Annotated in this window: 50 protein-coding genes and 1 tRNA gene (1 of these 51 cut by a window edge); 29 read left to right on the plus strand and 22 right to left on the minus strand. The window is 62.9% G+C overall.

Translation table 11 applies throughout. The annotated features are described in order from the left end of the window. Positions 1–99: 99 nt before the first annotated feature. Both M2D63_RS21045 and M2D63_RS21050 read right to left on the minus strand, forming a co-directional pair. Positions 100–987 carry a DMT family transporter gene (locus M2D63_RS21045; protein ID WP_285864940.1) on the minus strand — a complete coding sequence of 296 codons (888 nt, stop codon included), beginning with the start codon at positions 985–987 and terminating at the stop codon, positions 100–102. A 103-nt stretch (positions 988–1,090) separates the two neighbouring features. Next, positions 1,091–2,113 (minus strand): DUF4917 family protein, encoded by a 1,023-nt coding sequence (locus M2D63_RS21050; protein WP_285864941.1) that lies wholly within the window; start codon positions 2,111–2,113, stop codon positions 1,091–1,093. A 108-nt stretch (positions 2,114–2,221) separates the two neighbouring features. Here M2D63_RS21050 and M2D63_RS21055 point away from each other — a divergent pair, with 108 nt between their 5' ends. Further along, on the plus strand, positions 2,222–3,295 hold the full coding sequence (locus M2D63_RS21055) for a glycerophosphodiester phosphodiesterase (RefSeq protein WP_285864942.1): 1,074 nt from the start codon (positions 2,222–2,224) through the stop codon (positions 3,293–3,295). Positions 3,296–3,364: 69 nt separating this feature from the next. Beyond that, positions 3,365–4,006, plus strand: coding sequence for a LysE family translocator (locus M2D63_RS21060; protein ID WP_285864943.1), 642 nt, complete (start codon positions 3,365–3,367; stop codon positions 4,004–4,006). Positions 4,007–4,047: 41 nt separating this feature from the next. Here M2D63_RS21060 and M2D63_RS21065 read toward each other — a convergent pair whose 3' ends face one another. The 5 genes from M2D63_RS21065 to M2D63_RS21085 form a co-directional block, all read right to left on the minus strand. After that, complete coding sequence (locus M2D63_RS21065) at positions 4,048–5,781, minus strand: SulP family inorganic anion transporter (protein WP_285864944.1); 1,734 nt, start codon at positions 5,779–5,781, stop codon at positions 4,048–4,050. Positions 5,782–5,988: 207 nt separating this feature from the next. After that, positions 5,989–6,062 (minus strand) — tRNA-Gly (locus M2D63_RS21070). A gap of 156 nt (positions 6,063–6,218) precedes the next feature. Next, a complete protein-coding gene (locus M2D63_RS21075) occupies positions 6,219–7,103 on the minus strand; it encodes an alpha/beta fold hydrolase (RefSeq protein WP_285864945.1) in 885 nt (294 codons plus the stop codon). Positions 7,104–7,424: 321 nt separating this feature from the next. Then, complete coding sequence (locus M2D63_RS21080; protein ID WP_285864946.1) at positions 7,425–8,117, minus strand: pseudouridine synthase; 693 nt, start codon at positions 8,115–8,117, stop codon at positions 7,425–7,427. 27 nt (positions 8,118–8,144) lie between these two features. Continuing rightward, entirely contained in the window at positions 8,145–8,366 is a 222-nt protein-coding gene (locus M2D63_RS21085) for a cysteine-rich CWC family protein (protein ID WP_285864947.1), read from the minus strand. A gap of 226 nt (positions 8,367–8,592) precedes the next feature. Here M2D63_RS21085 and M2D63_RS21090 point away from each other — a divergent pair, with 226 nt between their 5' ends. Beyond that, positions 8,593–8,946, plus strand: coding sequence for a hypothetical protein (locus M2D63_RS21090; protein ID WP_285864948.1), 354 nt, complete (start codon positions 8,593–8,595; stop codon positions 8,944–8,946). 8 nt (positions 8,947–8,954) lie between these two features. Here the strand turns inward: M2D63_RS21090 and M2D63_RS21095 are convergent, their stop codons facing one another. Then, positions 8,955–10,064, minus strand: coding sequence for an enoyl-CoA hydratase/isomerase family protein (locus tag M2D63_RS21095; RefSeq protein WP_285864949.1), 1,110 nt, complete (start codon positions 10,062–10,064; stop codon positions 8,955–8,957). Positions 10,065–10,190: 126 nt separating this feature from the next. On the opposite strand from M2D63_RS21095, the gene ung reads away from it, so the two are divergent. From ung to M2D63_RS21115, 4 genes are all read left to right on the plus strand, one after another. Then, complete coding sequence (ung, locus tag M2D63_RS21100) at positions 10,191–10,883, plus strand: uracil-DNA glycosylase (protein ID WP_285864950.1); 693 nt, start codon at positions 10,191–10,193, stop codon at positions 10,881–10,883. 86 nt (positions 10,884–10,969) lie between these two features. Further along, on the plus strand, positions 10,970–12,901 hold the full coding sequence (locus M2D63_RS21105) for a hypothetical protein (protein ID WP_285864951.1): 1,932 nt from the start codon (positions 10,970–10,972) through the stop codon (positions 12,899–12,901). Between the two features lie 122 nt (positions 12,902–13,023). Then, a complete protein-coding gene (locus tag M2D63_RS21110; protein ID WP_285864952.1) occupies positions 13,024–14,994 on the plus strand; it encodes a hypothetical protein in 1,971 nt (656 codons plus the stop codon). Positions 14,995–15,198: 204 nt separating this feature from the next. Continuing rightward, entirely contained in the window at positions 15,199–17,457 is a 2,259-nt protein-coding gene (locus M2D63_RS21115) for an autotransporter outer membrane beta-barrel domain-containing protein (RefSeq protein WP_285864953.1), read from the plus strand. Positions 17,458–17,503: 46 nt separating this feature from the next. Here the strand turns inward: M2D63_RS21115 and M2D63_RS21120 are convergent, their stop codons facing one another. The 5 genes from M2D63_RS21120 to M2D63_RS21140 all read right to left on the minus strand — a co-directional run bounded on the left by M2D63_RS21120 (position 17,504) and on the right by M2D63_RS21140 (position 22,906). Next, on the minus strand, positions 17,504–18,535 hold the full coding sequence (locus M2D63_RS21120) for an AbrB family transcriptional regulator (RefSeq protein WP_285864954.1): 1,032 nt from the start codon (positions 18,533–18,535) through the stop codon (positions 17,504–17,506). Next, positions 18,528–20,042: a tripartite tricarboxylate transporter permease gene (locus M2D63_RS21125; RefSeq protein ID WP_285864955.1), complete on the minus strand. Its 1,515-nt coding sequence runs from the start codon at positions 20,040–20,042 to the stop codon at positions 18,528–18,530. The genes M2D63_RS21120 and M2D63_RS21125 overlap by 8 nt, the downstream gene beginning before the upstream one ends. A 1-nt stretch (position 20,043) precedes the next feature. Continuing rightward, positions 20,044–20,502 carry a tripartite tricarboxylate transporter TctB family protein gene (locus M2D63_RS21130; protein WP_285864956.1) on the minus strand — a complete coding sequence of 153 codons (459 nt, stop codon included), beginning with the start codon at positions 20,500–20,502 and terminating at the stop codon, positions 20,044–20,046. Between the two features lie 99 nt (positions 20,503–20,601). Then, positions 20,602–21,582, minus strand: coding sequence for a tripartite tricarboxylate transporter substrate binding protein (locus M2D63_RS21135; protein WP_285864957.1), 981 nt, complete (start codon positions 21,580–21,582; stop codon positions 20,602–20,604). A 34-nt stretch (positions 21,583–21,616) separates the two neighbouring features. Beyond that, positions 21,617–22,906: an OprD family porin gene (locus tag M2D63_RS21140; protein WP_285864958.1), complete on the minus strand. Its 1,290-nt coding sequence runs from the start codon at positions 22,904–22,906 to the stop codon at positions 21,617–21,619. Between the two features lie 204 nt (positions 22,907–23,110). Between M2D63_RS21140 and M2D63_RS21145 the strand changes: the two genes are divergently transcribed. Together M2D63_RS21145 and M2D63_RS21150 are read left to right on the plus strand one after the other, a co-directional pair. Beyond that, on the plus strand, positions 23,111–23,782 hold the full coding sequence (locus M2D63_RS21145) for a response regulator (RefSeq protein ID WP_285864959.1): 672 nt from the start codon (positions 23,111–23,113) through the stop codon (positions 23,780–23,782). Then, entirely contained in the window at positions 23,775–25,154 is a 1,380-nt protein-coding gene (locus tag M2D63_RS21150; protein WP_285864960.1) for a sensor histidine kinase, read from the plus strand. The genes M2D63_RS21145 and M2D63_RS21150 overlap by 8 nt, the downstream gene beginning before the upstream one ends. Here M2D63_RS21150 and M2D63_RS21155 read toward each other — a convergent pair. After that, positions 25,151–25,960 (minus strand): HDOD domain-containing protein, encoded by an 810-nt coding sequence (locus tag M2D63_RS21155; RefSeq protein ID WP_285864961.1) that lies wholly within the window; start codon positions 25,958–25,960, stop codon positions 25,151–25,153. The genes M2D63_RS21150 and M2D63_RS21155 overlap by 4 nt on opposite strands. Before the next feature lie 64 nt (positions 25,961–26,024). Beyond that, a complete protein-coding gene (locus tag M2D63_RS21160) occupies positions 26,025–26,966 on the minus strand; it encodes a folate-binding protein YgfZ (RefSeq protein ID WP_285864962.1) in 942 nt (313 codons plus the stop codon). 165 nt (positions 26,967–27,131) lie between these two features. Here M2D63_RS21160 and M2D63_RS21165 point away from each other — a divergent pair, with 165 nt between their 5' ends. Beyond that, positions 27,132–27,386, plus strand: a complete 255-nt coding sequence (locus tag M2D63_RS21165; protein ID WP_285864963.1) for a succinate dehydrogenase assembly factor 2 — start codon at positions 27,132–27,134, stop codon at positions 27,384–27,386. Continuing rightward, positions 27,370–27,822, plus strand: coding sequence for a protein YgfX (locus M2D63_RS21170; protein WP_285864964.1), 453 nt, complete (start codon positions 27,370–27,372; stop codon positions 27,820–27,822). The genes M2D63_RS21165 and M2D63_RS21170 overlap by 17 nt, the downstream gene beginning before the upstream one ends. On the opposite strand, the gene nadB is transcribed toward M2D63_RS21170, so the two are convergent. After that, on the minus strand, positions 27,791–29,407 hold the full coding sequence (gene nadB, locus M2D63_RS21175; protein WP_285864965.1) for an L-aspartate oxidase: 1,617 nt from the start codon (positions 29,405–29,407) through the stop codon (positions 27,791–27,793). The genes M2D63_RS21170 and nadB overlap by 32 nt on opposite strands. A 432-nt stretch (positions 29,408–29,839) precedes the next feature. Here nadB and rpoE point away from each other — a divergent pair, with 432 nt between their 5' ends. The 10 genes from rpoE to pdxJ all read left to right on the plus strand — a co-directional run bounded on the left by rpoE (position 29,840) and on the right by pdxJ (position 39,762). After that, positions 29,840–30,421, plus strand: a complete 582-nt coding sequence (rpoE, locus tag M2D63_RS21180) for an RNA polymerase sigma factor RpoE (protein WP_010220971.1) — start codon at positions 29,840–29,842, stop codon at positions 30,419–30,421. A gap of 31 nt (positions 30,422–30,452) precedes the next feature. Further along, the gene (locus tag M2D63_RS21185; RefSeq protein ID WP_285864967.1) at positions 30,453–31,043 is read left to right on the plus strand and encodes an RseA family anti-sigma factor; all 591 of its coding nucleotides are present in this window, start codon (positions 30,453–30,455) and stop codon (positions 31,041–31,043) included. 12 nt (positions 31,044–31,055) lie between these two features. Beyond that, a complete protein-coding gene (locus tag M2D63_RS21190) occupies positions 31,056–32,021 on the plus strand; it encodes a MucB/RseB C-terminal domain-containing protein (protein ID WP_285864968.1) in 966 nt (321 codons plus the stop codon). 218 nt (positions 32,022–32,239) lie between these two features. Further along, a complete protein-coding gene (locus tag M2D63_RS21195) occupies positions 32,240–33,619 on the plus strand; it encodes a DegQ family serine endoprotease (protein ID WP_405310726.1) in 1,380 nt (459 codons plus the stop codon). 190 nt (positions 33,620–33,809) lie between these two features. Next, entirely contained in the window at positions 33,810–35,609 is a 1,800-nt protein-coding gene (lepA, locus tag M2D63_RS21200; RefSeq protein WP_285864970.1) for a translation elongation factor 4, read from the plus strand. A gap of 5 nt (positions 35,610–35,614) precedes the next feature. After that, positions 35,615–36,469, plus strand: coding sequence for a signal peptidase I (gene lepB, locus M2D63_RS21205; protein WP_285864972.1), 855 nt, complete (start codon positions 35,615–35,617; stop codon positions 36,467–36,469). A 179-nt stretch (positions 36,470–36,648) separates the two neighbouring features. Next, on the plus strand, positions 36,649–37,338 hold the full coding sequence (rnc, locus tag M2D63_RS21210) for a ribonuclease III (protein ID WP_285864974.1): 690 nt from the start codon (positions 36,649–36,651) through the stop codon (positions 37,336–37,338). Beyond that, positions 37,331–38,233 carry a GTPase Era gene (gene era, locus M2D63_RS21215; protein ID WP_285864975.1) on the plus strand — a complete coding sequence of 301 codons (903 nt, stop codon included), beginning with the start codon at positions 37,331–37,333 and terminating at the stop codon, positions 38,231–38,233. The genes rnc and era overlap by 8 nt, the downstream gene beginning before the upstream one ends. A 57-nt stretch (positions 38,234–38,290) precedes the next feature. Continuing rightward, positions 38,291–38,974 carry a DNA repair protein RecO gene (gene recO, locus M2D63_RS21220; RefSeq protein ID WP_285864976.1) on the plus strand — a complete coding sequence of 228 codons (684 nt, stop codon included), beginning with the start codon at positions 38,291–38,293 and terminating at the stop codon, positions 38,972–38,974. 62 nt (positions 38,975–39,036) lie between these two features. Further along, positions 39,037–39,762, plus strand: a complete 726-nt coding sequence (gene pdxJ / locus M2D63_RS21225) for a pyridoxine 5'-phosphate synthase (protein ID WP_371925176.1) — start codon at positions 39,037–39,039, stop codon at positions 39,760–39,762. A 94-nt stretch (positions 39,763–39,856) separates the two neighbouring features. On the opposite strand, the gene M2D63_RS21230 is transcribed toward pdxJ, so the two are convergent. Both M2D63_RS21230 and M2D63_RS21235 read right to left on the minus strand, forming a co-directional pair. Further along, positions 39,857–41,248 (minus strand): heavy metal sensor histidine kinase, encoded by a 1,392-nt coding sequence (locus tag M2D63_RS21230; protein ID WP_285864978.1) that lies wholly within the window; start codon positions 41,246–41,248, stop codon positions 39,857–39,859. Further along, positions 41,245–41,919 (minus strand): heavy metal response regulator transcription factor, encoded by a 675-nt coding sequence (locus M2D63_RS21235; protein ID WP_285864979.1) that lies wholly within the window; start codon positions 41,917–41,919, stop codon positions 41,245–41,247. The genes M2D63_RS21230 and M2D63_RS21235 overlap by 4 nt, the downstream gene beginning before the upstream one ends. Positions 41,920–42,123: 204 nt before the next feature. On the opposite strand from M2D63_RS21235, the gene M2D63_RS21240 reads away from it, so the two are divergent. The 5 genes from M2D63_RS21240 (at position 42,124) to M2D63_RS21260 (ending at position 49,572) form a co-directional block, all read left to right on the plus strand. Beyond that, entirely contained in the window at positions 42,124–43,377 is a 1,254-nt protein-coding gene (locus M2D63_RS21240) for a TolC family protein (protein WP_405310723.1), read from the plus strand. Positions 43,378–43,439: 62 nt separating this feature from the next. Then, the gene (locus M2D63_RS21245; protein WP_285864980.1) at positions 43,440–44,666 is read left to right on the plus strand and encodes an efflux RND transporter periplasmic adaptor subunit; all 1,227 of its coding nucleotides are present in this window, start codon (positions 43,440–43,442) and stop codon (positions 44,664–44,666) included. Positions 44,667–44,684: 18 nt separating this feature from the next. Then, positions 44,685–47,846 (plus strand): CusA/CzcA family heavy metal efflux RND transporter, encoded by a 3,162-nt coding sequence (locus M2D63_RS21250; protein ID WP_285864982.1) that lies wholly within the window; start codon positions 44,685–44,687, stop codon positions 47,844–47,846. 98 nt (positions 47,847–47,944) lie between these two features. After that, positions 47,945–49,267: an OprD family porin gene (locus tag M2D63_RS21255; protein ID WP_285864984.1), complete on the plus strand. Its 1,323-nt coding sequence runs from the start codon at positions 47,945–47,947 to the stop codon at positions 49,265–49,267. 98 nt (positions 49,268–49,365) lie between these two features. Further along, complete coding sequence (locus M2D63_RS21260) at positions 49,366–49,572, plus strand: hypothetical protein (protein ID WP_285864985.1); 207 nt, start codon at positions 49,366–49,368, stop codon at positions 49,570–49,572. A gap of 68 nt (positions 49,573–49,640) precedes the next feature. On the opposite strand, the gene cmoB is transcribed toward M2D63_RS21260, so the two are convergent. The 3 genes from cmoB to M2D63_RS21275 form a co-directional block, all read right to left on the minus strand. Further along, on the minus strand, positions 49,641–50,597 hold the full coding sequence (gene cmoB / locus M2D63_RS21265; RefSeq protein ID WP_285864986.1) for a tRNA 5-methoxyuridine(34)/uridine 5-oxyacetic acid(34) synthase CmoB: 957 nt from the start codon (positions 50,595–50,597) through the stop codon (positions 49,641–49,643). Then, a complete protein-coding gene (cmoA, locus tag M2D63_RS21270; RefSeq protein ID WP_285864987.1) occupies positions 50,594–51,337 on the minus strand; it encodes a carboxy-S-adenosyl-L-methionine synthase CmoA in 744 nt (247 codons plus the stop codon). Before cmoA ends, cmoB begins: the two co-directional genes overlap by 4 nt. 85 nt (positions 51,338–51,422) lie before the next feature. After that, complete coding sequence (locus M2D63_RS21275) at positions 51,423–51,821, minus strand: protease inhibitor I42 family protein (RefSeq protein WP_285864988.1); 399 nt, start codon at positions 51,819–51,821, stop codon at positions 51,423–51,425. A 122-nt stretch (positions 51,822–51,943) separates the two neighbouring features. Here M2D63_RS21275 and M2D63_RS21280 point away from each other — a divergent pair, with 122 nt between their 5' ends. The 3 genes from M2D63_RS21280 (at position 51,944) to M2D63_RS21290 (ending at position 55,206) form a co-directional block, all read left to right on the plus strand. Further along, entirely contained in the window at positions 51,944–53,107 is a 1,164-nt protein-coding gene (locus tag M2D63_RS21280; protein ID WP_285864990.1) for an alpha-xenorhabdolysin family binary toxin subunit A, read from the plus strand. 12 nt (positions 53,108–53,119) lie between these two features. Beyond that, positions 53,120–54,130, plus strand: a complete 1,011-nt coding sequence (locus tag M2D63_RS21285) for an alpha-xenorhabdolysin family binary toxin subunit B (RefSeq protein ID WP_285864992.1) — start codon at positions 53,120–53,122, stop codon at positions 54,128–54,130. 92 nt (positions 54,131–54,222) lie between these two features. Next, positions 54,223–55,206, plus strand: a complete 984-nt coding sequence (locus M2D63_RS21290) for a hypothetical protein (protein WP_285864993.1) — start codon at positions 54,223–54,225, stop codon at positions 55,204–55,206. Positions 55,207–55,270: 64 nt separating this feature from the next. Here M2D63_RS21290 and lon read toward each other — a convergent pair whose 3' ends face one another. Then, a protein-coding gene (gene lon, locus M2D63_RS21295) for an endopeptidase La (protein WP_285864995.1) crosses the window boundary here: on the minus strand, positions 55,271–56,530 show its 3' portion. 1,164 nt of this gene lie beyond the right edge of the window; 1,260 of the gene's 2,424 nt are visible here — the last part of the coding sequence; the start codon falls outside the window, past its right edge; the stop codon is at positions 55,271–55,273.

Genomic DNA, 56,530 nt, shown 5'->3' on the forward strand with positions numbered 1-56,530 from the left:
TTGTTTGCCATTGGCGGGTGGTGGTCTCGGGCCTTTTCTGCCGGGCGGGCAACGCCCGCCCCTCGGGTTGTTGGGGGCTTGCCCCGCGATAGGGCCCGCTCAGACCCGCACAGGCGCCGGATGCACCCGGGTCTTGCGCCCCAGCACCACCGTACCGATCACACCCGCAGCGAACACCCAGGTAATCGGCTCGACCTGCTCGCCGAAGAACAGCGCGGAAAAGGCGATGGTGAAGAAGATCTGCAGCAGCTGGATCTGGCTGACCCGGGCAATCCCGCCCAGGGCCAGGCCCGCATACCAGGCAAAGAAGCCGATGAACTGCGAGAACAGCGACACATAGCCAAAGGCCCACCAGGCCTTGGCACTGACCGGCCCCTGATGCTGCAGGGCCAGGTAGGCAACCGGCACGATCAGCAACGGGCTGGCCAGCACCAATGCCCAGCAGATCACCTGCCAGCCGCCCATCTCCCGGGCCAGGCGTCCGCCTTCGGCATAGCCCAGGCCACCGACCGCAATGGCCGCCAGCATCAGCAGGTCGCCGGCCTGGATCTGCCCGGCGCCCATGATCATCGCGTAGGCCAGCACCAGCACACTGCCCAGCGCCGCGCAGGCCCAGAAAGCCTTCGACGGTCGTTCATGGGACAACCAGGCGGCATAGAAGGCCACGCACAAGGGCTGCAGGCCGTTGACCAGGGCACCGTGGGACGCGGGCACGCTCTGCATGGCCCAGGCCGAGAACACCGGAAAACCGAGGATCACCCCCAACGCCACCAGGCTCAGGCCCTTGATCTGTTGCCAGGTCGGCCATTTCTCGCGGCGCCACAGCAGCAAGGCCGCCGCCGGAATTGCCGCCAGCAGGGCGCGGCCCAGGCCGTTGAGCAAGGGATGCATTTCCTGCACCACGATCCGGGTCATGGGCAGGGTCAGGCTGAAAATGATGACACCGAGAAGACCGAGGGCCATTCCGGTGTTTTCGCGACTGGACATGGCAAAAACCTGAGGGAATTAGTCCAGTTATTGAGCCACAGCCGCTGGGGATGATCTTGTAACAGTTGCTAACAAGTTCATCCGTACAGTTCAGCAGGCACCTTCAACGTCGCTTGCGCGCCTGTGCCGGCACCGGGACTTCCAGGTCGGGGGCGCCCAGGGGATGGCTGCTGGCGTCGAAGAAATACAACGGCAGGTCCGGCTGGTCGGCAAAGCGCTGGCTGTAGTGCTGCTTCTGGCTGACGATCGAGGCATCGCCGAGCGGCCGGATGGCAATGGCCAGGTGCGCCGGGCGTGCCTGCTTGATGGCCTGCAGCAGGTGGCGGTCAGTGCTGTCCAGGTGCTGGCCGAACAGGCACAGGCCGCCCTGGTGCGCCGCCAGTTCGCCCAGGCACCAGCTCAGGTAGTCGGAGCTGCGGATGGCCTTGAGCTTGTCGTCGCTGCTGCTTTCGTTGACGAACAGCGGCACATCGCCGGGGGTGTTGACCGCAAAGCCATCGAGCAACTGGCTGCCACTGGCGCTGCGCTGGCGGGTGCTGCCGTCCTGTTGCTTGAGCAGGTGCAGGCCACCGTGCAGGTAGAGCAGGCGGGTGCCGGCGTTGCGAGTGTGGCGGATATCGAAGTCGCCTTCTTCATCGAACAACACCTGGAAACCGTCCGGCGCCTGGCTGACGGCCCAGTGGCAAAGCAGGTCGTAGTTGCTCGAATAGACGCTCTGGTAGTTGCGCAGTTCGCGGTTGATCCGTTGCAGGCTGTCGTTCGGTATCAGGCGCCAGGGAATGTGCACGCTGCGTACGGCGTGGATCAGCGCTTCCTTGATCGCGTAGTAGCGATTGAGCGGCGCCGAGGAACTGATCGCCAGCGCGGCATTGATCCGCACCGTGGTGTTCAGGGCGCTGAGTACCGGCTCGAACAGCTCGCTGCCCAGGGATTTGAACAGGGCCTGGTCGGTCAGGCTCAGGGGTTTGTGGCGCACCCGCTGGGCCTCCTCGAACAGCGAGAAGTAGGTGAAGGGGAGCCACAGTGCGCGACTGGCGCCATTGCCCAGGAGCAATCCGCTGCAGGGGTGGGCGGCATTCAGGTCCGGCCAGCGGTGCAGGCTGGCGTCGAGGTCGGCGTGGGGCATGGGCGTCTCTTGGCTGAGTCTTTTGAACGGCGCGACTTTAGCACGCAACCGGGCTGTCATCAGTGTGGGTGACTATGCTGGATTCGCGATCAATGACGAGGACGGCCGATGCTGGCGAAAGGAATTTACCGACTCTGTGGCCTGGCACTGCTGACCCTGGCCGGGCTGGCCGAGGCCGGGGAGGGGCGCGAACTGGCGGCTCGGCAAGGTATCCCCAATCCTGCGGTGATCGCCCACCGTGGTGCATCGTTCGATGCCCCGGAGTCCACTGCCGCAGCCTATCTGCTGGCCCGCGACCTGGGTGCCGACTACCTGGAGCTGGACCTGCAGCGCACCCGCGATGGCGTGCTGGTGGCGGTGCATGACGACAACCTGCAACGCACCAGCGATGTGGCCCGGCGCTTTCCCGAGCGCAAGGGCAGCCCGGTCAGTGCCTTCAGCCTGGCCGAGCTCAAGTCGCTGGATGCCGGTAGCTGGTTCAACCAGGCCTACCCCGAACGGGCGCGAGCGGCCTTCGCGGGTCTGCGGATCCTCACTCTGGACGAGGTCATGGATATCGCCGAAGGCAACCCTGAAAAGCGCCCCGGCTTGTACATAGAAACCAAGGTACCCAGCCTGTTCCCCGGTATCGAAGCGGACCTCAAGGCCCGCCTGCAAGCACGGGGCTGGCTCGACACGCCCGGGCGGGTAGTGCTGCAGAGTTTCGATCGCAACAGCCTGGCGCTGCTGCACAAGGAGATGCCGCAGGTGCCCAAGGTGCTGTTGTTGTGGCTGGGCAAGGGCAGCATCGAGCCCGCCTCGGCGCAGACCTTCGCCGAGTCGGGCGAAACCGACAAGGCGGCGTTCTACGCCCGTCAGCAGCCGAAGAGCGCTGCCGAGTTCGAACGCTGGCTCGACTACGCCAAGGCCGCTGGCGCCATCGGCACCGGGCCGTCGGCGGCACTGACGGCGGGCGGGGCGCAGAGTTACGCCGACCTGGTACAGCCGTGGATGAACCGGATGAGCCACGACAAGGGCCTGTTGGTGCATGTGTACACCGTCGATGAAAAAGTGGATTTCGACAAAGTCATGGCGGCCGGGGTCGATGGCATCTTCACCAATCGCAGCGGACCATTGCTGCGCTATTTTGCCCGGCCACCGGCGCGTGAAGAGGCGCAGATCCTTGCGGCACACGACTATTGAGGCATTGGCCTGGAGCGGGTGGCTGCCGTAGACTCCGGCCTTTGCGCAATCGCCCAGGACCTGCTTCCCATGACTTTTTCGCTGCTGCTGGCCGTGATGGCTTCCGGTTTTATCTATGGCATTACCCCGGGACCGGGCGTACTGGCGGTGCTCGGCATCGGTGCGGCCCGTGGACGGCGTGCCGGTGCCGGGTTCCTCTGCGGTCATCTGCTGGGCGATGTGATTTGGTGCAGCACGGCGCTGGTGGCGATTGTCGGTGCGCGGCAGATCGGCAGTTCGGTGTTCGACATCCTCGGCCTGCTCAGCGGCCTGTACCTGTTCTGGCTGGGCCTGCGTGCGCTGCGCAGCCGCCCGGGCAACGGTGATGGCGAGCAGGGGCCGGTGCGCAAGCCGTTCTGGCACGGTGTCGTCTTCGGCCTGACCAACCCCAAGGCCTACCCGGTGGCCGTGGCCACCTTCACCGCCTTGCTCTCCAGCCGCGCCGAATCGCTGGACTGGTCGATGCTGCCGATGCTGATCGCCCTGAGCTTCGTCGGCGGCCTGCTGGCCTACGCGATCCTGGTCGCCGTAGTCGGCGCCCGCCAGGTGCGCACCCTCTACACCCGCTATGAACTGTGGATCACCCGGGCCTGCGGGGTGATGTTCATCGGCTTTGCCATCAACGCGCTGATGCATGCCTTGCCGGGGTTGATGCCGCGTTCCGAGGGTTGATTATCCTGAGCGGGCTCAGCTATCGCGGGACAAGCCCGCTCCTACACGGAATCTGTAGGAGCGGGCTTGTCCCGCGATGCAGTCACCGCATCCCGACGACTGCGATTACGCCACAACCGATACGCCCTGATGCCCGAGCGCACCGAGCCGAACAGCATCCCGTTTTCCATTTCCCGGGCGATCCCTGAGCGCACCAGCATGCGCAAAAAGCTTCCACGCGCCCGGGCGATGCCGAAGTGGATGCCGCGCGCCTTGAGGGTGTCGCGCACCTCGCGCAGGGCAGCGATGCCGCTGACATCGATGGAACTGACCGCCTCGGCATCGAACAGCACGGCCCGCGGCTCGGCCTCGCCCTGCACCGCTTCGAGCAGGCGCATCTTGAAGTAGTCGGCATTGAAGAACAGGATCGCGTCATCGAAGCGATACACCACCAGCCCCTTTACCGTGCGGGCATCCTTGTAGCGATGGATATCCACCTGGCCTTCGATGCCCGGCACCCAGCCGAGCACCGCGTCGGTGGGTTGGTAGATGCTGTAGAGCAGGCGCAGGATGGCCAGGGTCACGGCGATGATGATGCCCGGCAGCACGCCGACACCCAGTACGCCCACCGTGGTCAGCACGCACAACCAGAACTCGAAGCGGCTGAGTTTGCGGATCTTGCCCAGTGATTTGATATCGATCAGGCCCCAGCCGGCCATCAGCAGCACGGCGCCCAGGGCGGCCTGGGGAATCCAGGCCATCGGCGCGGTGAAGAACAGCAGGATAAGGGCGATCACCAGGGCAGCGATGATGCCCACCAGCTGGCTCTTGCCGCCGACCATGTCGTTGACCGCGGTACGCGAGTCGGCGCCGCTGATAGCAAAGCCCTGGGACACCCCGGCGGCAATGTTGGTGACACCCAGTGCCAGAAACTCATGGTTGGCATTGATCGTATCGCCGTGGCGGGCGGCGAAGCTGCGGGCGGTCAACATGGCACTGCAAAAGCTCACGGTGGCGATACCCAGGGCGTCGCGCATCAGGCTTTTCATTTCTGCCAGGTTGGTTTGTGGCCAGGCCAACTCGGGAATGCCGGAAGGGACTGTGCCCAGTACCGCTACGCCGAAGCGGTCCAGGCCGAAGAGCGCGACCACCAGGGTGGCCAGCGCCACGGTGACCAGCGCCGCCGGCAGGCGCGGAAAACGGCGTGGCAGCCAGATCAGCAGGGCCAGGCCGGCCAGGCCGATGCTCAGGGTCACCCAGTGGATTTCATTCAGGCGCTGGGCGAAATTGATCAGGCTCAGGAAAAAACCGTCGCCTTCGATGCGAAATCCGACCACCTTGCCCACCTGCCCGGCCAGCAGGCTCAGGCCGATACCGTTGAGGTAGCCGATCAGGATCGGTCGCGAGAAAAAGCTGGCAATGAACCCGGCCCGCGCCACCCCGGCGCCGATCAGCATCAAGCCCACCAGCACCGTGATGATCACCGACAACTGCGCCAGCCGCTGCGGATCGCCCAGCGCCAGCGGGGCAATGGCGCCGGCGACCATGGCGCAGGTTGCCGCATCGGGCCCGACCATCAACTGTCGCGAACTGCCGACCAGAGCATAGACCATCATCGGCAGGATGCAGGCGTACAGCCCGTACTGCGGCGGCAGGCCGACGATCTGCGCATAGGCGATGGCAATCGGAATCTGGATGGCGGCCACGGACAATCCGGCCTGCAGGTCAGCGTGAAACCACTCGCGGCGGTAATGCAGCAGGTTGGCCAGGCCCGGGAGCCAGCGGGAGAGCGACATGAACGGGTCCTTTCGAGCGTTTGCGATACCGCGCGAGGTGCGCAATAGGCTCATTAAAGCGCACCCGGTCATTCCTGACAGGGCGTCAGATCAAAAGACAGCGTCATTGTGCCCGGGAAAACGGGGCAGGGCAGGGATGCGATCGGAAAGTGGATACTGCGAGGGCGGTCGGCCGGTGTTTCAGCTGAGCTGAAACTTTGGGGAAACTGGAGCGGGTGAAGGGAATCGAACCCTCGTTATCAGCTTGGGAAGCTGGAGTAATGCCATTATACGACACCCGCTTGCAGGCCTGACTTTTTACCAGAAGCATGCTGCGATTTGAAGCCCGACCTTGAAAAAATCACAGGTGTAGTGGCCGATAGCGCGAGGTCCTGACTCTTCCTTCTGCCCATGCGGGCCGCTGATGCAGGAGGCTGCGCTACCGAAAGCCACAGGTTTCAGATCGCCAGTGCATGATGCTCCTGGACGTACTGGTAACGTACGCGGGATTCCCGTACCGCCGGCTTGAGGAAGCTCAACATGGCCTCGCGGGTCTCGTCGCAGGCGGCCTTGTGTTCCATGTCGAGGAAGTGGCCGGCGGCGCGGATCTCGCTGAAGTGGCTGTTGCGCACATGCTGGCTGAACTGCCGGGCGTCATCGATGGTGGTGTACTCGTCCCACTCGCCATTGATGAACAGCACCGGGATGTCGATCACTCGGGCCGAGCGCAGGGCATTGTCCAGGTCGTGTTCGAGCACCTGGTTGATGTGGAAGTGCATCTGCGCGTACTCGTGGTTGTCCAGGGTACTGACATGCCGGTAGTTGAAGCGCTTGAACAGCGACGGCAGGTGCTTGCCGATGGTGTCGTTGACCAGGTTGCCGACCTGGTAGCGATCGCAGGCGCTCAAGAACTGGCAGCCGCGCTCGAGGTAGTCGCGCATCGGCTCGTTGATCACCGGCGAGAACGAGCTGACCACCGCCTTCTCGATGCGCCGCGGCTTGTGCGCCAGGGCCAGCAGGGTGCAGGCGCCGCCCCAGGAGAACGACATCACGTGGTCGGCGCCGAAGTGGTCGATCAGCTCCAGCAGGATCTGCCCTTCGGTCTCCTTGGTCAGCAAGCGCTCGTGGTGGTTGTGCGCCTTGGACTTGCCGGCATAGGGCTGATCGTAGAGCACTACGTTGAATTGCGGATGCAGGTTGCGCACCGTCTGGGCAAAGGACGCTGTCGTGGCCAACGAGCCATTGATCAGGATGATCGTCTTCTCAGCGGCGTCTGCGCGATAGAACTCCGTGTAAACCCGATACTGACCTTGTATATCAAGCACAGCAATTTCTGGCCTCATGTCGTCGACTCCTGGCGCAAAAAGGGTGTTCGCACATGCAAGGATGCGCGTTCTTTATGACAGGTAGGCATACGCCTTGAAGAGAAGCTGAGGGCCCTTGCCGATCCGCTGTCGCTGGTCGACGGGTATTGTTCTAGGTGGGCAAATTCGCCGGACTCCAAGGCTTCGAGGCACAGGTAGCCGGCAAAAAAGGTGTCTTGGACTACGGGCGTGACCGTTGAGTCACATGCAGACCGACGATTCGATTCAAGCAGGCGCCAGAGCATCCCGCAAGTGCCTTTGGGGCATTTGACGAAATCTTTCTGCCAGGCGGTCGTCGCCTCAGATCGCCTGGATTTCCTCGGGGTAGAGCGCGCGGTACTCGCCCGGGCGCAGGTCCGGGTCCAGTTGCAGCGGGCCCATGCGTTCGCGGTGCAGGCGCAGCACCTTGTTGTCGAAGTGGCCGAACATGCGCTTGACCTGGTGGTAGCGGCCTTCGATGATGCCGAGGCGGGCGCTGCGCGGGCCCAGCAGGGTCAGCTCGGCAGGCAGGGTGGTGAGGTCTTCGAAGGCGAAGTAGAAGCCCTGGCGGAATTTTTCGATGTAGTGTTCGCCGATCTCCTGCTCGGTCTCGACGTAGTAGATCTTGGGCAGTTTGGTCTGGGGCTGGGTCAGGCGTCGCGACCACTGGCCGTCATTGGTCAGCAGCATCAGCCCGGTGGTGTTGAAGTCCAGGCGCCCGGCGATGTGCAAATCCTGGGTGTCAGGTTCGTCGATCAGTTCGAGGACGGTTGGGTGCTGTGGGTCCTGGGTGGCACTGACGCAGCCCTGGGGTTTGTGCAGCATCAGGTAGCGCAGTGGGCGCCCGGCTTGCAGCAGTTGGTCGTCGACCTCGATGCGGCTGAACTCGCGCACCTCAAGGCGCGGGTCGCTGACGCAATAACCGTCCACACGTACCCTGCGCTCGACCAGCAGCAGGCGCACTTGCTGGCGGTTGAAGCAGGGCAGGTTGCTGAGGAATCGATCGAGACGCATACAGTGCCAAACGCAGGGCGTGCCAGTTTAACTGCTGGGAGTGGCCCTGGCAGCCTGCAATTGCGCCTCGACCTCGGCGCAGCGCGGGCACAGGCAGGCCTTGTCACGCAGCTCGGCGGGCAAGGCGTCGAGGACCTTGGGGTCGATGCTCACGCCGTAGCACCAGCAGGCCTGGGCCGCCGTACGCGGGTCGGCAAGGCTGCAATGGTTGCTGGCGCCACAGGCGGGGCAGCGGCGGGTGTCGTTCATGGGCGCGGTCATTGAGGGTCGGATCGGTTGTGCAGGGTATCCTCGGCTGGCAACTTGCTCAAGCCGCTGCCGGTGGTCAGTTTTTATCGAACGGCCTTGTATCAATTTATTGCGGCAATGGCACCAGAGCCGTTTTCGTCAGTCTTATACAGTGTCGATGAACGCTTGCCGATCGACGCCGACCAGCGCCGCTGGAACGGGCAGTTTCGCGGTCCGGGAGGCCGCCATGTATCGCCGACTGTTGCTGATGGTTGTGCTGAGTGTGCTGACAACTGCTTGTGTCCCCTACGGAGGTAATGGTTACTACCGAACCGAGGTCTATACCGTCGACCGCTACGGTTATTCAGGTTATTACCGGTCGCCCCAACCCTACCATCGCGGCTACTACGTAGTGCCGCCGCCGCGCTATTACGCGCCACCGCCGCATTACTACCGTCCTGCGCCCCACGGTTACTACCGTGAAACGCCGCACAACTATTACAAGCCCTACCCAGGTCGCGGGTATGACCGATACCGCCATGGCCCGTCACGCTACGACCGTAACCGGGGCGGTTGGCCGGATCGCAACTGGCGTCGCTGAGGCGCAGCTCAAGCCAGGTCGGCCAATGGATGACGGCCCTCCCATGCCTTGCTGAAATGCGCCTCGATCACCGCCGTTGGCACCTGGGCGATATCCGCCCAGTGCCAGCGCGGTTTCTGGTCCTTGTCGATCAGGCGCGCGCGCACCCCTTCGCTGAACTCCGGATGCCGGCAGCAATTGAGGCTCATGGCGTATTCCATCTGGAACACCTGGGCCAGTGACAGATGGCGGGCGCGCTGGATCTGTTGCCAGACCAGGTGGGCGGTCAAGGGGCAGCCCTCGAGCATGGTTTGCGCGGCCTTGGCCAGTAGCGGATCGGCATGGTTGCGCAGTCGGGCAATGGCGCGCCAGGCACAGACCGGGTCGGCGACATCGAGCAGGGCATCGATCTGCTTGCGCCTTGGCAGCCACTGGGCCTCGGGCCACTGGGCCTGGGTGCCATGTTGCTGGGCCTTGAGCAGGCTGTTGAGCTGTAGGGCGGTCTGTTCCTGCCAGTTCAGTTGCAGCAGGTCGTCGAGCAGCTCCTGCTGCTGGTTTTCACCCAGCAAACGATCGGCCAGGCCCAGGTCCAGGGCATCGGTCGCATTGATCGGCGCGCCGGTCAGGCCGAGGAACAGGCCGAGCTTGCCCGGCAGGCGGGACAGGAACCAACTGCCGCCGACATCCGGGTACAGGCCGATGCTGATTTCCGGCATGGCCAGGCGGCTGCTCGGAGTCAGCACGCGGATACTGGCCCCTTGCAACAGCCCCATGCCGCCACCCAGCACATGACCATGCCCCCAGCAGATCAGGGGCTTGGGGTAGGTGTGCAGGCGATAGTCGAGACGGTATTCCGCGGCAAAAAAATGCGCTGCCAGTGGTGGAACCTGGCCTGGATGGTCGCGGCAAGCCTGGGCCAGGCTGCGTACCTCGCCACCGGCACAGAAGGCCTTGGTACCACTGCCACGCAGCAACACACAGACGATTTCCGGCTCATTGGCCCAGGCCTTGAGCTGCTCGTCGAGCACTTCGATCATCGGCAGCGACAAGGCATTGAGTGTTTGCGGCGCATTGAGGGTGGCGACGCCGATGCGGGCGCCGTCGACACCGGTGAGTTCTTCGCACAGTACAGCAGCCATGGCCGACCTCTTGGTTGATCCGCTCAAGTATGGTCGCTGTGGACGATTTCGGCGGTCGCCGGTCGGATCGATTGACAAGCGCTAGCGGCTTTCCTAGTGTCGCGCCATTGTTTTACGGACTTGACCATGACTGACGACGACCGCATCAAACTTGAACCCAGTTGGAAGGAGGCCCTGCGCGCCGAGTTCGACCAGCCCTACATGCGTGAGCTGCGCGAATTCCTGCGCCAGGAGTATGCCGCCGGCAAGGAAATCTACCCGCCAGGGCCGCTGATCTTCAATGCGCTCAATTCCACGCCGCTTGACCAGGTCAAGGTGGTGATCCTCGGCCAGGACCCGTACCACGGCCCGGGCCAGGCCCATGGCCTGTGTTTCTCGGTGCAACCGGGCGTGCCGGCACCACCCTCGCTGGTGAATATCTACAAGGAGTTGCACCGCGACCTCAACATCGAGATCCCCACGCACGGCTGCCTGCAGTCCTGGGCCGACCAAGGCGTGCTGCTGCTCAACACCACCATGACCGTCGAGCGTGCCAACGCGGCGTCGCATGCCAACAAGGGCTGGCAGTACTTCACCGACCGCATCATCGAGGTGGTCAGCGAACACCAGCCCAACAGCGTGTTCCTGCTCTGGGGCGCCCATGCCCAGAGCAAGCAGAAGCTGATCGATGCCAGCAAGCACCTGGTGCTCAAGTCGGTGCATCCCTCGCCCTTGTCGGCTTATCGTGGTTTCCTCGGGTGCGGCCATTTCAGCCAGGCCAACCGCTTTCTCGAACAGCGCGGGCTGGCCCCGATCGACTGGCGCCTGCCGCCGGTTTGAGTGCCGCTACCTAGCATTTTTGCCAGTTTCGAGCATTCACCTTCAGGTGTTGAATAGCCCTGACTCTCACCAACGGAGCAGGGCACATGACCTCCAGCAGGACACTCGCCAGCGGGCTCATTGACGCGTCCATCCTGAGGCTGGATGCGCCTGTAATCCCCAAGGCCTTGCCGCTGCTGGAGGATGAGTCCGCCTGGCATATCCATCGTCGGCATCGTCAGGAACCGTTGGCGGTCAGGGTCGAGCAGGTCTGGCCGAATCATGCGGTGCCTGTGCCCACTGTGGTGGAGCTGATCTGGGATGGTGATCCGGTCGGAGAGCCGGTTGAGCTACCTGCGTTATTCCAGCCGAACGATCACTTCCCCTTGACGCTGTGGCTGCCGGAGGAGTGCCTGGGGTTTGCTGGTAACTTTCGCTTGATCTACCGTGTGACAGCGCTGAATCCGGCAGACTCCATGCCATTGTTGGTCAGGCTTGACAGTGAGGCACCCAACTTTGGTGGAACGCCCGGAAGACTTGGCTTCCCCGACCCGATCGACACTACCGGGATCACTGAAGAATACCTGCAGAACAACGATGATCAGGTGCTGGCGACGATCAGTAAATGGCCGGATATTCGTCTCGAAGACCGGGTGTATTACTTCTGGGACCTCGATCTGCTCAACGGCTTTCCGCGGATCGAGGAGGCTGACGGTCATGTCGAAATCACCGATACCAATCAAGATCCGGTGATTGTGCCGTTTTCCGGTGCCTTCCTGCGTACTCGCCGGAACGGGCCGCACACGGTTCACTGTATTCTCGAAGATCGATCCGGTAACTCGGGCCCTGCTTCATTGGCAGCTTCGGTTACCGTCGCGCTGGAGGTCTTGCCTGACTTACCGTTACCCAGGGTTCCTCTGGTCGAGGACGGGCTGATCGACCTTGTGGATGCGGTAACAGGCGTGTGGGTGGAGGTGCCGCTGATCGAAGGGGCGCAACCAGGCGACGTCTTGCAAGTCTATTGGAACGGTGAGGCCCTCGCTCTCTATGAACTGAATGACCCTCAGCAGTGGCCTGCCGCAATGGACGTGCCTTGGGAGGTGCTGAGCAAGGATGCCCTGTACGAGCGACAACCACCGGTAAGGGTCTACTACCGTTGGCAGCGTTCGGGAAGCTTCGATCGTCGATCGGAATCGATTTTCGTCGATGTTGACCTTACCGTCGCAGGTCCGGTGCACCCTGAGTTCCCGGCACCGGAAAACCCGCTGCTGCTGCCGTTGCCGGTGGTCAGGGGGGAGCAGGGCGACAATCAGCTCGGCGACCCGGATTTCGAACTCGATGCCCGGGTGGAGCTGGAGCTGCCTGAGCGCATGTCGGCTGGCGACAGGCTGGAGCTTTTCTGGGGGCGACACCCGGATCCTGTGGATAGCCACCAGGTGCAGCCGGGTGAAGAGGCCGGGAGCCTTGTCAGCTTTCGCGTGCCGTGGTCCATCATCCTTGAGCAAGGTAACCATCCTGCCTTGCCCATGTTCTACCGCACCTTCAATGGGGTGAACTACCAGCGTTCGCAGGCGGTTGAGGTACTCGTCGACATCAGCCGCATCGCGGTGTTGGCCTGGCCGGAGTTTCCCGATGCCGATCGCTGGGGCTGGATCAAGTGCAACAGCCCGCACGCTCCGTCGCTGGGTGTCAGAGTTCGGATACCGGGGGATCAGCAGCAATTGCAGGAAGGGGATCGTTGCGAAGTCATCTGGCAGGGTTGTCGTAACAACAACGGCTCGGATTTTATCGCAGCCACCTTTCAGGTCATTGCTCGCCCTGCGCCACTGGACCCCACTGAAGCCGAAGAGGGATTCATTGAGTTGCAGGGTTCGTTTGATCCATTTATCCGCGAGCCCGCCACAATAAACGGTTCGGCCAGAGTGTATTACCGGATACAGCGAGATGATGGTTCATTGTTGTATTCGAAAGTCAATATTGTGCGTTTGTCAATTCTCTACCCGGGAACAGGGTATTTGTGTCTTGGTGCCTATGTATGACACCTATGGCAGCAAGTAAGTACGTAAGTTGAAGTTGGAGCATTGTTTACCTGACGCTTGTCTGGCATGCGATGGTGGCCGACAAAGTGTTTTACAGTGATTATCAAAACAGGAGCTGGATCATGACCAAGTTCGAGTCGGCACCGACGTTGCCAACACGGGTTCAAAAAAAACCACGTTCGCCCTCGCTTCGTACTTTACCGCCGTTGACGGTGGGAAACGCGCTGCCTGATCTTGATCCCAATCAACCCAACCTGCTGCCATCGAGCGAGGTGAGCGCTGAGCTGCAAATTGCTTACTTCACGGAGAATGCCCCCCCGGGAGCAGGCTTTATTGCTTTGTATTTACTTCCTGATCTTGCCAGGCCGATTTTTACAGAAGCTATTGCATGGCCACCTGCGGCAAACGATTTTCCCTTGACTTTCAGCGTCGGTCTTGAACTGCTTGGTGGTCATGGCATCAAAGACCTCAGGTATATAGTCACGAATTCGGTTGAAAACGAGTCAGGGTCAGGAACATTACGCATCAGCATCGACCGGCTGCCCCCCCACAATGGCCTGCCAACCTTGCCCCTGAGTTTTCCCGCTGACTTGCCGGACGGTGTCATTACACCCAGCTACCTGGATGCACACGGTGGTGTGACGTTTGGAATTCCTGACTACATCGGATGGGCGCCGGGTGATCGCTTTGAGGTGTTCTGGAGGAATCAGGTCGCCCCCATCGCGTCCGGGGCGGTCAATAACTTTCCCTTGTCCTTTACTTTGGATGCCGAGCTCATCAGAGGCTTTGGCGAAGGTACTGGCGAATTGTCGTATCGACTTTATGACTATGCGGGTAATCCGACAACCCGTGAAGACACACGTACCGAGATTCGTGTGCTACTGAAAGATCCACCCGCCAACCTGCCACTACCGCGTATCCCCCAGGCCAGTGGTGAGGACGGCGAAGACCTGTTCATATCCTTGAATGAAGCACGTGGTGGGGCCATCGTGTTGATCGACGCATATGACAATGCTCAGGACGGTGACAGGATTGTCGTGAAACTAGGCGCCAGGGAGGTCGATGATACGGTATTGAGCAGTGGCTACACCTTCCCGATCGAGCTTGAACTGCCGTACGCCGAGCTCATGGGGCACTCGGGAGCTCCCCAGTATCGGGAGAATGTCAGCTATTACGTGTTCCGTCATTTCGAAACTCCGTCAGACGCTGTAGCAGTGGATTTCGATCTGCGAGTGCCAGGCCCTGGTCCGGACCCCGAGAATCCTTCGCCCATTAATGATGAACTGGAGCAGGCAGATCTGATTCCTGCTGTCTCGACCGAGATGAACAAGCTGACGCCCGAGGATGTTGGGGAGGATGCGATTATCCGGGTTCCACTCTATCCTGGCGCCACCGAGACTGATGTCTTGCGGGTCCTTTACCAAGGTCAACTTGTGGAAGGTTCAGAGCGCAGTCCGACGGCGGCGGAAATTGCCCAAGGCCATATGGACTTCGTCTTGCCCTGGGCGAGAATTGAAGAGGTTGGTAATGGCCTTCGCGATGTAGCCTACGAACTGTCTGATGGTGACTGGGATAAAGCCCATCAACGTTCACCCGCACAAGCTGTTGAGGTGTCGGTCATTTCACTGCTAGTGCTGGCTCCACCCCAAGTAGTCAGCAGGACTTCGCCCGGAGGCTTCATTAATTGCTCTTCGGCGCCGTGGCTGGGCATTCGCGTTCGTTTGCAAGATGCCAGCAATGTTCGCGTGGGTGATACTTACGAATTGTCCTGGCACATGATTGAAGTTACAGACTGGACTCCCCCCATCACCGAGGAACCGATCGAGTCGACCCGTACTACCTTTAGCGGGACTTTCAGTACAGCCGCCGAGGTGACATCCGGTATCGTGATCGATGTTCCCTGGGAGCCTAACATCTATCCGGCGGTGCAGGGGTACGTCGCGATGACTTGGAAAACCCATAGGGAAAGTAGCTCGAAAGGTCGATCTCTTGAACCTATTGGGCAGTCGGCCGAAGCAAGGGTGGTGTTCTCCCGGCGTGCGGCGGGTGGTTGCATTTGTGATGCGCAGACCTCTTGCACTCGAGTTGCTTGAGATTCGCATAAGTTGATCCAGGGTGTTTGCAACAGTGCTGTCAGCACCCTGGTTCTTATGTGCTGTTGAAAATACACTATATATCGTCAGATTATTCCTACATATTCCTACGCCGTCGGACTGTAGATTTCGCTCTCCCTTAATTGTGCGCACTTCGCGGAAGTAGAACGAGGAAGGCACGCCAAATCTGAGAGATTGAATTAAATGAACTTTCGTCGCTTGTTTGCTTTTACACCTTTGGTCCGTGCCTTGAAGTTCGCCTGCATTGTGCCGGGTACCCTTATTACTCACTCCGCTGTGGCCGCTGTCGTCGATACGGAATTTACCGTCACTGGCGATACAGCGCTTGATCATTACTTCGTCAGTCCTGGTGCTGTTCTGAATATCCTCGGCGAGGACGCACGAACCGAGGAAATCAACGCAAACTTTTCCCATGTCAATATGAACGGCGGCAGTGTAGTCGCGCCAACCAATATCGGCTCCACCCCCGCCTTGCGCTTGTTGAATAGTACCGCCACGATCAACAATGCCGTTATTACTGCGAGCAATGGCACAGGATTACAGTTGGTGCGCCAAACTGCCCTCAGCACCGGCTCGAAAGCCCAGGTCTCCGCCAGCCAGATCAGCGGCAACGCCGTGGGGGCCTGGCTGACCCGCTTCAGTGAACTTACGCTGCTGGATTCGCAGGTGACGGCCAGTGCCGCCAATGGTCAGGGCATCCTGTTGTTCAACGGTACGGTGTCGGCCAGCGATAGCCAGATTAGCGGTGGAGAAAACGGTGTCTTCATCATTGACGAGTCGACACAGGCCCATGGCACGCCAGGGGTAGTAACGCTGAACAACAGTATTGTCAGGGGTGAGAATGGCGCTGCCATCCAGGTCGACGGGGCCAGCGCCCAGCTCAATGTCGGTAATACCAGCCAACTGATCGGTGGCAACGGCAATGTGCTCGAAGTCGTGAATGGTGGTAGCGCACGGCTGAATGTCGAAAACAGTGAACTGCGCGGCAATGTCCTGCTCAAGGACAGCAGCAGTGCCGAGGTCAACTTGCAGCAGGCCAGCCTGATTGGCGATGTTGTCGCAGAAGCGGGCGCTAATGCCAAGGTAGCCCTTGCCAATGCTTCGCAGCTGACCGGCAATCTGGAAAACGTGGCTCGTCTGGATATCAATAGCGAGGCTAACTGGACCATGACCGGTAGCAACCAGGTAGCTGCGCTCGCCCTCCAGGGTGGCCATGTCACCTTCGGCGCCCCCGGCGAGTTCTATCGCCTGGACGTCGGCGAGCTGTCCGGCAATGGCACCTTCCACATGACCGCCGACTTCGTGACGGGCCAAGGCGACCGCCTCAATGTCAACGGCGAGGCCAGGGGCGAGCACCTGCTGGCCATCAGCGCCAGCGGTAATGAAGCTGCTGTCGAGCGCCTGACCGTGGTCACCACCCAGGGTGGCGACGCCCAGTTCAGCCTGCTCAACGGTCCGGTCGACCTGGGCGCCTTTTCCTATGGCCTGACCCGGGAAGGCAATGACTGGCACCTGGACGCCGAAACGAAAACCATCAGTCCGGCTACCCGTTCGGTCATGGCCCTGTTCAATACGGCGCCGACCATCTGGTACGGCGAGCTGTCGTCGCTGCGCACGCGCATGGGCGAGTTGCGCTATAACGAAAGCAAAAGCGGTGCCTGGGGCCGGGCCTACGGTAGCAAGTACAACGTTGCCGAGTCCTCTGGCACGGCCTACAAGCAGACCCAGCAAGGCTTCACCCTGGGTGCCGATGCCCAGGTGGGCGACAGCCAATGGCTGGTAGGTGTGCTGGCCGGTCACAGCACGTCCGACCTGGATCTGGATCGCGGTACCAGTGGCAACGTCGACAGCTACTACGTCGGCGCCTACACCACCTGGCTGGATGAGGAAAGCGGCTACTACTTCGACGCCGTGGCCAAGCTCAACCGCTTCGATAACGAGTCCAAGGTGGCCATGAGTGATGGCACCCAGGCCAAGGGTAACTACAAGACCAATGGCGTGGGCGCTTCGGCCGAGTTCGGTCGGCATATCAAACTGGACGACGGCTACTTCGTCGAACCCTTCGCCCAGGTATCGGCGGTCAGCATCCAGGGTAACTCCTACGACCTGGACAATGGCCTGCAGGCTGAAGGCGATCGGACCAAGTCGGTACTGGGCAAGGCCGGTGCCACGGTAGGTCGCAACTTCGACCTGGGCGAGGGGCGTTTTGCCCAACCGTACCTGCGTGCCGCTGTAGTGCATGAGTTTGCCAAGGACAACGAGGTCAAGGTCAACAACAACGTGTTCAACAACGACTTGTCCGGTTCGCGTGGCGAGGTCGGTGCCGGTATCGCCGTGTCGATGTCCGAGCGCCTGAAACTGCATGCCGATATCGACTACAGCAACGGCGACAAGATCGAGAAGCCGTTCGGTGCCACCGTTGGCGTACGCTTCACCTGGTAAGCGCACAATGAAAAAGAGGAAGCCTGGGCTTCCTCTTTTTTTTGCATCAGTCGCAGCGTTTGTCCCAATGCCTGAATAACGGTTCGGCCAGAAACAGCACGAACAGCAAACGCATCACCTGTAGCGCCGTGACCAGCGGCACCGAGAGTTGCAGGGTTTCAGCGGTCAGGCTCATTTCGGCGATGCCACCGGGCATCATGCCCAGGGTCAGCGAACGCAGGTCGAGGTGGGTCATCACGCTGAGCACGCAGGCGGCGATGCCGGCAATCAGCATGGTCAAGGCCGTGGCGATCAGGGTACGGCCAAGAAACGACGGCGCACGCCGGAAGAACGCGCGGTTGAAGTGACAGCCCAGGCCGCTGCCGATCAGCCACTGGCCGATCTGGCTGGCGCCATCGGGCAGGGCAACCTGCAGGTTGGCGCTGACACTGGCGACAGCCGCCACCAGCAACGGGCCGAACAGCCAGGGGTTGGGCTGTTTCAAACGTTGCCAGCCCAGGGCCAGTACGATGCCGAGTGGGCAGATCAGCAACAGCCAGCCCCAGTTGACGCTACCGGTATGGCTGAGCGGCACGCCATTGCCGAGCAGGAACTTGAACAGCGCTGGTACGCACAGCACGACGGCCAGTACCCGCAAGCTCTGTGCCGCCGCCACCTGGCTGAGTACCGCGCCGTTACGCGCGCCGAGGTTGACCATTTCTCCGGAGCCACCGGGCATGCTGGAAAAGAACGCCGTTGCCCGGTCTTCACCGGTACGGCGCAGCAACCACACCCCGACCACGCTGGACAGGCTGGTGATCAGCGCGCCGCAAAAGATCAGGCCGAAGTTGCTGGCCACCTGTTCGACCACCGCCGGGGTGAAGTGCAGGCCGATGCCGATGCCGATGATCCACTGGCCGCATTTGCGTCCGCCAGGAATCTCGCTCAGTTGCCAGGGCGTCAGGCAGCGCACCAGGATGATCGCCAGCAACGAGCCGACCATCCACGGCAGCGGCCAGCCGACCTGGCTGGCGAGAAACCCGCCCGCCAGCCCGACCAGCCCGGTGGCCCAGTACAGCTTCGAAGGCCTTTCAGACATCGGCCAGGGCGCGCCGCTGGGCACTGCGCTTGCGCCAGATGCGCAGCAGCGGCAGCAGCAACATGGCGATGGTCAGGCCCCAGACACTGGCGGTGATCGGGCTGGACCAGAGGATATCCAGGGCGCCGTTGGAGATCGACAGCGCACGGCGCAGGTTCTGCTCCATCAACCCGCCGAGGATAAAGCCGAGCAGTACTGGCGACAGCGGGAAGTCCAGCTTGCGCAGGATGTAGCCGAAGATGCCGATGCCGATCATCAGGAACAGGTCGAAGGTGGTGGCGTGCACCGCGTAGACGCCGATCGCGGTGATGATGGCGATCACCGGCACCAGCGCCCAGTTCGGCACGGCGAGGATGCGGGTGAAGATACGGATCATCGGGATGTTGAGGATCACCAGCATGATGTTGGCGATGAACAGCGAGGCGATCAGGCCCCAGACGATGTCAGGCTGCTGGGCGAACAGCATCGGCCCCGGGGTGATGTTGTACAGGGTCAGGGCGCCGATCATCACTGCGGTGGTGCCCGAGCCGGGTACGCCGAGGGTCAGCATCGGCACCAGGGCGCCGCAGCAGGAGGCGCCGATGGCGGTTTCCGGCGCGGCCAGGCCGCGTTTGTCGCCCTTGCCGAAGGTGCCCTTGGGGCCTGCGATGCGCTTCTCGGTCATGTAGGCCACGGCACTGGCCAGGGTCGCGCCGGCGCCGGGCAATACACCCATGATGAAGCCGAGCACGCCACAACGGATGTTCACCAGGAACACCGAGGCGGCTTCCTTGACGTTGAACAGCATACGGCCGGTGGCCTTTACCGCTTCGTGACCGTGGTGGGTCTTTTCCAGCAGCAGGAGGATCTCGCTGATGGAGAACAGGCCCAGTACCAGCACCACGAACTGGATGCCGTCGGCCAGGTGCACGCTGTCGCCGGTGAAGCGATACACGCCGCTGTTGGCGTCGATGCCGACGCTGGAGAGGAACAGGCCGATCAGGGCTGCGATGAAGGTTTTCAGCGGGCGGTCGCCGGCCATGCCGCCCAGGCAGACAATGGCGAACACCATCAGCACGAAGTATTCCGCGGGTCCGAAGGCGATCGCCCATTTTGCCAGCAGCGGGGCGAACAACACCATGCCGCAGGTGGCGATGAAGGCGCCGATGAAAGAGCTCCAGGCCGACAACGACAGGGCCACGCCGGCCAGGCCCTGGCGTGCCATGGGGTAGCCGTCGAGGGTGGTCATCACGGTTGAGGCTTCACCGGGAATATTGAGCAGGATCGAGCTGATCCGCCCGCCGTACTCGCAGCCCAGGTACACCGCCGCCAGCAGGATCAGCGCCGACTCCGGTGGCAGGCCGAGGGCGAAGGCGATGGGGATCAGCAGGGCCACGCCATTGATCGGACCAAGGCCCGGCAGCAGGCCGACCACGGTGCCGATCAAGGTGCCGGTGAGCGCAGTGACCAGGTTGTAGGGGCTCAGGGCGACGCCGAAGCCCTGGCCCAGGTAGCTGAGGGTATCCATGTCAATTCTCCAGAACGTCGAGCAGGCCGAGGGGCAGGGGCACATCCATGACGCGGTCGAACAAGGCATACAGGGCGATGCTCATCAAGCCGATGATCACCACGCTGGGCAGCCAGCGTCCGCCATAGAGCCGGGCCATGGGCACGCCGATGAGGATGCTGCTGACGATGAAGCCCAGGGGCTCGAAGGTCGCGGCGAAGACGATCAGCAGGGCCACGCAGATACCGATCTTGTTCAGGGTTTCACGGTCCAGCTCGGGTTCGTCGTCCTTGCGCACGATGGGCGTCGGACGAAAGGCCAGGTACAGCAGGCTGGCGCCCATCAGGCCGAGCATCAGCAAGGGGTAGGCGCGCGGGCCGACCGGTTCGTAGGAAAAGGCGGCCTGGTAGGGCCAGGCCATCACCGCCAGGGCGGCGCAGAGCGCCAGCAGGAACAGGGCAAAGATGCGTTGCAGGATCATCGGGGGAATCCTCTTTTCGCGGGGCAAGCCCGCTCCCACAGGCGAACACCGTGTGTAGGAGCGGGCTTGCCCCGCGATGCTTTTCGAAAGGTTGGGAGATTACTGAATCAGCCCGAATTCCCTGGCCAGGGCCTTGTAGTCCGCGACCTGTTTCTTCACGTAGGTGTCCAGCTCCTTGCCGGTCAGGGCAAAGGGGAACAGTTCGCGCTGGTCACGCAACTTGGCAAACTCCTGGGAGGCCAGCAGCTTGTCGAACGAGGCCTTCCACCAGTCGTACTCCTCGTCGGTGACCTTCGGCCCCAGGTAGAAGCCGCGCACCACCGGCCAGACGATGTCGTAGCCTTGCTCCTTGGCGGTAGGGATGTCCTTCATCTCCGGCTCGTCCAGGCGCTGTTCGGCGAACACCGCCAGCAGACGCATGTCGCCACTCTGGATATGTGGCATGGAGTCGGATATGTCGGTACTGCCCACCTGGATGTGCCCGCCGAGCAGCGCCGTGGCGATCTCGCCACCACCTTCCAGGGCCACATAGCGCAGGTCGCGCGGGTTGATCCCGGCGGCCTTGGCGATCAGCGCGGTCTGCATCCAGTCCTGGCTGCCGACGGTGCCGCCGGAGCCGATGACCACCTTGCTCGGGTCCTTCTTCAGGGCCGCGACCAGGTCATCGAGGGTCTTGTAGGGGGAGTCGCTTTTCACTGCGATGGCGCCGTAGCTGGTGCCGACTGCGGCTACCCAGCGCACGGCGTTCTCGTCGAAGCGGCCGAACTTGCCCTGGGCCAGGTTCAGCAACGAACCGCTGGACCAGGCCACCAGGGTCCCGGCATCGGCCGGACGCTGGGCAACCACGGCGTTGTAGGCGACCGCGCCGACACCGCCGGGCATGTAGGTCACGCGCATGGGTTTGCTGAGGATCTTCTCGTTGACCAGGGCGCTTTGCACCAGTTTGCAGGTCAGGTCGAAGCCGCCGCCGGGGGAGGCCGGGGCGATGCATTCAGGGCGTTTGGGCTCGGCGGCCAGGACGTTGCCGGCGAGCAGCAGGCAACCGGTGGCAAGGGCAATGCGGCGCAGTGAAAAGGTCATCGTCTATCTCCGTGAGCATTATTGTTATCGGGGATTACCACAATGCAAGGCTGTAACTGACCAGCAGCCGGACTTCGTCGGCATCGCGGGCGAAGCTGGAGCGGTAGGTGGCGTTGCGCAGGCGCACGGCGACGTTTTTCAGGGCGCCACTTTGCACCACATACTTGAACTCGGTGTTGCGTTCCCACTCCTTGCCTTCGCCGCCATCGGCCAGGCTGACATTGTCACCGCTGACGTAGCGGGTCATGAAGGTCAGGCCGGGAATCCCCAGCTTGGCGAAGTCGTAGTCGTAGCGGGCCTGCCAGGAGCGTTCGTCGGCGCCGGCGAAGTCGTTGATCTGCACGAAGTTGACCAGGTAGGGGTCGGAACCGTCGACATAGGGAAAGGCGGTATCGCCGGACATGTGCTGGTAGCCGGCGCTGAACTTGTGGCCCAGCAGGCCATAGCTGAGCATGCCGTTGAGCGAGGTGTTGTCGATGTCGCCGCCACGGGCCTGGCCCTGGTCGTCGCTGAAGGCCATGCGCAGGTCGGCGCCGAAGGTGCCGGGGCCCCAGGGCTGGGAGGCGATCATGCCGACGAAGTGCTGGCGATAGACGTCGTCGAGCTGGGCCCAGTGGTAGCTGCCGGTGATCTTGTCGGTGAACCTGTAGTCCACACCGGCCATGTCGAAGTGGTTGCCAGCAACGGTGCCGAGGAAGCGACCGTTCTTGTTGTTCAGGGCGATGTCTTCGTTGTTGGTGTCGTCGCGGTCCTTGGCCTTTTCCAGGCGCCCGCCGGTGAAGGTCAGGTTCTTGATTTCACCGGAGGTCAGCAGGCCACCTTCGAAGGTCTGCGGCAGGATGCGCCCATCGTTGGGCTTCAGGGTCGGCAGTTCCGGGATCAGGGTGCCGATCTTCAGTTCGGTTTCGGAGAACTTCACCTTGCCGGTCAAGCCGAGCTTGGAATATTCGTCGGCGGCGTAACCGTCATCGTGGGTCGGCAGCAGGCCGGTGCCGGTACGGTCGGGGCTGGAGTCGAGCTTGATGCCGAGCATGCCCAGGGCATCGAGGCCGAAGCCTACCGGGCCCTCGGTATAGCCTGACTCGAAGTTGATCATGAAACCCTGGGCCCACTCGTCGCGCTTGGACTGCTGGGCACTGGTACCGTCGCGAAAATCGCGGTTGAAGTACATGTTGCGGGTTTCGAAGGTCGCCTTGCTGTCATCGAAGAAGGCAGCCTGGCTCAGCGGCGCGACCCCGGCAAGGGCGAGGGCACCGGCAACGGCGGTCTGGCGGGAAGGCAAGCGTCGGGTAGGCGCGAACGCCAGGGGCTGTGTGGACAGCATCGTGGAGTGACTCCGTTATTGTTCTTATTAGTTCGAACCTTCATGGCTCGGTTGTACGGCAAGCAGAGTGAGCCGTGAGTGGATGCTAGGGGCTCAACCTTTCGCTAACCTTTCAACAGCTTTTCATTGTTTCGAAGGCTTCACAGGCGGGCTGTCGGCGGTACACTCCGCGCCATTGACCGCGACGCGACCTTGGAGAAATCGATGCGTGTGCTGCTCGTCGAAGACCATCTGCAACTGGCCGAAAGCGTGGCCCAGGCCCTTAAGAGCACCGGCTTGACCGTTGATGTGCTGCACGATGGCGTGGCCGCCGACCTGGCCCTGGCCAGCGAGGAATACGCCGTGGCCGTGCTCGATGTGGGCTTGCCGCGCATGGACGGCTTCGAGGTGCTGGCGCGCCTGCGGGCCCGGGGCAAGACCCTGCCGGTGCTGATGCTGACCGCGCGCAGTGACGTCAAGGACCGCGTCCATGGCCTGAACCTGGGCGCCGACGACTACCTGGCCAAGCCGTTCGAGCTGACCGAGCTGGAGGCCCGGGTCAAGGCCCTGCTGCGCCGCAGTGTGCTCGGTGGCGAGCGCCAGCAGCGTTGTGGCCCGCTGGTCTATGACCTGGACACCCGGCGCTTTACCCTGGGCGACGAATTGATGACCCTGACCTCCCGCGAGCAGGCCGTGCTCGAAGCCCTGATCGCCCGTCCCGGACGGGTGATGAGCAAGGAGCAACTGGCGGCCCAGGTGTTCGGCCTGGACGAGGAAGCCAGTGCCGATGCCATCGAGATCTACATCCACCGCCTGCGCAAGAAGCTCGACGGCCATGCGGTGGCCATCGTCACCTTCAGGGGGCTCGGCTACCTGCTCGAGCACCGCGATGCGTGACATCGGCAGCCTGCGCGGGCGGCTGCTGTGGAACCTGGCGATCCTGCTGGTGGTGCTGATGCTGGCCAGTGGCCTGAGCGCCTACTGGAACGGCCGCGAAGCCGCCGACACCGCCTATGACCGCACCCTGCTGGCCTCGGCGCGCACCATCGCCGCCGGCCTGTCCCAGCGCGACGGCACCCTCAGTGCCGATGTCCCCTATGTGGCCCTGGACACCTTCGCCTACGACAGCGCCGGGCGCATCTACTACCAGGTCAACGATATCCATCAACGCCTGATCTCCGGCTACGAAAACCTGCCTCCACCGCCGCCCGGCACGCCGCGCACCGACGACTACCCGGCCCTGGCGCGTTTCTACGATGCCCGTTACCTGGGCCAGGACGTGCGCGTGGTGAGCCTGCTCAAGGCGGTCAGCGAGCCGAACATGAACGGCATGGCCGAGATTCGCGTGGCCGAGACCGAAGAGGCGCGGGTGCGCATGGCCCGCAGCCTGATGGCCGACACCCTGTTGCGCCTGGGCATGCTGGCGCTGGGGGCGTTGCTGCTGGTGTGGTTCGCGGTCAGCGCCGCGTTGCGCCCGCTGGAGCGCCTGCGCAGTGCCGTGGAAGAGCGTCAGCCCGATGACTTGCGCTCGTTGCCGGTGGTGGAGGTGCAGCGCGAACTGAGCCCGCTGGTGCGGGCCTTGAACCATTTCACCGAGCGCCTGCGCGAGCAGTTCGAGCGCCAGGCGCAGTTCATTGCCGAGGCCGCCCACGAATTGCGCACGCCCCTGGCGGCGCTCAAGGCCAGGGTCGAGCTGGGCCTGCGCTCCAATGAGCCGCAGGTGTGGCGCGACACCCTGGAGTCGGCGGCCCAGGGCACCGATCGCCTGACCCACCTGGCCAACCAGTTGCTGTCGCTGGCGCGGGTGGAGAACGGCGCGCGGGCGATTGCCGAGGGCGGTGCGCAGTTGCTCGACCTCAGTCAACTGGCCCGTGAGCTGGGCATGGCCATGGCGCCACTGGCCTATGCCCGTGGCGTGGCGCTGGCGCTGGAGGCCGAAGCGCCGGTGTATGTCCGGGGCGAGCCGACCTTGCTCAACGAATTGCTCAGCAACCTGGTGGACAACGCCCTGGCCCATACGCCCAAGGGCGGCAACGTGATCCTGCGGGTCAGCGCGCCGGGCACGCTCGAAGTCGAGGACGATGGCCCGGGCATTCCCGAACATGAACGCGAGCGGGTGTTCGAACGTTTCTATCGGCGTGGTCCCCAGGGCACCGGCCTGGGCCTGGCCATCGTCGGCGAGATCTGCCGCGCCCACCTGGCGCAGATCAGCCTGCACGACGGTGAGCGTGGCGGCTTGAAAGTACGGGTGAGCTTTAGCGTCGACTAGCGGAACAAGGCACGGGCATTGAGCAGTTCGCAGGCTTCCAGTTCGGTGCCGGTCGGCAGCCCCAGGTGGCGGTAGGCCGGTAGCGCTGCCAGTGGCCGTGACGGGCCGGTGGCGGGGCTCAGGGTGCGGGCGATCTGGACGATATCGACGTAGTCGACGCGCTCCGTGCCGCGGTCCAGGTCCTGGACCAGGCCGGGCAGTCTGACCAGCTGTTCGGGGAACTCCCAGCTACCGAGAATCTTGTCGCCCAGGGTCGGGTGGATCTGGTCGATGACGTAGTTCAGGCAGACCGGGTCGGAGAGCAGTTCGTTGTGCTCTTCGGCGTAGATCAGGATCGGCAGCACGCCGATCTGGTGCACCAGGCCGGCCAGGGCGCCCTGGTCGGGTTTCAGCTGGGTGTAACGTCGGCAGAGTTCGTAGCTGATGCCTGCCACTTCCAGGCTGGTTGTCCAGATTTCGCGCATTTTCTTTTCCACCACCTCGGAACGGGCGTGGAAGATCTGCTCGATCACCAGGCCGATGGCCAGGTTGCAGCTGTAGTTGATGCCCAGGCGGGTGATGGCGGTTTGCAGGTCGGTGACTTCGACCGTGGCGCGCAGCAGCGGGCTGTTGACCACCTTGATCAGGCGCGCCGAGAGGGCGGCATCGCGGCCGATGACCTTGCTCAGGGTGCTGACGCTGATCTCGCTGTCTTCGGCGGCCTCGCGGATGCTCAGGGCTACCTCCGGCAAGGTCGGCAGTACCAGGTCATCGTTATCGATGGCAGACAGCAACTGGGTCTGGACCATCTCGGCCAGCTTGTTCATCGGGTATCTCTAACGCAATTCAAGAAGCGCCCCGGCGTTCGCCACACCGGGGCAGGGGGCTGGCTCAGCGCTGGATCTCGCGGTCGCGGTCCAGTTCGTAGGGCAAATCCAGCAGGGTCAGGCCCAGTCCGTCGGGGCTGCCCAGGTGCAGGTTGTTATCCTCCACGGCGTCGGCGGTCAATACCGCCAGCAGTTCACAACCGTTTGCGCTGCGGGCAGCCAGGACCACTTCGCCGACGGACGAACCATGGGTCGGCGAGAAGATCTCGGTGCCAGGCTCGGGCACTGCGTCGCTGGCCAGCGCCACGCGGTACTGGCGGCGTTTGAGCTTGCCCAGGTACTGCATGCGCGCGACGATTTCCTGGCCGGTGTAGCAGCCCTTCTTGAAGCTGACACCACCAACGGCCTGCAGGTTGATCATCTGCGGGATGAACAGCTCGCGGGTCTGGGCCATGACCTGGCCGATGCCGGCGCGGACCTGCCCCAGCAGCCAGTCGTTCAGTTCGCCCCGGGGCAGCTGTGCGCCGAGTTTCTCCTGCACGGCGGCGGCCTGTCCGGCCGGCACCCACAGCTCGATACGGCCGCTGGACACCAGGATGGCGATCAGCTCTTCATGGCGGGTGACGGCGTCGATCTGCGCAGGCACTTCAAGCCCCAGTGCCGACAGGGCCGCTTCGCCCGCGTTCAGGCCAAAGCGCACCCAGGCGTCGCTGTCATCGGTCAGTTTGGCCTTGGAGAACACCGCGTACTTTTTCAGGTCCGCCAGCTGCGGTTCGAGCAACTCGCGGGCCATGGCCAGCAGGAAACCATCGCTCTCGGGCAGGATGCGAAAGCTCGATTGCATGCGACCCTTGACCATGCAGCGGGCGCCCAGGCTACTGGTGTTGTCGCCCAGGTAGTTGAGGTTGCAGGTCAGTTGGCCTTGCAGGAACTTGCCGGCGTCCGAGCCGCGGACGGCGAGGACGCCTTCGTGGGAAAGGGTGCAGAAAAAAGCGGAGTCGGCCATGGGTCATCGCAGGGTAGTAAGACTGGCTGCCATGATAGAGCGCCACCGGCAAAATAGGTAGTTGAGTAAAGGCCTCTGTCATTTTTTGCGCAGATGTCCGGACCAACGTCGCGTGTCCCCGGGGCGCTGGCTCTGTATACTGGCGGCCTATTTTAGGAGGGCTTCATGGTCGAACAAACTGAACTCAACCGGCTCTTTTGGCACAGCCGCCGTGGCATGCTCGAGCTGGACGTACTGCTGGTCCCGTTCAGCGCGGAGGTCTACCCGACCCTGAGCCAGGAAGATCGTGACCTGTACAAGCGCTTGCTCAGCTGCGAAGACCAGGACATGTTCGGCTGGTTCATGGAACGCAGTGAGTCCGACGACCCGGAGCTGCAGCGCATGGTTCGCATCATCCTGGATCGTGTCCAGCCCAAGTGACCGCTTCGAATGCCGTTGGCAAGGCTCGAACAGCCTGCTGGCGGCCTACCTGGCCAGCCTGGCGCTGGCCTTGCTGGCTCTGAGTCTGCTCCAGCTCCCTGGCTGGATGCGCCTGTCTGGCGCTGCCTTGTGCCTGGTGCAGGCGGGCTGGATGATTCCCCGGCGAATCCTGCTCACTCATCCGAAGGCGATCTGCGGTTTGCGGCGGGATGCCGGCGGCTGGCAACTGTTCAGCCGGGCGCAAGGCTGGCACGTGGTGCAGCTGCTGCCTGACAGCCTGGCCCTGCCGGGCCTGGTCGTGCTGCGCTATCGCCGCCCCGGGCGCCTTTTGAGTGAAGGGTTGTGCATCAGCCATGACGCGCTGGAGCCGGTGCAGCACCGGCGCCTGCGCGTGCGCCTGAAGTTCAGTCGACGTAGGTGGGCGGCTGCAGAATAGTGTCGCGGGCCTCGTCGAGCATGCCCGGGTAGTCCAGGGTGTAATGCAGGCCGCGGCTTTCCTTGCGCTGCATGGCCGAACGGATCATCAACTCGGCCACCTGGGCCAGGTTGCGCAACTCGATCAGGTCGCGGCTGACCTTGTAGTTGCTGTAGAACTCATCGATCTCGTCCAGCAGCAGGCGTACCCGGTGCTCGGCGCGCTGCAGGCGCTTGCTGGTGCGCACGATCCCCACGTAGTCCCACATGAAACGCCGCAACTCGTCCCAGTTGTGGGCGATGATCACGTCTTCGTCCGAGTCGGTTACCTGGCTTGCGTCCCAGCAGGGCAGGGCCTTGGGCATGCTCACCTGGTCCAGGTGGGCTTCGATGTCGGCCGCTGCGGCGCGGCCATAGACGAAGCATTCGAGCAGCGAGTTGCTGGCCATGCGGTTGGCGCCGTGCAGGCCGGTGAAGCTGGTTTCGCCGATGGCATACAGGCCGGGTACGTCGGTATGGCCACGGTCGTCGACCATGACCCCGCCACAGGTGTAGTGGGCCGCCGGTACCACCGGTATGGCCTGGCGGGTGATGTCGATGCCGAAGGTCAGGCAGCGCTCATACACGGTGGGGAAATGGCTCTTGATGAAGTCGGCGGGCTTGTGGCTGATGTCCAGGTACACACAGTCCACGCCCAGGCGCTTCATCTCGTGGTCGATGGCGCGGGCGACGATATCGCGCGGCGCCAGTTCTTCCCGGGGGTCGAAGCGCGGCATGAAGCGCTCGCCATTGGGCAGGCGCAGCAGGGCACCTTCACCGCGCAGGGCCTCGGTGACCAGGAAACTCTTGGCCTGGGGGTGGTACAGGCAGGTCGGGTGGAACTGGTTGAACTCAAGGTTGGCCACCCGGCAGCCGGCGCGCCAGGCCATGGCGATGCCGTCGCCGCAGGCGCCGTCGGGGTTGCTGGTGTACAGGTAGACCTTGGCTGCGCCGCCGGTGGCGAGCACGGTAAAGCGTGCGCCATAGGTGTCGACTTCGCCGCTGTTGCGGTTCAGGACATAAGCCCCCAGGCAGCGATCGCCGTCCTTGCCCAGGCGTCGTTCGGTGATCAGGTCGACCGCCACGCGCTGCTCCAGCAGTTCGATGTTCGGCCGCTTGCGCGCCTGGGCCAGCAGGGTAGTGAAGATCGCCGCGCCCGTCGCGTCGGCGGCATGGATGATGCGCCGATGGCTGTGGCCACCCTCACGGGTCAGGTGGAACTCGAAGCCACCGTCGTCGACGCTGGCGTGTTCGTCGCGGGTAAAGGGCACACCCTGGTCGATCAGCCACTGGATCGACTCGCGGCTATGCTCGACGGTGAAGCGCACGGCGTCTTCATGGCACAGGCCGCCGCCGGCATTGAGGGTGTCCTCGACGTGGGACTGCACGGTGTCGGTGTCGTCCAGCACCGCGGCAACCCCGCCCTGGGCCCAGAAGGTCGAGCCACTGGCCAGGTCGCCCTTGCTGAGCACGGCGATGCGCAGGTGGTCGGGGAGGGTCAGCGCCAGGCTCAGACCAGCGGCGCCGCTGCCGATCACGAGGACATCATGTTGGAATTGTTGGCTCATGTCAGGACACTAGTATCTGAAGGGGGGGATCGGCACAATAGTCAGGCGCTTATGGCAATGTGAAACTATCGTGAATCTGGATCGGCTGCCTTTATATCAGCCCCAAGGCCCTGATTTCCAATGGCGCTTGCGCAGGGCTGGGGGCTTTTTGTGGAACTTTCCACCCTGTGTGGATATCCATAGAAGGCTGTACGCACGCCATAATGCCGCGGCGACGCGCGGTAGCGACCCGTCAAAGGGCACTGCCTGCGTATTCGAGACCCGATTATCGACGCAGCCGGCCGAGACCGCGCTGCGTTTTTCGTGCGAGCCGACCAAGGGCCGCAGGAAACTTGCTTGGAGGGGAGAACTTTTGCGAAAAGCCCGAGTCTATGGTTGCAGGCCTGAACGAAGCTTGACGCAGTGCTCCTTCAAGTCCACTGAGGAGTGTTCATGCTAACCCAGGAAGAGGATCAGCAGCTTGTCGAGCGCGTGCAGCGTGGCGACAGGCGAGCGTTCGATCTGTTGGTGCTGAAGTATCAGCACAAGATTCTCGGGTTGATCGTGCGTTTCGTACACGACACCCATGAGGCACAGGATGTGGCGCAGGAAGCTTTTATCAAAGCCTACCGGGCGCTTGGCAATTTTCGCGGTGACAGCGCTTTCTATACCTGGCTGTACCGCATTGCCATCAACACGGCAAAGAACTATCTGGTGTCCCGCGGTCGGCGGCCACCGGACAGCGATGTGAGTTCCGAGGATGCGGAATTTTACGACGGCGATCATGGCCTCAAGGATCTGGAGTCCCCCGAGCGTGCGTTGTTGCGAGATGAGATCGAAGGCACCGTCCATCGGACCATTCAGCAACTGCCAGAAGATTTGCGTACGGCGTTAACTTTACGTGAATTCGATGGTCTGAGTTACGAGGACATTGCCAGCGTCATGCAATGTCCGGTGGGTACCGTGCGCTCCCGAATCTTCCGCGCTCGGGAGGCCATAGATAAAGCCCTGCAGCCGTTGTTGCAGGAAACCTGAGACAGCGGCGACAGCCAAGAGAGGAACCGCCATGAGTCGTGAAGCGTTGCAGGAATCGCTGTCCGCGGTGATGGATAACGAAGCGGACGAGCTGGAATTACGTCGGGTGTTGAACGCCGTCGACGACGCCGAAACCCGTGCCACCTGGTCGCGCTACCAGGTCGCCCGTGCGGCCATGCACAAGGAACTGGTGCTGCCCCGCCTGGATATCGCCGCTGCCGTGTCCGCCGCCCTGGCCGACGAAGCCGCACCCGTCAAGGTCAACCGTGGTCCATGGCGCAGCCTGGGTCGCCTGGCCGTGGCCGCTTCGGTCACCGTGGCTGTGTTGGCCGGTGTGCGCCTGTACAACCAGGACGAGATCAGTGGCGTTCAGCTGGCTGCCCAGCAACCTGCCCAGCAGGGTGTGGTCGTGCCACAAGTTCAAGGCCCCGCCGTGCTGGCAGGCTATAGTGAGAGTGCAGAACAGCCAGGTCCGATGGCCAATGGCGTGCTGCAAGGGCAATCCGGCTGGCACGACCAGCGTCTGCCCGGCTATCTGCGCCAGCATGCTCAGGAAGCGGCCCTCAAGGGCACCGAGAGCGCCCTGCCATACGCCCGCGCGGCCAGCCTGGAAAATCGCTAAGTAGGGAGGATCATGCGCGCGCTACCTCTTATACCGCTGTTGCTGGGCGGCTGGCTGACACTGCCGGCCCATGCGGCCAACTCGTCTCCAGAGGCGAGTGACTGGCTCAAGAAGCTGGCCCAGGCCGAGCAACAGCAGAGTTATCAGGGTACTTTCGTTTACGAGCGTAACGGTAGCTTCTCCACCCACGATATCTGGCACCGTGTCCAGGACGGCAAGGTCAGCGAGCGCCTCCTGCAGCTCGATGGCCCGGCCCAGGAAGTCGTGCGTGTCGACGGGCATACCCAGTGCGTCAGCGGAACCCTGGTCCCGGGCGTGGATAACACGCCGGAGTCAGCGGCACGAGTGCTTGATCCCCTGAAACTGATGAGCTGGTACGACCTCGGGGTCGTCGGCAAGTCGCGGGTCGCGGGCCGTGGTGCGGTCATCGTGACCCTCACGCCCCGTGACCAGCATCGATACGCTTTCGAATTGCACCTCGATCGTGGAACCGGCCTGCCGCTCAAGTCGTTGATGCTCGACGACAAGGGCCGCCTGCTGGAGCGCTTCCAGTTCACCCGTCTGGATACCGACCAGGCCCCAGGTGACGATGAGCTCAAGGCCAGTGGGCAGTGCAAGCCCGTTGCCCAGGCAGCGATGCAGGCAGCGCAACCGGCCACTGGCTGGCGCTCCGACTGGCTACCGCCAGGGTTCGAGTTGATCGACAGTTCGGTGCGCAAGGATCCCCAGGGCAAGGGCGCGGTCAGCAGCCTGATGTACGACGATGGCCTGGCGCGCTTCTCGGTGTTCCTCGAGTCCCTGGAAGGTGGCTCGGGGGCGGACATCCGCACCCAGTTGGGGCCAACCGTGGCCGTTTCCCGGCGTTTGACCACACCCCGGGGTGAGGTGATGGTCACTGTGGTCGGTGAGATTCCGATCGGTACTGCCGAACGGATTGCCCTGTCGATGCGTGCCCAGGACGGCCAGGCGCAACAATGAGAATGCATGGATCAGAGCGGTCGAGGGCACCTTGGCTGACATGATTGGCAAGCTTTGCAGTTTGCAAAAAACTCAAAACTTTTCTATAGGTCAGTCCTTTCGGGGACTGGCCTTTCCTGCTTCTGCAGGACCCTACTGCTAACCACGCTCGTTGTGACGGGAGCCGTATGTCAATACCACGCTTGAAAACCTACCTATCGTTGTTCGCCGCCGTGCTCATGCTCGGTCAGGTGGTCACCGCCCAGGCCGAGGCCCTGCCGGACTTCACCACCCTGGTCGAGCAGGCCTCGCCTGCGGTGGTGAACATCAGTACCAAGCAAAAACTGCCGGATCGCAAGTACGCCACCGGCCAGGTCCCAGACCTGGAAGGCCTGCCGCCGATGTTCCGCGAATTCTTCGAGCGCAACATGCCCCAGACCCCGCGTTCGCCGCGTGGTGACCGCCAGCGTGAAGCGCAGTCGCTGGGCTCGGGCTTCATCATCTCCAGCGACGGCTACGTGCTGACCAACAACCACGTGGTCGCCGACGCCGACGAAATCATCGTCCGCCTGTCGGACCGCAGCGAGTTGCAGGCCAAGCTGGTTGGCACCGACCCACGCACCGACGTGGCCCTGCTCAAGGTCGAAGGCAAGGACCTGCCGACCGTCAAGCTGGGTGATTCCGAGAAACTGAAGGTCGGTGAGTGGGTGCTGGCCATCGGCTCACCGTTCGGCTTCGACCATTCGGTGACCAAGGGTATCGTCAGCGCCAAGGGCCGTACCTTGCCCAACGACACCTACGTGCCGTTCATCCAGACCGACGTGGCCATCAACCCGGGTAACTCCGGTGGTCCGCTGTTCAACATGAACGGTGAAGTGGTGGGTATCAACTCGCAGATCTTCACCCGCTCCGGTGGTTTCATGGGCCTGTCGTTCGCCATCCCGATCGATGTGGCACTGGACGTCTCCAACCAGTTGAAGAAAGACGGCAAGGTCAGCCGCGGCTGGCTGGGCGTGGTGATCCAGGAGGTCAACAAGGACCTGGCTGAATCCTTCGGCCTCGACAAACCGGCCGGTGCCCTGGTGGCCCAGGTCCTGGAAGACGGCCCGGCGGCCAAGGGCGGCCTGCAGGTGGGTGACGTGATCCTGAGCCTGAACGGCCAGCCGATCGTCATGTCCGCCGACCTGCCGCACCTGGTCGGTGGCCTGAAGGATGGCGCCAAGGCCAAGCTGGACATCATCCGCAATGGCAAGCGCCAGAGCCTGGACATCACCATTGGTGCCCTGCCAGACGATGATGCCGAGCTCGCTTCCAGCCTCAACGGCAGTGCCGAGCGCAGCAGCAACCGCCTGGGTGTCTCGGTGTCGGACCTGACCGCCGAGCAGAAAAAGACCCTGGAACTCAAGGGTGGCGTGGTCATCAAGGAAGTCCAGGAAGGCCCTGCGGCCATGATCGGCCTGCGTCCGGGCGACGTCATCAGCCACCTGAACAACCAGGCCATCCTGTCGGCCAAGCAGTTCACCGAAATCGCCAAGGAACTGCCGAAGAACCGTTCGGTGTCCATGCGCGTGCTGCGTCAGGGGCGCGCCAGCTTCATCACCTTCAAGCTGGCTGAATAAGCCGGTTTGAGCGTAGGAGGGCGGCTTGGGCCGCCCTTTTTCGTCAGGGGGCAGCAATCGCGGGGCAAGCCCGCTCCCACGTTGCCCCGCGATTGACGATTGGAATCTCCCATATCCCTTCGGCTTCAGGTACAATTCCCGGCTATTTTTCGGTGGGCGTTCGTCCCGCAGCCTTTTTGAGTGTTGACCCGTGAGTGATTTGAGTCATATCCGCAATTTCTCCATCATCGCCCACATTGACCATGGCAAGTCGACCCTGGCGGACCGTTTCATCCAGATGTGCGGTGGTCTGTCCGCGCGCGAAATGGAAGCCCAGGTACTCGATTCCATGGACCTGGAGCGTGAGCGCGGTATCACCATCAAGGCCCACAGCGTCACCCTGCACTACAAGGCGCAGGACGGCAAAACCTACCAGCTGAACTTCATCGACACCCCCGGTCACGTCGACTTCACCTACGAAGTCAGCCGTTCCCTGGCCGCCTGCGAAGGTGCGCTGCTGGTGGTCGATGCCGGCCAGGGCGTCGAGGCCCAGTCGGTTGCCAACTGCTACACCGCCATCGAGCAGGGCCTTGAGGTCATGCCGGTACTGAATAAGATGGACCTGCCCCAGGCCGATCCGGACAAGGTCAAGGACGAGATCGAGAAGATCATCGGTATCGATGCCACCGACGCCGTGGCCTGCAGCGCCAAGAGCGGCATGGGTGTGGACGAGGTGCTCGAGCGCCTGGTGCAGACCATCCCGGCGCCGACCGGTGACATCGAAGCGCCCCTGCAGGCGCTGATCATCGACTCCTGGTTCGACAACTACCTGGGCGTTGTCTCCCTGGTGCGTGTGCGTCAAGGCCGGGTGAAGAAAGGCGACAAGATCCTGGTCAAGTCCACCGGCAAGGTGCACCTGGTCGACAGCGTCGGTGTGTTCACGCCGAAGCACACCCAGACCGCCGATCTGAAAGCGGGCGAAGTAGGCTTCATCATCGCCAGCATCAAGGACATTCACGGCGCGCCGGTGGGTGACACCCTGACGCTGTCGTCGACGCCGGAAGTCGAAGTGCTGCCAGGCTTCAAGAAGATCCAGCCGCAGGTCTACGCCGGCCTGTTCCCGGTCAGCTCCGACGACTTCGAAGACTTCCGCGACGCCCTGCAGAAGCTGACGCTCAACGACTCCTCGCTGCAGTACATGCCGGAAAGCTCCGACGCCCTGGGCTTCGGCTTCCGTTGCGGCTTCCTCGGCATGCTGCACATGGAGATCATCCAGGAGCGCCTGGAGCGCGAATACGACCTGGACCTGATCACCACCGCACCAAGCGTGATCTACGAGCTCGAACTCAAGACCGGTGAAACCATCACCGTCGACAACCCGTCGAAACTGCCGGACGCCTCGGCGGTCGCCGATTTCCGCGAGCCGATCGTCACCGCGACCATCCTGGTGCCACAGGAGCACCTGGGCAACGTCATCACCCTGTGCATCGAGAAGCGTGGCGTGCAGCGCGACATGCAGTTCCTCGGCAGCCAGGTGCAGGTCCGCTATGACCTGCCGATGAACGAAGTGGTCCTGGACTTCTTCGACCGTCTCAAGTCGACCAGCCGCGGCTACGCGTCGCTGGACTATCATTTCGATCGCTACCAGTCGGCCAACCTGGTCAAGCTGGACGTGCTGATCAACGGCGACAAGGTCGACGCCCTGGCCTTGATCGTGCACCGCGACAACGCGGCCTACAAAGGCCGTGCGCTGACCGAAAAAATGAAGGAACTGATCCCTCGGCAGATGTTCGACGTGGCGATCCAGGCAGCTATCGGCGGCCAGATCATCGCCCGGACCACGGTCAAGGCGCTCAGAAAGAACGTACTGGCTAAGTGCTACGGTGGTGACGTCAGCCGTAAGAAAAAGCTGCTGGAGAAGCAGAAGGCCGGTAAGAAACGCATGAAACAGGTCGGCAACGTGGAAATTCCACAAGAAGCCTTCCTCGCCGTGCTCAGGTTGGATAGTTAGGTCCTATGTCGCTAAATTTCCCGCTGTTGCTAGTCATCGCCGTTGCCGTCTGTGGTCTGTTGGCCCTGATCGATCTGCTGTTCCTGGCCCCGCGCCGGCGTGCGGCGATCGCCACCTATCAGGGCAGCGTCAGCCAGCCTGAGATAGCCGTGGTCGAGCAGTTGAACAAGGAGCCGTTGCTGGTCGAGTACGGCAAGTCGTTCTTCCCGGTGCTGTTCATCGTGCTGGTGCTGCGTTCGTTCCTGGTCGAACCCTTCCAGATCCCCTCGGGATCGATGAAGCCGACCCTGGAAGTGGGCGATTTCATCCTGGTGAACAAGTTCTCCTACGGGATCCGCCTGCCGGTGATCGACAAGAAGGTCATCGAAGTCGGTGACCCGCAACGCGGCGATGTGATGGTGTTCCGCTATCCGAGCGACCCGAACGTCAACTACATCAAGCGTGTGGTCGGCCTGCCGGGTGACCAGATCAGCTACACCCGCGACAAGAAGCTGTTCGTCAACGGCCAGCCGATTGCCGAGCAACTGGTGGGTACCGAGCCAGGCACCCTGGGCAGCGCCGAGCTGTACAAGGAAAAACTGGGCGCGACCGAGCACCTGATCCGCAAGGAAATGAGCCGCTACCGCATGCCGCCTGACCAGCAATGGACTGTCCCGGCCGGCCATTACTTCATGATGGGCGACAACCGCGACAACTCCAACGACAGCCGCTTCTGGGATGACCCCAACATTCCCAAGGCGCTGCACGGCATGGTCCCGGACCAGAACATCGTCGGCAAGGCCTTCGCGGTCTGGATGAGCTGGCCAGAGCCCAAGCTCAGCCATTTCCCGAGCCTGTCGCGAGTGGGCCTGATCCAGTAACACGACAACGGCGCTGTCCTGGGACAGCGCCGAATGCATTTCTGGCATAGGCTGTGTTCAGAGGGATCCGCGGATCCGCCTGGGCCGCCGATGCCGGTGGGCATGAGCCAAACAGTCTTTCAGGATGTTGATTTGAACAAAGCGTTGAATATCGACCACGAACTGCGCGTGGGTACACTGTGAGCGTTTCCTTGAGCCGCCTGGAGCGAAAGCTCGGTTACACCTTCAAGAACCAGGAGCTGATGCTACTGGCCCTGACGCACCGCAGCTTTGCCGGGCGCAACAACGAGCGCCTCGAGTTTCTCGGCGATGCGATCCTCAACTTCGTCGCCGGCGAAGCGCTGTTCGAGCGCTTCCCCCAGGCCCGCGAAGGCCAGCTGTCGCGCTTGCGCGCGCGCCTGGTCAAGGGCGAGACCCTGGCCGTGCTGGCCCGTGGCTTCGACCTGGGCGAGTACCTGCGCCTGGGGTCCGGTGAACTGAAAAGCGGTGGCTTTCGCCGCGAATCGATCCTGGCCGACGCCCTGGAGGCGTTGATCGGCGCGATCTATCTCGATTCGGACATGCAGACCGCCCGCGAACGCGTGCTGGCCTGGCTGACCGGCGAGTTCGAGAGCCTGACCCTGGTCGATACCAACAAGGACCCGAAAACCCGCCTGCAGGAATTTCTGCAGTCGCGGGCGTGTGAACTGCCGCGCTACGAAGTGGTGGATATTCAAGGTGAACCCCATTGCCGGACGTTTTTCGTCGAATGCGAAGTGACCCTTTTGACTGAAAAAAGCCGAGGGCAAGGCGTCAGCCGGCGGATCGCCGAGCAGGTCGCGGCCGCCGCAGCACTGATCGCCCTGGGCGTGGAGAATGGCAATGACTGATACCAACACTACCCGCTGCGGCTATGTCGCCATTGTCGGCCGCCCGAACGTCGGCAAGTCGACCTTGCTCAACCATATCCTCGGCCAGAAGCTCGCGATCACCTCGCGCAAGCCCCAGACCACCCGGCACAACATGCTCGGGATCAAGACCGAGGGTGATGTCCAGGCGATCTACGTCGATACCCCGGGCATGCACAAGAGCAACGAGAAGGCGCTCAACCGCTACATGAACAAGACCGCCTCGGCTGCCCTCAAGGACGTCGACGTGGTGATCTTCGTGGTCGACCGTACCAAGTGGACCGACGAAGACCAACTGGTGCTCGAGCGCGTGCAGTACGTGCAGGGCCCGGTGATCCTGGCCATCAACAAGACCGACCGGATCGAAGAGAAAGCCGAGTTGATCCCGCACCTGCAATGGTTGCAGGAGCAACTGCCGAACGCCGAGATCGTGCCGATTTCCGCGCAGCAGGGCCACAACCTCGACGCCCTGGAAGGCCTGATCGCCAAGCACCTGCCGGAAAACGACCATTTCTTCCCGGAAGACCAGATCACCGACCGCAGCAGCCGCTTCCTGGCCGCGGAACTGGTGCGCGAGAAGATCATGCGCCAGCTCGGTGCCGAGCTGCCGTACCAGATCACCGTGGAAATCGAAGAGTTCAAGCAGCAGGGCAAGATCCTGCACATCCACGCCCTGATCCTGGTCGAGCGTGACGGCCAGAAGAAGATCATCATTGGCGACAAGGGCGAGCGGATCAAACGCATCGGTTCCGAAGCGCGCAAGGACATGGAAGTACTGTTCGACGCCAAGGTCATGCTCAACCTCTGGGTCAAGGTCAAGGGCGGCTGGTCCGACGACGAGCGCGCCCTGCGTTCGCTGGGCTACGGCGACCTCTGATCGCACCCGGCCCGGCCGCCCTGGCTGCCGGGCCCAACCTCTGTCGAAGCGCCACTCATGGATCTGCCAGTCGGCCAACCGGCCTATGTGCTGCACAGCCGGGCCTACCGTGAAACCAGTGCGCTGGTGGACTTTCTCACCCCGCAAGGACGTCTGCGTGCCGTGCTTCGCCGCGCGCGGGGCAAGGGCGGTAGCCAGGCGCGTCCCTTCGTTCCCCTGGAAGTCGAATTTCGCGGACGCGGCGAGCTCAAGACGGTCGGTCGCCTGGACAGCGTCGGTGTCGCCGCCTGGTTGCATGGCGATGCTTTGTTCAGCGGCCTGTACCTCAATGAGCTACTGATTCGCCTGCTACCGGCCGAAGATCCCCAGCCCGTCCTGTTCGAACACTATGCCGCGACCTTGCAGGCCCTGGCGGCCGGGCGGCCGCTGGAGCCGTTGCTGCGTGCCTTCGAATGGCGCCTGCTGGACGAGCTGGGCTACGCCTTTGCCCTGGACCGGGACATCAATGGCGACCCCCTGGTCGTCGATGGCTGGTACCGCTTGCAGGTGGATGCCGGGCTTGAGCGTGTCTACCTGTTGCAACCGGGCCTGTTCAGCGGTGCCGAGCTGCTGGCCATGGCCGAAGCCGACTGGAGCGCCCCCGGCGCCCTGAGCGCGGCCAAGCGCCTGATGCGCCAGGCGCTGGCCGTGCACCTGGGTGGACGGCCACTGGTCAGTCGCGAACTGTTTCGCAAGCGCTGAGCACGTCGTATGCTGTGAGGCTCAATTTTCAGGAGAGCCTCTTCGTGACTCAAAGCAACCGCATGCTGCTCGGCGTGAACATCGACCACGTGGCGACCCTGCGCCAGGCGCGTGGCACGCGCTACCCCGATCCGGTCAAAGCCGCGCTGGACGCCGAAGAGGCGGGGGCCGACGGTATCACCGTGCACCTGCGCGAAGACCGCCGGCATATCCAGGAGCGTGACGTGCTGGTACTCAAGGACGTGCTGCAGACGCGCATGAACTTCGAGATGGGCGTCACCGAAGAAATGATGGCCTTTGCCGAGCGCATCCGCCCGGCGCATATCTGCCTGGTGCCGGAAACCCGCCAGGAACTGACCACCGAAGGCGGCCTGGACGTTGCCGGCCAGGAAGCGCGGATCAAGGCGGCGGTCGAGCGCCTGTCGCGCCTGGGTTCGGAAGTGTCCCTGTTCATCGACGCCGACGAGCGCCAGATTGAAGCCTCGCGCCGCGTCGGTGCACCGGCGATCGAACTGCACACCGGACGCTATGCCGACGCCGAAACCCCGACCGAGGTCGCCGAAGAGCTCAAGCGTGTCGCCGATGGCGTTGCCTTTGGCCTGGCCCAGGGCCTGATCGTCAACGCCGGCCATGGCCTGCACTATCACAACGTCGAAGCCGTTGCCGCGATCAAGGGCATCAACGAGCTGAACATCGGCCACGCCCTGGTGGCCCATGCGCTGTTCGTCGGCTTCAAGTCGGCGGTGGCGGAGATGAAGGCGCTGATCGTGGCGGCGAGCCGGCACTGAGTCGGCAGTTGGCCTCATCGCCGGCTATCCCGGCTCCCACAGGTATCCCTGTTGACCCTGTGGGAGCCAACATAGCCGGCGATGAGGCCGGTACTTACTCTGCAGCTTGCGGAAAATACAGGCTGAAGCGGGTCAGCCCCTGCAGCCTGCTCTTCGCCTCAACCCGCCCGCCATGCACCGCCATGATCGACTTGACGATCGCCAGCCCCAGCCCCGTACCGCCTTCGAGCCGCGAACGCCCTGAACCGGCGCGATAGAAGCGCTCGAACAGGTGGGGTAGATGCTCCGGGTCGATACCCGGCCCCGCATTCTCCACCCACAGGCAGACTTCATCGCCACAACGCTCGATACCGATATCGATGACCTGTTCGTCCGGGCTGTGGCGAATGGCGTTGCTCAACAGGTTGGACAGCGCCCGCTGCACCATCAACCGATCGCCCATGACTGTGCCCCAGCCCTGCAGGCGCAGGCGGATGCCTTTGTGCTCGGCGCTGATCTCGAACAGTTCACTGACTCGCGTAGCTTCGTCGGCCAGGGCCACCGGCTTGAGCGGAACCTGCGTCTGCGGCTGGCTGACCTGGGCCAGGAACAGCATGTCGTTGATGATCCGGCTGAGCCGGGTCAGTTCCTCGATGCTGGTTTCCAGGACCTCCTTGTATTCCTCGACCGGTCGTTCCCGGGCCAGGGTGACCTGGGCCTTGCCCATCAGGTTGCCGATGGGGGTGCGCAGTTCATGGGCCAGGTCGTCGGAGAACTGCGACAACTGGCGCACGCCGCCATCCAGCCGATCGAGCATCACGTTCATGCCCCGGGCCAGGTCGGCCAGTTCCTGGGGCAGGTCCTGCTCTGGCAGACGCAGGGTCAGTTGTTGCGCCGAGACCTGTTCGGCGATCTGGCGAAACCGGTGCAGCGGGGTCAGGCTGCGTTGTACCAGCTTCCAGGCGCCAAAGCCGATCAGCAGCAGAAGCAGGGGCAGGGCCAGCAGGGTCGAGCGCAGGTAGGCCTGCAGCAGGGCAGCGTCGTCGGCGCGGTTGACCGTGAGCAGCACCCGCACGTCGGTACCGTCCTGCAGGCGCATCAGCCGCGAGGCGGTGAGCAGGTGTTGGTGGTCACTGTCACGCCAGTGGCTGAAGGACAGGTGCCTGTCGCTGGGAATCTGCAGCAGGGCATCGGCATCCAGCCCGGGGCCCAGGGTCAGCAGCGCAGAATGCCGGCCGGTCAGGGCAATCACGCTCAGGCTCAGGTTGTCATGGCCGACCACCACATCCAGCAGCGGATGGGCGCGGGGTTGCAGGGTACCGGCTTCGAGGTCGAGTTTCAGGCTGTGTTCGATCTGCGGCATCTTGGCTGCAAGGTTCTTGCGTGCGCGACTGTCCAGTTCATGGTCCAAGGCGAACACCGACAGGCACGCCAGCAGCAACACCAGGGCGGCGCCCATCAGGCTGACGCTCAGGCCCAGGCGCAGGGAAAGCCGGGCCGGTTTCATTCGCGCGACTCGAGCACGTAGCCGACACCGCGCAGGGTATGGATGAGTTTGTCGTCGAAGGGGTCGTCGATCTTGGCCCGCAGGCGGCGGATCGAGACTTCGACCACGTTGGTGTCGCAATCGAAGTTCATGTCCCAGACCAGCGAAATGATCTGGGTGCGCGACAGCACTTCGCCGCTCTGGCGCATCAGCAGGTGCAACAGGGCGAACTCCTTGGCGGTCAGGTCGATGCGCTGGCCGCCGCGGTAGGCGCGGTGCCGGCCCGGGTCCAGTTCCAGGTCGGCGACTCTCAGGGTGCTGGGCTGCAGGGCCTGGTCGTTGCGCCGCAGCAGGCTGCGGATGCGCGCCAGCAGTTCGGGGAATTCGAACGGCTTTAGCAGGTAGTCGTCGGCGCCCAGGTCCAGGCCCTTGACCCGATCCGAGAGCCGGCCGTGGGCGGTGAGCATCATGATGCGCGTGGTGGAGTCGGCGCGCAGGCGCTGCAGCACGGTCCAGCCATCGAGCCCTGGCAGGTTGACGTCGAGAATGATCAGGTCGTAGGGCTGCTGGCGGGCCAGGTGCAGGCCGTCGGCACCGCTGTGGGCGCAATCGACGATGTAGCCGTTTTCGCTCAAGCCCTGTTGCAGGTACTCGGCGGTACGAAGCTCGTCCTCGATGATCAGTAAACGCATGAAATGACCCGGTGAAGTAAAAGGCGGTGATTCTCAACCCTGTAGTGGCTGCAAGGTCAAGGGCTGTGAACGTATAGAGCGGCGGATACTAAGCCATCGACTGCGCGACTTCGGCTGGATTACAGATTTGTAATTTTCAAGTCATCTTGGGGATAAACCCCGATACCTACAGTGCGAACTCCGAAAAAGGCGCAGGAGTTCGCCATGTTTTGCACCCTGGACCGTCCCGGCAAAGGCCGTGGCCGCCTGTTGCTGATGCTGGCGTTGCTGGCCGTGCCGTCGCTGGCGCTGGCCGAAGGCAACGTGCTGACCCTCGACAACGCCCTGCGCGCCGCCCGGGACAACAATCCCGAGCTCGCGGCGGTGCGCTGGGACATCGATATCGCCGAAGGCGAGCGACGCCAGGCCGGCGTGCTGCCCAACCCGGAGCTGGGCTGGGAGGTCGAGGACACCCGTAGCGGCAAGCAAACCACCACGGTCAGTGTCAGCCAGATGTTCGAGCTGGGCGGCAAGCGCGGTGCGCGGCTGGATGTCGCCGGTCGCGATGCCGATATCGCCGCGCTGGAGCTGGAGCGTCAGGGCAATGTCCTGCGTGCCGATGTGATCGCCGCGTTCCAGGCCGCCGTGCAGGCCCAGGAAGGCCTGCAACTGGCCGAGCAATCGCTGCAACTGAGCGAGCGCGGCCTGCAGGTGGTGCAGGGCCGGGTCAAGGCCGGCAGTGCCTCGCCAGTGGAGGCCACCCGGGCCCAGGTGCAGGTGTCGGAAGTACGCCTGGAGCGGGGCCGGGCCGAACAGGCGTTGACGGTTGCCTACCAGCAGTTGGCGGCGGTGACCGGCGCGCCCATGGCCCGCTTCGATAGTGTTGAAGGCCGCAGCGACGATGACGCCGCCGTGCCCAGCCGGACCGTGCTGCTCGAGCGTCTTGAACAGACCGCCGACATGCGTCTGGCGCGCCTGCAGATCGACCAGCGCGAAGCGGCCCTGGCCCTGGCCCGCACCCAGCGCATCCCCGACCTGACGGTAAGCGTCGGCAGCCAGTACAGCGAGACCGATCGCGAGCGCATCAACGTGGTCGGGCTGTCCTTGCCGATCCCGTTGTTCGACCGCAACCAGGGCAACATCCTCGCCGCCGCCCGTCGCGCCGACCAGGCCCGCGACCAGCGCAACGGCGCCGAGCTGCGCCTGCGCAGTGAAGTGATCCAGGCCCTGGCCCAGTGGGGCACCGCCAACCAGGAGGTGAGCGCCTTCGAACGTTCCATCCTGCCTTCGGCACAACAGGCGCAGGACACCGCCACCCGCGGCTTCGAGCGCGGCAAGTTCGCCTTCCTGGATGTCCTCGATGCCCAGCGCACCCTGGTCGCGGCGCGCCTGCAATACCTGCAGTCCCAGGCCCAGCGCAATGAGGCGCGGATGCGCCTGGAGCGGATCTTCGGCGACCTGGACCTGGCCAGCCGCTGAACCCGGCCGCTTTCCACTTTTGATCGACGCCACCCCTGTGCGGTGGGTGCTAAGGAGTCTGCATGAACAAGAAGTCCACAACGCTGCTGATCGCGGCCTTGTTGCTGGGCCTGGGGCTGGGTGTGCTGCTGGCACGCCAGACCGGCCTTGCGCAGGGCGCGGCAACGCCGGCGGCCGCCCATGGCCACGCCGAAGGTGATCACGATGAAGAGGAGCAAGGCGAGCACGGACACGAGGAATCCGCCGAGGGGCATGAGCAGGAGGGCGCGATCCGCCTGAGCCAGGAGCAGATCGACCTGGCCGGCATCGAGCTGACCGCCGCCGAGTCCCGGCAACTGCAGCGCAGCCTGTCGCTGCCCGGCGAGATCCGCTTCGATGAAGACCGCACCGCGCACATGGTGCCCAGGGCGGCCGGGGTGGTCGAGTCGGTCGCCGTGGTGCTCGGCCAGCAGGTCAAGGCCGGCGACCTGCTGGCGGTGATCGCCAGCCCGCAGATTTCCGAGCAGCGCAGTGAACTGGCGGCGAGCCAGCGGCGCCTGGAGCTGGCGCGCAGCACCTACCAGCGGGAAAAGGATTTGTGGAAAGAGGGCATCTCCGCCGAGCAGGACTACCTGCAAGCTCGCCAGGCCCTGCAGGAAGCCGAGATCGCCCAGGCCAATGCCCGGCAGAAAATCAGCGCCCTGAGTGGCTCGACGGTGCTGGCTGGTGGCAATCGCTATGAACTGCGTGCGCCGTTCGCCGGGCAGATCGTCGAGAAGCACCTGGTGCCGGGCGAGGTGGTCAACGAGACCAGCGCGGCCTTCACCCTGTCGGACCTGTCCAGGGTCTGGGCCACCTTCGGCGTGGCCCCGCGCGACCTGGGCAAGGTTCGCGCCGGCATGCAGGTGACCATCGTCGCCAGTGAACTGGGCGAGCAGGTTGCCGGGACCATCAGCCATGTCGGCAGTCTGCTCGGCGAGCAAACCCGTACCGCCACCGTGCGCGTGAGCCTGGATAACCCCCGTGGCGCCTGGCGACCCGGTCTGTTCGTGGCAGTACAGGTGCCGACCGAGCAGGTGCCGGCCGCCCTGAGCGTGCCGGAGCAGGCGATCCAGACCTTGGAAGAGCGCCCGACGGTGTTCGTGCGCACTGCCGAAGGCTTTGTCGCCCAAACGGTGGAACTGGGCGCCAGCGCCAATGGCTTCGTCGAGATCCGCACGGGCCTGCAAGCCGGCCAGCAGGTGGCAACCGCGGGCAGTTTCGTCCTCAAGTCGGAGCTGGGCAAGGCCAGCGCCGAGCACGTCCACTGACCTGCGCGAGTACCCTTCATGTTCGAACGCCTTATTCAATTTGCCATCGAGCAGCGCCTGGTGGTGCTGCTGGCGGTGCTGCTGATGGCCGGGCTGGGTGTGGCCAGTTACCAGAAACTGCCCATCGATGCGGTCCCGGACATCACCAACGTCCAGGTGCAGATCAACACCCAGGCGGCGGGTTTTTCGCCGCTGGAAACCGAGCAGCGCATCACCTTCGCCATCGAGACGGCCATGGCCGGCTTGCCGGGCCTGGAACAGACCCGTTCGCTGTCGCGCTCGGGCCTGTCCCAGGTGACGGTGATCTTCGCCGAAGGCACCGACCTGTTCTTCGCCCGGCAACTGGTCAACGAGCGCCTGCAACAGGCTCGCGGACAGTTGCCTGACGGCGTCGAGGCAGTCATGGGGCCGATCTCCACCGGCCTTGGCGAGATCTTCCTGTGGACGGTGGAAGCCGCCGAGGATGCGCGCAAGGCCGATGGTAGCCCCTATACACCCACCGACCTGCGCGAGATCCAGGACTGGATCATCAAGCCGCAGCTGCGCAATGTGCGCGGTGTGGCGGAGATCAACACCATCGGTGGTTTCGCCAAGGAGTACCAGATCGCCCCCGATCCCAAGCGCCTGGCCGCCTACAAGCTGACCCTGGGCGACCTGCTCACCGCCCTTGAGCGCAACAACGCCAACGTCGGTGCCGGCTATATCGAACGCCGGGGCGAGCAGTTGCTGATCCGCGCGCCGGGACAATTGGCGGGTATCGACGACATCGCCAACATCGTCCTGGCCAACGTCGACGGCACGCCGATCCGGGTGCGCAACGTCGCCGAGGTCGGTATCGGCCGTGAGCTGCGCAGTGGCGCGGCGACCGAGAATGGCCGTGAAGTGGTGCTGGGCACAGTGTTCATGCTGATTGGCGAGAACAGCCGCACCGTGTCCCAGGCCGTGGCGCAGAAGCTGGTGGAGATCAACCGCTCGCTGCCGGCCGGGGTCAGCGCGGTGACGGTGTACGACCGCACCAACCTGGTCGACAAGGCCATTGCCACGGTGAAGAAGAACCTGATCGAAGGCGCGATCCTGGTGATCGTGATTCTGTTCCTGTTCCTGGGCAATATTCGCGCGGCGCTGATCACTGCCATGATCATCCCGCTGTCGATGCTCTTCACCTTCACCGGCATGTTCAGCAACAAGGTCAGCGCCAACCTGATGAGCCTGGGCGCCCTGGACTTCGGCATCATCGTCGATGGCGCGGTGGTGATCGTCGAGAACGCGATCCGCCGCCTGGCCCATGCCCAGCAGCACCATGGTCGCCTGCTCACGCGTTCGGAGCGCTTCCACGAAGTCTTCAATGCCGCCCGCGAGGCGCGCCGGCCGCTGATCTACGGGCAGTTGATCATCATGGTGGTGTACCTGCCGATCTTTGCCCTGAGCGGGGTCGAGGGCAAGATGTTCCACCCCATGGCCTTCACCGTGGTGATCGCCTTGCTCGGCGCCATGCTGCTGTCGGTGACCTTCGTGCCGGCGGCCATCGCCCTGTTCGTCACCGGCAAGGTCAAGGAGGACGAGAACCTGCTGATGCGCAGCGCCAAGCGTGGCTATGCACCGCTGTTGCAGTGGGTCATGGGCCACCGCACCCTGGCCTTCAGCCTGGCCGGGGTGATGGTGCTGCTGTCCGGGGTACTGGCCAGCCGCATGGGCAGCGAGTTCGTGCCGAGCCTGAGCGAAGGCGACTTCGCCCTGCAGGCACTGCGGGTACCCGGCACCAGCCTGAGCCAGTCGGTGACCATGCAGCAGCAACTGGAGCAGAGCGTGCTGAGCCAGGTGCCGGAAGTGCAGCGGGTGTTCGCCCGTACCGGCACCGCCGAAATCGCCTCCGACCCGATGCCGCCGAACATCTCCGACAGCTATGTGATGCTCAAGCCCAGGGACCAGTGGCCGGACCCGAGCAAGAGCCGCGAACAACTGATTGCCGATATCCAGCGCGCCAGCGCCCGGGTGCCGGGCAGCAACTACGAGTTGTCGCAACCGATCCAATTGCGCTTCAACGAACTGATTTCCGGGGTACGCAGTGACGTCGCGGTGAAGGTGTTCGGTGACGACATGGAGCAGCTCAACCGCACTGCGGCGCAGCTCGCCGCGACGCTGCAGGCGGTACCGGGCGCGTCCGAAGTCAAGGTCGAACAGACCACGGGGCTGCCGGTGCTGACCATCGAAGTCGACCGCGACAAGGCGGCGCGTTACGGCCTCAATGTCGGCGACGTGCAGGACACCATCGCCGTGGCTGTCGGCGGCCGCCAGGCGGGCACTCTGTACCAGGGCGACCGGCGCTTCGACATGGTGGTGCGCCTGTCCGATACCTTGCGCACCGATATCGACGGCCTGTCACAACTGCTGATTCCGGTGCCGGCCAGCGCGGCGGGCAATGGCCAGATCGGCTTTATCACCCTGGCCGACGTGGCGAGCCTGGAACTGGTCCAGGGCCCCAACCAGATCAGCCGTGAAGACGGCAAGCGCCTGGTGGTGGTCAGCGCCAACGTACGCGGTCGCGACATGGGCTCCTTCGTCGAGGAGGCGGGCGAGCGCATCAGCGGCCAGGTGAGCATCCCGGCCGGCTACTGGATTCGCTGGGGTGGCCAGTTCGAACAACTGCAATCGGCGGCGCAACGCCTGCAGGTGGTGGTGCCGGTGGCCTTGCTGCTGGTCTTCGGCCTGCTGTTCATGATGTTCAACAACCTCAAGGACGGCCTGCTGGTGTTCACCGGGATTCCCTTCGCCCTGACCGGTGGCGTGGTGGCTCTGTGGCTGCGGGACATCCCCCTGTCGATTTCCGCCGGGGTCGGTTTCATTGCCCTGTCGGGGGTCGCGGTGCTCAACGGCCTGGTGATGATTGCCTTCATCCGTGGCCTGCGCGAGCAGGGCCGCAGCCTGCGCCAGGCCATCGACGAAGGGGCGCTGACGCGCTTGCGCCCGGTGCTGATGACCGCGCTGGTGGCGTCCCTGGGTTTCATCCCCATGGCCCTGGCCACCGGTACCGGCGCCGAGGTGCAGCGACCGCTGGCGACGGTGGTGATCGGCGGGATTCTGTCGTCCACCGCGCTGACCCTGCTGGTGCTGCCGGCGCTCTACTACCGGGCGCACCGCAAGGACGAGGAGGAGGGCAGCGCCGAGGTGACGAAACTGTAATTTCGCGCTCATCTTCGGGTTATTCAGCCCTTGTCAGGATACCCATGGCGGCCGCATCAGCGGCCGTCGTGCGTTCTGCCAATAATCAGGAGTTGAAGATGGTGAACAAAACCACAGCCTGTGTTACCGGCGTCCTGGCCCTGGCCAGTTGTACGGTGAGCAATGCAGCTACCGAGTCGAACGGGTTCGTCGAAGACAGCAGTCTTTCTGTGCTTAGCCGCAATTTCTATTTCAATCGCGATTATCGCAAAGGGGGGGAAGCACCTACCGGCAAGTCCGGCTATTCCGAAGCCTGGGCACAGGGCTTTATCGCCCGCTTCGAGTCGGGCTACACCCAGGGTACGGTCGGCTTCGGCCTGGATGCCCATGCCATGCTGGGGCTCAAGCTCGACACCGGCGATGGCCGCAACGGCGGTCGCAGCTCGTTCGACGTGTTGCCGGTCGACAGTGATGGCCATGCGGCCAGTAACTTCAGCAAGCTTGGTGGCGCGCTCAAGGCACGCTTGCTGGACACTGAAATCAAGGTCGGCGATGTCTTCCCGACCACCCCGGTGGTGCACTATGGCGATTCGCGCCTGCTCCCCGAGAGCTTCACCGGCTGGACGCTGGAAAACACCACCCTGGAGGGGCTGAAAGTGCAGGGCGGGCGCCTGCATGCGATGAGCCAGCCGCTGTCGAGCAACAGCCGCGATGGCTTTGTGACATTCTATGGTGGCCCGGTCGACTCACCCTGGCTCGGCTATATCGGCGGTGACTACCAGCTTACCGATCACCTCAGCCTGAGCATGTACAGCAGCCGTTTGAAAGATGCCTGGGACCAGTATTACACCGGTGTCAGCTACAAGTACCCGATCAGTGACCTGCTCAGTGCCTTCAGCAGCTTCAACTACTACAAGGCTAAGGACCAAGGCCAGCAGTTGCTCGGCGCTTTCGACAACGATATCTGGAGCGCGCGGGTCGGGTTCACCTATGACGCCCACACCCTGGCCTTGTCTTACCAGCGCAACCAGGGCGACGACGACTTCGACTACCTGCGCCAGTCCGACTCGATCTTCCTCGACAACTCGATCCAGTACAGCGATTTCAACTCGCCCAAGGAACGCTCCTGGATGCTGCGCTATGACTTGAACATGGCCAGTTACGGTGTGCCGGGGCTGAGTTTCATGACCCGCTACGGTCGTGGCAGCGGCATCGACTATTCCGACGCCAACGGCGTGTACATGCGTCGCGATGCCGAGGGTAATCCGCTGACCGACCAGAAACGCTGGGAGCGGGATATCGAGGCACGCTACGTGGTGCAGTCGGGTAGCCTCAAGGACCTGTCGCTGCGGCTGCGCCAGGCCACCACCCGGGCCACGGCCTTCGAATCGGATCTGGACGAGGTGCGCCTGATCGTCGAATACCCGCTGTCTTTGCTGTAGGGCCTTTCTTGCAACACTGTAATGTCCGCCTCACCTTGCCGTTAGCTTGCGCTCCGTAAGATTGAACTGTCCCGATATTCAATCACGAGGTGAGCAACATGAGCCTGACCAAGTATGTGCTGGTGGGCATTCTGGCCCTGGGCAGCAGCGCCGCCCTGGCCGAAGGCGGCGCGGAGCGTTCGAAGCAGTTCTGGGAGAACTTTCGCCTGACCCAGGAACAGATCCACGGCAAGAAGGACCAGGCCTTCGCCGCTGCCGATGCGCAGAAGCAGGACGAAGCCCGGCAGCAGGTGGTCAAGGAGTAGCTGCATTCACCTTTGACGCTCCGCTCCTTTGGAAAAGGTGAACTTTGGCGCCCGTTCGGGCGCCTGTTTTATTTGCGCGCGACCATCACCGCACGGCGCGGTGCCGGCAGGCCTTCGATGGTGCGGCTGTGGTCGGTCGGGTCGAGGAAGTCGCCGAGCGACTGGTAGCGCATCCACTCGGTGCTGCGCTGTTCCTCGACGCTGGTAACGCTGACATCGACGCAGCGCACGTCGTTGAAACCGGCGCGGCGCAGCCAGCGCTCCAGGGCCGGAACCGATGGCAGGAACCAGACATTGCGCATTTGTGCGTAGCGGTCCTCGGGCACCAGTACCTGGTGTTCGTCACCTTCGATCACCAGGGTTTCGAGCACCAGTTCGCCGCCCTTGACCAGGCAGTCCTTGAGCGCCAGCAGGTGCTCGATGGGCGAGCGGCGGTGGTAGAACACGCCCATGGAGAACACCGTGTCGAAGCCTTCGAGGTTGGCTGGCAGGTCTTCCAGGGCGAAGGGCAGGTGCCAGGCCGGCAGTTCCGGCAGGTAGCGCTGCACGGCCTGGAACTGGCAGAAGAATAGCCAGTTGGGGTCGACACCGATCACGCTGTCGGCACCGGCGCCGAGCATGCGCCACTGGTAGTAGCCATTGCCGCAGCCGACATCCAGCACGCGCTTGCCCTTGAGGTCCAGGTGCGGGGCGACCCGCGACCATTTCCAGTCCGAACGCCATTCGGTATCCACATGCACGCCGAACAGGTCGAAGGGGCCCTTGCGCCAGGGCGACAGCCCCATCAGCGCCTGGCGCATGCGTTCGCGGGTCTCGTCGTCGCAGGCGCAATCGAGGTTCAGCCCGTTGACCAGGTCGACCTGGCTCGGCACCAGTGCCGGCAAGGCGTCCAGGGCGTTCTGCCAGCGCTCCAGGTCGCCGTGACCTTTCTCCATCTTGGCGTCGAGTTGCGCTTGCAGGCCTTGGGACCATTGCGCCAGGGGGGTGCCCGCCAGACGGCGGACCAGGGGAGACAGATCAATCATGGCAGGGCAATCAACGAGGCAAAGTTAAGGCATTGGAACCAGGGCACGACCTTGGAGAAACCGGCGGCCAGCAGGCGTTCACGGTGTTCTTCGAGGCTGTCGGGCTTCATCACGTTCTCGATGGCACTGCGTTTCTGGGCGATTTCCAGTTCGCTGTAGCCATTGGCGCGCTTGAAGGCCACATGCAGGTCGGTGAGCAGTGCGTGTTCCTCGGCATCATTGAATCGCAGCTTTTCCGAGAGGATCAGCGCGCCACCGGGCAGCAGGGCCTGGCGGATGTTGCCGAGCAGGGCCAGGCGTTGCTCGGGGGCGATGAATTGCAGGGTGAAGTTCATCGCCACCACCGAGGCCGGCTGGAAATCCAGGGCGAGAATATCGCCTTCGATCACCTCGACCGGCAGCAGCTCCTGGAACATCGAGTCCTGGGCGGTGAGGTACTGACGGCAGCGCTCGACCATGGCCGCGGAGTTGTCCACGGCGATGACCCGGCAACCTTCGCTACGCACATGACGGCGCAGGGCCTGGGTGACGGCACCCAGGGAGCTGCCCAGGTCATACAGCGCGCTGTTGGGCTGGGCGAACTGGGCGGCGAGCACGCCCAGGTTCTCGACAATGGTCGGGTAACCGGGCACCGAGCGCTTGATCATGTCCGGGAACACCCGCACCACATCTTCGTTGAAAGCGAAGTCGGGCACCTGGCCAAGCGGCTGGGCGAATAGGCGGTCGGGTTCTTTGCTCACGGGGTCGATCCAGGCGTTGGGCGGTAAAAGGCGGGCATTTTAGCCAAACTGGCCGGCAGATGCATGGCCCGGGTGACCAGCGCCGCTACTTCACGGTGACGGCGCAATCGAAGGTCTGCACCGGACGCACTTCCGGAGCCCAGGGTTGCTGGTAGACCAGCAGCAGATGGCCTTCGCCTGTGCCTTGAGCCTGGAAGCGCCACACCGATTGCCCGGCGCTGCCGACCACGCCTGCGTCTTCCGGATGGCTGTAGACCTCGGGGCCGAGGCTGCGCAGGATGCCGGCGGCAGGATTCTGTACCAGCCAGCGGTAGCCGGTGCTGGGGTTGCTGGGCAGGGTCAGGGTGAGGTTCTGGCCCGCCTCCAGCTGGATGGGGCACTGGCTGGCCTTTTCCAGGGCGACGCTTTCGTGCTTGCCGGGGGTTTGTGAGCAGGCGGCCAGGAAGGGGAGGCCAAGGACTAACCATTTGCAGTTGATGTTCATCGACAATCCAGTCATTTGCTCTGGCATCGGCTTTCAGGAAAGCCTGCCCTCTGCTGGGCAATACGCAGCGCTATTAGTTTGGCAGTCCCAGGCCGGATAGGCCGATCAGCAGGGACATGATTATGAGTAGCACACAAACGGATTTTGACACATTGCAGAACGAGGCTGAGCTGCTTCCGGCAAACCTGATTCAGGCGATGGCAGAGCGCGATGGTCCTGAGGAAGGCGGGTTGACCCTGACGCGCGAGCACATCATCACCCTCAACCAGTATGCCAACCATGTCTTCAGCCTGCCTATTGCCCCAAAAGCGCTGGTTGACTGGTTGGGCTATTCCACCATTGCCGAGCCGGCGTTGATGCCGGGCAGCATGGGCGAGATGAACAGGCTGTTGCACAAGCATGGGCGCAGCTGGACGACGCTTGCCGACAACAGCAAGAAACTCGGCTTCGAGTTGGCCGCCAGTGCCAATGGCATCAATACCACGGGTGACGAGGTGTTGGTGATCCTCGAAAAAAGCAGCGCCCTGGGCAAGCGACGGGAGGCATGGGAGACCCTCAGCTTCGACAAGCCGGTCAGTATTGGTGCGGACGACAGGCGTCGGGTCGTGGACCTGGTTGACTACATGGAGGTCCTGCGCGAAGACGTGGACCTGTTCGCGCGACGCGTGGTGGATGTGCGCGAAGAAACCGAACGGTTTCGAGATGAAGCGCGTGTAAAGCTGTTGCCACTGGTGGCCACAAAAACCGCAGCGATCAAGCGCCGACAGGCGAGCGGTGAGGTACAGCAACTACGTGAGGCGTTGGCCGAGTTGGATAAGGAAATCAAACGCCTTGAAGCCGAGTACGACCAGTATGTCAAAGCGGCACTGAGTGGCTTGGCGGCAGGCCCGCTGGGCGCGGTTATCACGGGGTCCATCTATGGCAGCAAGGCGGAGAAGTCACGCAAGGAGCGCAACAAGTTACAGAAACAGCGTGGCGAGGTGAGCCAGAGGCTGAAAAACGCCGTGAAACTGGAAGGACTTGTGGAGGATCTGAATACGCAGATGGGGCAGATGGATACACGCCTCAGGGATGTGCTGACGGCTTCTTCCCATCTGCAATCCGCCTGGCAGCTTATTGGCGTGTATATCGATGCGTCGATCGAGCACCTCGAACGTATTCAGACCAATCAGGAATTATTCAAGTTCGCGATATTTTTCAAGCGTTTTATCGGGCAGTGGAAAGACATCGAGCGATTTGCCCAGCACATGAACCGGGTCTTCGATAACGCCGCCGCCGCTAAATAAGGAATCTTCGCCATGAGTAATAATGTGATTGCCCTGAATACGCCGCTCAATGTTCCGGATATGAACAAGATCCTGACGGCAGCGAGCACCTACTCAAGGTTCTGGGAAAAGCGCACGTTCGAGTTCCTGCCGTTGTTGCATGTGTCGGTGGAGCGGCACTACCAGGGGTTCATCAAGTACGTCGAAGCGTTGGCTAAAAATGCTGAAGTGCTCGCTGTAGGTATCAAGTCAGAAAACATCGAGCTGTTCCTCAATGACCTTCGCGAGGGCATGGGCGCGCCTGATGAAGAGGAATTTCTCCTTGAAGAAATCCAGCGCTCGGCGAATAACATCGGCAAAAAACTGGATGTGCTGCTTGCCGGGGTGCAGAGCGCTACCAAGTCAATTGCCAGCCTGCCGGTCTATCAGGTGGATCGCGACCGTTCGGGTTACCTGGAAGCCCAGGAGCGCCTGGCCAGCCGTCTGCAAGCGCTCCACCATGCGCGGCGCAGTAAAGAGGATGAACTGTCAGCGTTGGAGAATGCGATCGACGTACTTGAGGCCAATGGAATAGAAAAACTGCACGCGGGCAAACTGCCTACCGTAGCGCAGCTTCAAGCGTTGGTTGCCCAGGGCGCTACCAGCGCTGGCGCAGCCATAGCTATCGAGCAAGCGCTGGAGGCACTGAGCAAACTATTGGGTGGCCTTCAGGATGGAATGCGTTACTCACAACTTCAGGATCAGCGTCGCACACTGCAGACCCAAGTGGGCGAGTTGCGTGCCGAACAGCGGGAGCAGGAGCAACGTGCGCAACAGATCAACAGTTACCTGGAGTCGCTTTCGGCCTATGCACCGTTGATTGAAAAGCGCGTGGAGTGGCTGGCTGAAAAGCACCAGATCTATGTGCAGCTGCAGGCAGAGCGCAATAAATTACGAAATATCAAACTCAATGGAACCGAGTGCGTGCAGGCGTTGCAACAGTTGCTGATGGCATTGCTCACCTATGTAAAACACATCGTCGATAAATACCGCGCAACGCTCTAGGGCACCAGGGGTATCAGGTTGCTGGCTGATACCCCTGTTGGTCTGCTGGCAAAAGGTCGGGTGTCGAGAACCGCAAGCAAGGATGCACAGTGATGAATGCGAAGGTGGACTTGGAGTGGCAAGAGCAGGCCTTGCGTCTGCCGGCAAATGTTCTGAGCATGATGGAGGCCGGGCTGGATACCGGTGCTATGACGTTGTCAGTGGCACATGTCCAGGGGCTTAACGCGTATGTGGAGCAGGTGAGAGGCTTGCCGAAATCGCCTGTTGAACTGACCCGATGGTTGAGCCTCCCGACGCGAGTGGTCGATAGCGCACGCTTGTTGACGTTCTTGATGGGCAACCCTGAACTTAACCAAAACAGTATGTTGGCATTTTTTCGTCAGCTGAAGGCGCATGCCAATGGCTGGGAAGTGCTGTTCGGGAAAAACCTGCAACTGGCAACGGCATTGATGACGGTCGCCGCCGGAATCAACAGGACAGGATCAGCGATACTTGACGCGTGCGCACACACCAAAGCATTGGGTAAGCGACGCGAAGCCTGGGACGCCCTGCAAGTGGACGAACTGCTGCTTAGCCAGGCCGACAAGGAGATTGTTTCGTCCTTGCCCAAACAGATGAATACCCTCAAGCGGCTGGTGGCGGAGCACGCCCGGCAGGTCGAACGCCTGCGTATCGAGGTCGCCGGGTTTCGCGACGAAGCTCAGCGTCAGCTCATTCCTGCGACCCAGAGAAAGCTTCAGGCAATTGACAAGGGCAGGCAGCCAACCCGCAGAGATATAAGCCCTTCCACGCTCGCTCTGGTGAGGTTTCAAGTGCGTATCTCGGCGCTTTCCGCAATGCTTCAGAACATTGAGGGGCAGCTGAGGGAAGTGCTCGTCGCGTCTTCGCATTTTCATTCGGCCTGGCAAAATCTTTCTACCTACATCGATGTATCGGAAGAAAAACTTCAGCAGATCACAATGAATCAGCAACTGGCGCGATTCGCGATCTATTTTGCTCGGTTTCTGGGGCTTTGGAGCACTATCGAGCAAAGCGCTCTGGAAATGAAGCGCAAGCTCTCGTTGCTGCAGCAATGAGCAACCTGCGGCCTCATGATCCTCATGCGGGCTTTCCAGGCCCGCATTCAGCTCTGCAACCCTTTCAGTTGAACAGGACCCTCGCCACATCGCTGAAGCGCTTGGCAAAGTGCACGGTCAAGTCTTCCTTGAGGTAATCCGGCAGCTCTTCGAAATCCCCACGGTTGGCTTCCGGCAGAATCAGCTCGAAGATCTTCTGCCGTCGCGCGGCAATGACTTTCTCGCGAACCCCGCCAATGGCCAGGACCTTGCCGGTCAGGGTCAGTTCGCCGGTCATGGCCACGCCTTTTTTCGGCGCCTGGTCGCGGGCCAGCGACAGCAGGGCGCTGGCCATGGTCACCCCGGCGCTGGGGCCGTCCTTGGGCGTAGCGCCTTCCGGCACATGCAGGTGAATGAAGGCCTGGTCGAAGAAGGTCGGATCACCGCCGTATTGCTTGAGGTTGGCGCTGACATAGCTGTAGGCGATTTCGGCGGACTCCTTCATCACTTCACCCAGCTGGCCGGTCAGCTTGAAGCCGCGGTTGAGGGTGTGGATGCGTGTCGCCTCGATCGGCAGGGTGGCGCCGCCCATGCTGGTCCAGGCCAGGCCGGTGATTACGCCTTTGCCCGAGAGCACCTGCTCGCTACGGAACACCGGCATGCCCAGCGAGGCTTCGAGGTCCTTGGGACCGATCTTGATCTTCTTCCCGGGATCTTCCAGCAATTGCACCACGGCCTTGCGCACCAGCTTGCCCAGCTGTTTTTCCAGCTGGCGAACGCCGGCCTCGCGGGCATAGCCCTCGATCACGGTGCGCAGGGCGCTGTCGCTGATGCTCAGGCTGGTCTTGGCCACGCCGGCCTTGTCCAGCTGCTTGGGCCACAGGTGGCGCTTGGCGATCGCCAGTTTTTCTTCGGTGATGTAGCCGGACAGGCGGATCACTTCCATGCGGTCGAGCAAGGGGCCCGGGATCGCGTCCAGGGTGTTGGCGGTGCATACGAACAGTACCTTGGACAGGTCCAGGCGCAGGTCCAGGTAGTGGTCGAGGAAGTCGACGTTCTGTTCCGGGTCCAGGGTTTCCAGCAGGGCTGACGCCGGGTCGCCCTGGTAGCTCTGGCCCATCTTGTCGATTTCGTCGAGCATGATCACCGGGTTCATCACCTCGACCTCCTTGAGCGCCTGCACCAGCTTGCCCGGCTGGGCGCCGATGTAGGTACGCCGGTGGCCCTTGATCTCGGCCTCGTCGCGCATGCCGCCGACACTGAAGCGATAGAACGGCCGGCCCAGGGACTCGGCGATGGACTTGCCGATGCTGGTCTTGCCCACCCCGGGCGGGCCAACCAGCAG

Source organism: Pseudomonas sp. BJa5 (assembly GCF_030272875.2).
GTDB lineage: Bacteria > Pseudomonadota > Gammaproteobacteria > Pseudomonadales > Pseudomonadaceae > Aquipseudomonas.

What these genes read in the sequence shown, in the direction of transcription:
- pdxJ (WP_371925176.1), top strand. Translation starts at nt 39,037, where the DNA reads ATGCTGCTCGGCGTGAACATCGACCACGTGGCGACCCTGCGCCAGGCG.
- M2D63_RS21125 (WP_285864955.1), bottom strand. Translation starts at nt 20,042, where the DNA reads ATGGATACCCTCAGCTACCTGGGCCAGGGCTTCGGCGTCGCCCTGAGC.
- M2D63_RS21280 (WP_285864990.1), top strand. Translation starts at nt 51,944, where the DNA reads ATGAGTAGCACACAAACGGATTTTGACACATTGCAGAACGAGGCTGAG.
- M2D63_RS21195 (WP_405310726.1), top strand. Translation starts at nt 32,240, where the DNA reads ATGCTCGGTCAGGTGGTCACCGCCCAGGCCGAGGCCCTGCCGGACTTC.
- M2D63_RS21290 (WP_285864993.1), top strand. Translation starts at nt 54,223, where the DNA reads ATGAATGCGAAGGTGGACTTGGAGTGGCAAGAGCAGGCCTTGCGTCTG.
- M2D63_RS21050 (WP_285864941.1), bottom strand. Translation starts at nt 2,113, where the DNA reads ATGCCCCACGCCGACCTCGACGCCAGCCTGCACCGCTGGCCGGACCTG.
- M2D63_RS21060 (WP_285864943.1), top strand. Translation starts at nt 3,365, where the DNA reads ATGACTTTTTCGCTGCTGCTGGCCGTGATGGCTTCCGGTTTTATCTAT.
- M2D63_RS21085 (WP_285864947.1), bottom strand. Translation starts at nt 8,366, where the DNA reads ATGAACGACACCCGCCGCTGCCCCGCCTGTGGCGCCAGCAACCATTGC.
- M2D63_RS21095 (WP_285864949.1), bottom strand. Translation starts at nt 10,064, where the DNA reads ATGGCTGCTGTACTGTGCGAAGAACTCACCGGTGTCGACGGCGCCCGC.
- cmoB (WP_285864986.1), bottom strand. Translation starts at nt 50,597, where the DNA reads ATGATTGATCTGTCTCCCCTGGTCCGCCGTCTGGCGGGCACCCCCCTG.
- M2D63_RS21150 (WP_285864960.1), top strand. Translation starts at nt 23,775, where the DNA reads ATGCGTGACATCGGCAGCCTGCGCGGGCGGCTGCTGTGGAACCTGGCG.
- M2D63_RS21135 (WP_285864957.1), bottom strand. Translation starts at nt 21,582, where the DNA reads ATGACCTTTTCACTGCGCCGCATTGCCCTTGCCACCGGTTGCCTGCTG.
- M2D63_RS21090 (WP_285864948.1), top strand. Translation starts at nt 8,593, where the DNA reads ATGTATCGCCGACTGTTGCTGATGGTTGTGCTGAGTGTGCTGACAACT.
- M2D63_RS21255 (WP_285864984.1), top strand. Translation starts at nt 47,945, where the DNA reads ATGGTGAACAAAACCACAGCCTGTGTTACCGGCGTCCTGGCCCTGGCC.
- lepB (WP_285864972.1), top strand. Translation starts at nt 35,615, where the DNA reads ATGTCGCTAAATTTCCCGCTGTTGCTAGTCATCGCCGTTGCCGTCTGT.
- M2D63_RS21105 (WP_285864951.1), top strand. Translation starts at nt 10,970, where the DNA reads ATGACCTCCAGCAGGACACTCGCCAGCGGGCTCATTGACGCGTCCATC.
- M2D63_RS21235 (WP_285864979.1), bottom strand. Translation starts at nt 41,919, where the DNA reads ATGCGTTTACTGATCATCGAGGACGAGCTTCGTACCGCCGAGTACCTG.
- M2D63_RS21230 (WP_285864978.1), bottom strand. Translation starts at nt 41,248, where the DNA reads ATGAAACCGGCCCGGCTTTCCCTGCGCCTGGGCCTGAGCGTCAGCCTG.
- M2D63_RS21065 (WP_285864944.1), bottom strand. Translation starts at nt 5,781, where the DNA reads ATGTCGCTCTCCCGCTGGCTCCCGGGCCTGGCCAACCTGCTGCATTAC.
- M2D63_RS21155 (WP_285864961.1), bottom strand. Translation starts at nt 25,960, where the DNA reads ATGAACAAGCTGGCCGAGATGGTCCAGACCCAGTTGCTGTCTGCCATC.
- M2D63_RS21250 (WP_285864982.1), top strand. Translation starts at nt 44,685, where the DNA reads ATGTTCGAACGCCTTATTCAATTTGCCATCGAGCAGCGCCTGGTGGTG.
- era (WP_285864975.1), top strand. Translation starts at nt 37,331, where the DNA reads ATGACTGATACCAACACTACCCGCTGCGGCTATGTCGCCATTGTCGGC.
- M2D63_RS21130 (WP_285864956.1), bottom strand. Translation starts at nt 20,502, where the DNA reads ATGATCCTGCAACGCATCTTTGCCCTGTTCCTGCTGGCGCTCTGCGCC.
- M2D63_RS21075 (WP_285864945.1), bottom strand. Translation starts at nt 7,103, where the DNA reads ATGAGGCCAGAAATTGCTGTGCTTGATATACAAGGTCAGTATCGGGTT.
- M2D63_RS21185 (WP_285864967.1), top strand. Translation starts at nt 30,453, where the DNA reads ATGAGTCGTGAAGCGTTGCAGGAATCGCTGTCCGCGGTGATGGATAAC.
- M2D63_RS21140 (WP_285864958.1), bottom strand. Translation starts at nt 22,906, where the DNA reads ATGCTGTCCACACAGCCCCTGGCGTTCGCGCCTACCCGACGCTTGCCT.
- M2D63_RS21145 (WP_285864959.1), top strand. Translation starts at nt 23,111, where the DNA reads ATGCGTGTGCTGCTCGTCGAAGACCATCTGCAACTGGCCGAAAGCGTG.
- nadB (WP_285864965.1), bottom strand. Translation starts at nt 29,407, where the DNA reads ATGAGCCAACAATTCCAACATGATGTCCTCGTGATCGGCAGCGGCGCC.
- M2D63_RS21110 (WP_285864952.1), top strand. Translation starts at nt 13,024, where the DNA reads ATGACCAAGTTCGAGTCGGCACCGACGTTGCCAACACGGGTTCAAAAA.
- recO (WP_285864976.1), top strand. Translation starts at nt 38,291, where the DNA reads ATGGATCTGCCAGTCGGCCAACCGGCCTATGTGCTGCACAGCCGGGCC.
- rpoE (WP_010220971.1), top strand. Translation starts at nt 29,840, where the DNA reads ATGCTAACCCAGGAAGAGGATCAGCAGCTTGTCGAGCGCGTGCAGCGT.
- M2D63_RS21260 (WP_285864985.1), top strand. Translation starts at nt 49,366, where the DNA reads ATGAGCCTGACCAAGTATGTGCTGGTGGGCATTCTGGCCCTGGGCAGC.
- M2D63_RS21165 (WP_285864963.1), top strand. Translation starts at nt 27,132, where the DNA reads ATGGTCGAACAAACTGAACTCAACCGGCTCTTTTGGCACAGCCGCCGT.
- M2D63_RS21120 (WP_285864954.1), bottom strand. Translation starts at nt 18,535, where the DNA reads ATGTCTGAAAGGCCTTCGAAGCTGTACTGGGCCACCGGGCTGGTCGGG.
- M2D63_RS21275 (WP_285864988.1), bottom strand. Translation starts at nt 51,821, where the DNA reads ATGAACATCAACTGCAAATGGTTAGTCCTTGGCCTCCCCTTCCTGGCC.
- M2D63_RS21115 (WP_285864953.1), top strand. Translation starts at nt 15,199, where the DNA reads ATGAACTTTCGTCGCTTGTTTGCTTTTACACCTTTGGTCCGTGCCTTG.
- M2D63_RS21055 (WP_285864942.1), top strand. Translation starts at nt 2,222, where the DNA reads ATGCTGGCGAAAGGAATTTACCGACTCTGTGGCCTGGCACTGCTGACC.
- M2D63_RS21160 (WP_285864962.1), bottom strand. Translation starts at nt 26,966, where the DNA reads ATGGCCGACTCCGCTTTTTTCTGCACCCTTTCCCACGAAGGCGTCCTC.
- M2D63_RS21190 (WP_285864968.1), top strand. Translation starts at nt 31,056, where the DNA reads ATGCGCGCGCTACCTCTTATACCGCTGTTGCTGGGCGGCTGGCTGACA.
- ung (WP_285864950.1), top strand. Translation starts at nt 10,191, where the DNA reads ATGACTGACGACGACCGCATCAAACTTGAACCCAGTTGGAAGGAGGCC.
- M2D63_RS21045 (WP_285864940.1), bottom strand. Translation starts at nt 987, where the DNA reads ATGTCCAGTCGCGAAAACACCGGAATGGCCCTCGGTCTTCTCGGTGTC.
- M2D63_RS21245 (WP_285864980.1), top strand. Translation starts at nt 43,440, where the DNA reads ATGAACAAGAAGTCCACAACGCTGCTGATCGCGGCCTTGTTGCTGGGC.
- M2D63_RS21240 (WP_405310723.1), top strand. Translation starts at nt 42,124, where the DNA reads ATGTTTTGCACCCTGGACCGTCCCGGCAAAGGCCGTGGCCGCCTGTTG.
- M2D63_RS21285 (WP_285864992.1), top strand. Translation starts at nt 53,120, where the DNA reads ATGAGTAATAATGTGATTGCCCTGAATACGCCGCTCAATGTTCCGGAT.
- M2D63_RS21080 (WP_285864946.1), bottom strand. Translation starts at nt 8,117, where the DNA reads ATGCGTCTCGATCGATTCCTCAGCAACCTGCCCTGCTTCAACCGCCAG.